The organism is Paenibacillus sinensis (assembly GCF_019904155.1).
GTDB classification, from domain to species: Bacteria; Bacillota; Bacilli; order Paenibacillales; family Paenibacillaceae; genus Paenibacillus_AQ; species Paenibacillus_AQ sinensis.
Genome location: NZ_JAHCMB010000051.1, coordinates 98,673 through 156,343 on the forward strand (window position 1 = coordinate 98,673; position 57,671 = coordinate 156,343).

Genomic DNA, 57,671 nt, shown 5'->3' on the forward strand with positions numbered 1-57,671 from the left:
ATTGCATTGGTACTCGTACTTGGAGCGATTGCCCCCATGCTGGATGGAACGATGGTGAACATAGCACTGAATGATTTTTCCATGGCATTCCATGCCTCACTCGATAACATTCAATGGATCGTAACAGGCTATGTATTAGCTACAGGAATAGCCGTTCCCTTTTCTGGATGGCTCATTCAGCGATTTGATGGTAAAAAGGTGTATATCGCCGCACAAATCGTTTTTCTCATGGGTTCGATTACCTCGGGACTATCCTGGAATTTATCTAGTATGGTTGTTTTCCGTGTGATTCAGGGCTTTGGCGCAGGTTTGATTATTCCGCTGTTAACAACGTTATTAATGCAAGTATCCGAGCAAGAAAAAGTCGGCCGATTAATGTCTATCGTAGGCCTGCCCATAGTTCTTGGACCAATCGTTGGACCCGTAATTGGCGGAGTGCTCGTAGATTATCTTTCCTGGCATTGGATTTTCTTCGTCAATGTTCCGGTTGTATTCATCTCGTTATACTTTATAAACACCAAGCTGCCCAGCTTCCCGCCTGCCAATCAACAAGCAAGACTTGACTGGTTCGGAATCCTGATTCTCGGGGCCATTTCCGTCAGTCTGATCTATGGGATCACTGAAGCCGCGCACAGAGCGGGTTTTAATAATACGAGAACGATATCGTTTATCCTTGTTGGTGCCTTATTGACGATCATTTATGCGATTTATGCTGTTAAAAATAAAAAGAATGTAGTTGTACCCTTGAATTTATTTAGACATAGAAGCTTTAGCGGGTCCTTTTGCGGCTTGTTTCTTGCCGGGATTGGTACGAATGGTCCAATGCTGCTGCTGCCGCTTTTTTTCCAGAATGTTCGTAACGACTCCATCATTGTAGCTGCCTTATCCTTAATTCCACAGGGAGTAGGGATGCTGATTGCAAGACCTCTAATTGGAAGAATGATTGACCGAATTGGTGCCAAGATTGTTGTCATTATTTCGATTGCCGTTTCACTAGCCGGGACGATTCCTTTTATTTGGGTCGATCAAAGCACGAACTATTGGACCATCGCCGCTATACTCCTAATTCGCGGTATCGGCGTTGGTGGCGTAACGCTCCCATTAATGAGTGATGCCTATACTGGTTTGGCTAAAATGCAAATCCCGCAGGCCAGTATCGCTACCCGGATTATTCAAAACATCGGCGGCGCCTTCGGCTCAGCCGTATTGGCAACTATTGTCGCAAGCCAGATTAATCATGCAGCTCCGGATGTTGCCCAATTGACATCTGCGTATCAATCCGGCTTCTTAACAGCGAGTATTCTCATTGTTGTCATGATCGTTCCTTCTTTATTCTTAACCAATAAGATGGCCTCAAAGGTTACTCCGAAGCAGCAAGGAAACTGATCTTTTTAGAGTTTTAAAAAGAAAGGCGTATGATCTCATTTCTGGGATCATACGCCAATTCGATGTATTAATAGCTTTCTGCAATTTCGACTTCCGCGCCAACCTCCGCCTCTTCCTTTACGAAGGGAAGCATGAACCGGAAGATGGAGCCGCGGTTCTCTTCGCTCTCCACAAAGATCGTTCCGCCCATAAGCTCCACAAGCTGCTTGCAGATGGCGAGACCGAGCCCGGTCCCTCCGTATTTGCGATTAATCGTCGGATGAAGCTGCGAGAAGGACTGGAACAGCAGTCCAAGCTTGTCCTCCGCAATGCCGACTCCGGTATCCCGGACCGAAAACTCCAGCAGATAATTCGGAGAATGGGGCAGCAGGATATTTTTGACCGACAACGTTATGCTTCCATGCTCGGTGAATTTCAGCGCGTTCCCCACCAGGTTCACGATGATTTGCCGCAGCCGGCTTGGATCGGATGTAACCATCTCAGGGACACTGGTGTCTGCCCACCAGCGCAGCGCCAGCCCCTTCTCCTCTGCCTTGGGCATGAACAGATCAATCACGCTTTCGATCATGGTTCGAAGTTCGAATTGTTCGGGCTCAAGCGGCAGCTTGCCGGCTTCGATTTTGCTGAAATCCAGGATGTCGTTCAGAATGGTCAGCAGACTATAGCTGCTGCTCCGGAGAATTTCCGCATAGGTCCGCTGGTCCTCATCCAGCTCGCTGTCAAGCAGCAGATCGGTCATCCCGATCATGCCATTCATTGGCGTCCGGATCTCATGGCTGATCATCGCCAGAAAATCCGATTTCGCGCGTGAAGCCTGCTCCGCCGACTCCTTGGCCCGCATGGTCTCCCGCTCGTTCGTAATATCGCTGAAAGCAACAACCACGCCTTCGAGCTGGCCGAACTCCATAATCGGCGAGACCCGGTAATTGACCCAGAAGCTCGTTCCGTCCTTCCTCCAAAAGATCTCCTCGCTCATCCCGCGCGAGATACCGTCCCCAATCGTCTGACGGATCGGACATTCCTTCGGACAGTATCTGGAACCGTCAGGACGCGTGTGATGGATGTGATTGAGACTGTCCAGGCCGATCAATTCATCACTCTCATAGCCGAGCATAAGCAGAGCTGTCTTATTGACGAAGAGAACCTTGCCGTCCCGGTCCAGTCCGAAGACCCCCTCTGTAACGGAGTTCAGAATCAGCCCGGTCTGATCCTGGAATCCGGTAGTCCGGAGGCCCTGATCTGCGGCGGAAAGGCTTGCCGGCTTCTCAGGCTCATCACCTGCGTCCGTGGCAGTATTGCGGGCTACGGCGAACACACCCACGACCTCTTCGTCATGACGGATCGGAAGATAGGTTACCTCAACGGAAGCGACGTTGCCGATTCTCTGAATGTACTTGATCTTCACGGAGGATGTCTGTCCTTCGCAGGCTTGCTCGAAAGAGTCGGAAGCTTCGTTGCGGCTGCCGAACAGGAGCGCACGCTCCCAATACTCGGAAATCTGTTCGGGTAGGGATTCTTCCAGTCTCATTGCTGCTGCGTTGGCACCCACGCAGTGGCCTTGAAGATTCAATACGAAAATACAAGCGGGGTCGATTTCGAATAATGCTTTGTAGGCGCTATCTTCGGCGATTAACCGTTTTAAGAGATCATCTGTGTCCTTGTCCACGGTCCAACTTCCTTTCTAAGGTAACTCCCTTCGCCTCCGATCGACTTGTACCGGCCTTATTCATGGTCCCCTCCAAAAGGCGAAAATCGTCATTATATGTAGAATACCAGTAGAATTTAAGCTTATTATATCAAAAACTCCTGAATTATTTATCCGATTATTTTGGCTATTTAATGGGAAGGAAGGCCCATCTTTGTATGCGAAATCCTCGCTTGGTCCTGTATGGCCGGCAATTCGTTCATCCGGTTCAAGCTAATCGGTCGCAGGAACAAATTCCTGCTTGTGATGGAGAGAGCGCTATCCTTAGTCGAGTGATCCTACAAATGGGATAGAGCTTAAGGAACCGGGGTGATTATATCTGGTAAGCCTGGGTTAACGAACCATAGCCGGATTGCGATATTCTGTAAGCGGTGCTCATGCAAACAAGCTCTCCACGAACGATATGTTATCGTTTATGGAGAGCTTTTTCATTGAAATGGAAATAAGGCCCGTTTCCACAAAGCAGTTGGAGCGGAGCTTTTAGGATAAAAATGTGGTAGAAACCGCCCATCTGAAACCCGGATGAGCGTTTTTTACATTCTACTTCTCCTGCTCCTTTATCACCTGCTCAATCCCCAATAGGATCAAATTCACTCCGAACTCAAAAGCCCCGTCGGTCCCCATCAGATCGAACAACCCGCTCTTGAACAGCCTCCGGAACAGTCCTGCTTCAGTCTCGCTCATGGAATCCAGAAGGCGGTCCATCTCACCTTCCGAAAGCACCCCCTGCTCCTTAATAATAGCGGAGACATTGCGCTGATGCTGATAATCGTCCAATACGAAGAAGAAGACGTAGTTCACAAGCGTTAGAACCGCTTGAAGTTTTTGTTCCTCCTTAAGTGGCGTTGATTCCACGCAGAGCAGCATACGGTTGGTGAACCGGATAAGATCCGGTTCGTGAGGCAGCGTCAGCATCATGAGCTGCGTGGAGCAGGGATAGCGGCTGAGTACGCTACGTACCGTTACCGCAAGCCCCGTCAGTTGCTCCTTCCAATCCCCCTCAGAGTGGAACTCCTCCATGATAACTTTAGATACATGGTTGGCCAGACGGTAGTAGAGTTTCTGTTTGCTCTTGAAATACCAGTACAGAGAGGGAGCCTGAATTCCGAGCCGGTCAGCCAATCGCCTCATGCTGAATTTCTCGATGTCATCCTCCCCCAGAAGCTCCCAAGAGGTCTCCAGTATCCTGTCCTCCGAAATCTGAGGCTGCTGCTTTTTCATCGATATCCGCCCTTTTATCTAACAGTGTAAGTTTATGCTTTACAGGTCAATAGGTTCATGATATCATCTAACACTGTAAGGTTCAACCTAACACTGTTAGACAATCATATTTATTAAGAAAGTGGTGACCCACATGGATGCAGAAAACCTCCATTATTTTGAACAAGCGCCGGTCGCAAAAGCCGTAGCTCACTTCGCTGTCCCGATGATGCTGGGCATGTCAATGAGTGTCATATACTCAATCTTGAACGCCTATTTCCTTGGTACACTGGGCAGCACGGTTATATTAACCGCACTTGCACTGACCTTGCCGTTATTCGCGGTCATTATGGCGCTAGGCAACTTGATTGGCATGGGCAGCGGTACATTCATCTCCCGTTTGATGGGCGAGAAGAGAAATGATGATGTCAAGCATGTGTCTTCCTTTGCCTTTTACAGCAGCTTAATTATTGGTCTTATTGTGATGGCTGTCGGCCTCCCGTTGATCAATCCGATCGTTCATGGCCTGGGGGCAACGCCCGAATCCTTCGGTTTTACAAAAGATTATGTCACCGTTATGCTCATTGGTTCACCATTCGTCGTATTATGCTTCACGCTGGAGAATATCGTGCGCTCGGAGGGTGCGGCAATTGCGTCGATGTCTGGTATGATTCTCAGTGTTGTCGTGAACATTATTCTCGATGCATTAGTCATCTTCGTCTTCCATTGGGGCGTGATCGGCGTTGCTTCTGCTACGGTCATTTCCAACCTGGTTGCGAGTGTATTCTATATTTTCCATATGGGATATAAGAGTCCATTCCTGACTGTCTCCTTTAGATGGTTCAAGGTTACCAGAGACATTCTGAGCAATGTATTCAAGATCGGAGTTCCCGTCTTTGTTATGAGTATCTTCATGGGTGCAATGTCACTCGTCTTTAACTATTTTCTTGTCGAGTATGGAGATCAGGCCGTAGCGGCTTACGGTGTTTCATCACGTTTAATGCAATTCCCTGAATTTATTCTGATGGGCTTGTGCGAGGGTGTCGTGCCGTTGATCGCCTTTTCTTTTACAGCGAACAAATTACGAATGAAGCATACCATCGGATTCACGATCAAAACGATTGCCGCGTTAGCAGTCGTGTTCGGCATCATCGTCTATCTGACTTCCGACCAGCTAATTGGTTTATTTACGAATGACCCGCAATTGATTGAAATGGGCAGCTATATTCTGCATGTGACGTTCCTATCCTTATTCATCTCGGGAATAACCGCGCTGTTCACGGGAATCTTCCAGGCAACTGCGCAGGGAACCGCCGCATTCATCATGTCAATTATTCAAGGAATCACTCTGATTCCCGTGTTGTATATTGCCAATCGAATGAATGGCTTCCACGGGGTGGTCTGGTCGCTCGTCATTGCGGAGGCCGTTTCATTCCTTGTTGGAGCCATCATGCTGTACGCTCTGCGGACTAAATTGCAGCCGGATTTGGAGAGTTTGGTGCAGTAGGAAAGAAGCTTATAGCACGCAAGGAACACCTTGCAGCTGGTTTTACTGATAAGCAGTAACAGCGAATGACATCCATTATCTTCAGGGACGATGATGTGTTATCTCAACTCGCATGAAGTTTACTTCGATGCTTGTTATTTCGCGAATACAGAGCTTTCTCATTATATCTTCTGGGGTATCGACCCAGACACAGAATAACCGGCAATCACCGTAACAGGCTGATCGCCGGTTTTTAATTGGAATCGGTCCCGGCTAAGCAAAATCCCCCCGTCTCCAGCATATACATCTGGTAAGCCGCTTAAGGCACAGGTGGAAAGGAGATGGGTGCATGCCCAGCGATGAAATACAGGCGCTCGAACGGGCGATAGCCGAGATCACCGAGATTGCCAAAGGATTCGGCCTCGATTTCTACCCCATGCGTTACGAAATTTGCCCCGCCGACATTATTTACACCTTCGGCGCGTACGGCATGCCGACGCGCTTCGGCCACTGGAGCTTCGGGAAGACCTTTCATAAAATGAAATCCCAGTATGATTTCGGTCTCAGCAAAATTTACGAGTTGGTGATTAACTCCAATCCGTGCTACGCCTTTCTGCTCGATGGTAATTCGCTCGTCCAGAACAAACTGATCGTCGCTCACGTGCTCGCCCACTGTGATTTCTTCAAGAACAACGCCCGCTTCTCCCAGACGAACCGCGACATGGTCGAGAGTATGTCGGCCACGGCCGACCGGATTGCCGAATATTCCGTCAGTTATGGGACCGAGACGGTGGAGAATTTCATCGACGCAGTGCTGTCCATCCAGGAGCATATCGATCCCAGCCTGATCCAGCAAGCCCGGCCGGTCAAGAGCTACTATGAACGGGAGCGTCAGAACGAGCAGAGCGGGAAGAAGCGCAATGAGCAGAAGCCCGGACCTTACGACGATCTCTGGAGGATCAGCCAGCAGGATTCGACCGCCAAGCCGGAGCAGGCGCCGCTGCAAGGTAGCTTCAAAGCTTTTCCCCCCGAGCCGGAGAAGGATGTCGTCTGGTTCATCCAGCAGTATTCCAACTGCCTCGCAGACTGGCAGCGCGACATCATGACGATGCTGCGTGACGAGATGCTCTATTTCTGGCCGCAGATGGAAACGAAGATCATGAACGAAGGCTGGGCATCCTACTGGCATCAGCGCATTATGCGCGAGCTTGATCTTACTTCCGAGGAGACGATCGAGTTCGCGAAACTGAACTCCGCAGTGGTCCAGCCTTCCCGCCAGAGCCTGAATCCTTATTATCTCGGCCTCAAAATTCTCGAGGACATCGAGCGCCGCTGGGATCGCGAGAAGCTGTTCGAGGTCCGGGAGCTGGATTCGGATATTTCCTTCATCCGCAGCTATATGACCAAAGAGCTGGTCGAGGATCTCGACCTCTACGTCTTTGAGAAGAAAGGCCCGGAATGGAAAATCACCGACAAAGCCTGGGAGAATGTCCGGGACCAGCTGGTCCAGGCCCGCATCAACGGCGGTTCCCCTTATCTAGTCGTTCAGGACGGCGACTATGAGCGTAACGGAGAACTGTATATCGCCCATCATTATGAGGGGATCGAGCTGGATTTGAAGTATCTGGAGCGCACGCTCCCGCATATCTGCACGCTATGGGGCAGGACTGTCCATCTGGAAACCGTGGTGGAAGACAAAAAGGCGCTGTTCTCCTATGATGGCAAAAAGGTGCTGAGAAAGTTTCTGTGATGCCAAAAAATCCTATGAGACCTCTGTCTCATAGGATTTTCCACACCCTTTTTTATATCACAATGTTCAATACAGCAGGACTGGATACCCCGTTAATTACGGAGAAGACATACGATAGTGGAGTGTTCACAAATATCTCTTCATTCATGTAGGTCGTCACTTCGTAAGTACCTTCTGGCAGGTACGAGTCAATCCGGCCATCGGTTACCCGCAGCATATAGAATAAGCCTCTGGTTGTATCCCGAATGATGACACGCCCGTACCTGGCTGCCGTTCCATCTGCCAACGCCACTGTACCGACAATATTGTTGTTCCTTATCTTAATATCTAACGGAGCCGGCACCATTATGCCGTCAATTACCGAGAACACATATGAAATTGGAATGGAACCAAAATCATCACTGTTAACCGTGCAACTATATGCTTCAAAGATCCCATCAGGAATATAGGCACTAAATTGGCCGTTCCTCACTTCGGCGCTAAAGTAAGCATAGGTCGAATTGGCAACTGTACCTCGAATGGCAAGCGTTCCGTTACCCACCGCATTTCCATTCTCATATGCCACTGTACCGACCAGATTCTTGCTCATAATCTTTACGTTTAGTGATGCCGGAACGGATTGTCCGTTAACGACCGAGAATACATAGGATATCGGAGCGGACTCATTGGTAGCTGAATTCAAATATCTGCTGATCTTATATTCTCCGTCAGGTAAATACAGACTGAACTGACCGCTGCCGACTTGAATATTAAAATAAGTTGAACCCGTCGCTGTGCTGCGTACTACCATTGATCCATTGACTGCTGCTGTCCCATCCTCATAAGCTACAGAACCCGCCACATTCTTGTTTTTAATCGTGATGTTCAATGGACTGGGATCAAACTTTCCATTTACTACCGAGAACGTATTCCACAGCTGAGCGGTCTCCTGTGTGTCATGATCATAGTAACTGAATACTTGGTAATTTCCATCCGGCAGATTCAATCGAAACTTTCCGTTGATCACTTTGGGACTATAGATTAAGGAGTTCGAACTGGTGCTCCGGATAGACAGACCTCCGCTTCTCACTGCCGTCCCGTCTTCCCTGGTTACCGTGCCGATAACATTCTTATTCTGAAGAACAAGTCTGAGCGAATCCGGTGCCATCTTTCCGTCCATAATAGTAAAGGCATACGACACGTCGGTCGTTTCATACTGGTCCGCGTTGTAAATCCGATATACCTCATGTCTTCCATCCGGCAGATTGAGTTTGAATTGACCATCCTTCACGTCAGCATTGTAGAAGCTATAACTTCCATCATTATTTGCAGTTCGAATATATATACTTCCACTGCTTATCGGTGTGCCGTCTTCGTAAGCCACCTCGCCCGATACTTTGGTTATGACCATCTTCAACAGGCTTGGAGTAGACTTCCCGTCAATTACCGAAAAACTATGGGAAAGCCAGATACTCTGATTCAAATCGTAATACTGGAACAGTGTGTATTGACCATCGGGTAAAAACAGATTAAATGTGCCGTTCTTGATTTCAACATAATACTGCTTGATGCTGGCCGGATCCGCATTAATCGATTTGATCCATACCTCCCCGCCTCCAGGTATTGTCCCGTCTGCAAAAACCAGGGAACCTGATACGTTATTGGATTTAAGATTGATCTTAATCGGGTTCGGAGCCGAAATGCCGCCCTTTACCGATATGCTATACACAAATTGGCGTGAATCCAAATATTTACTTGCCTTGAACTCGTACACTTCGTACTCGCCATCCGGCAGGTACAGACTGAACTGTCCATTCACGACCTTGGGATAATAATTCGAATGGGCGGAATCTGTTCTCCGAATTGAAATAGACCCATCGGTCGCCGGAGTGCCGTCTTCATAGGCAATTGTTCCAAGTACATTCTTACTATTGACAACGATTTTGAGCGGGTCCGGGGTGGCCTTCCCGTCAACTACCGAGAACGAACCGGACAGTTCTGTGCTCTCTTGGGCTTGCTGATCGGAATAGGTATTCACTTCATACTCCCCATCCGGCAAGTATTGTCTAAACTCCCCATCATTAACTTGGAGAAAATAAGAAGCATCGTTCGCTTTGGAACGCACCGTCAAGACCCCACTGTCTGCCAGCATCCCATCCTCGTTAACAACGATTCCATGAACATTGCGGGCCTTCAGAACAATGTTCACCGGATTGGGGCTGCTAATCCCCCCCGTTACGGTAAAATCATAAGACAGTTGCATATTTTCATGTTTGTAGAAGTTATACAGGGAATCCGCTCTATAGGTCCCGTCCGGCAAGTAAACACTGAACCGGCCGTCTTTTACATTGACAGAGTAAATACCGATTGAACCGTCTGAAATCTTTCCACTCACGGAAATACTGCCATAGGCAATAAATGAACCATCTTCATAGCCGATCGTTCCCGCTACATTACTGGTTCGCAGAGTTATGTTAAGAGTATGATCCGGTACTCCGTTGTTGACGTGAAATATCTCAGACAGATAGGTGGATAATCCCGTCTCCGAATTGTAGTAGCTGGTGACCCGATAGGGTCCATCCGGCAGATACAGATTAAAATCACCGTTCTTGACAGTGGCTACATAATTCGAATTATCGGCATATAGAATATTCAGCGTGCCTGCGGATACAACACTCCCGTCTTCGTTGGTGACCTTACCGGACACATTGCTGCGGGGAATTGTAACGTTCAGCGGGTTGGGGTTCATTTGACCACCCGATGCCTTGAAAACATAATTGAACGAAATACTCTCCCCGCTGACCGAATTGTAATAACTACGGACACGGTATGAATCATCAGGCAGATAAACCGTAAATTTGCCGTTCTTCACGAGCGGGAAGTAAGAATATAAGCCGGATAAGCTGGAAATGGAGACATAACCGTCGCTAATGATGCTCCCGTCTTCATTGTGCAGCGTGCCCTCATACTTGTCGGGCAGAACAATTTGAAGCGAAGCAGGGATAGTCTTCCCGTTTAATGCAGAGAAACTATAATTAACATCGATGTATTCACCGGTATCGAGATGAAGGCCCAGCAAGAAATAGGAGCCGCCGGGCAAATAGGCGTTGAAATGTCCGTCATGGACCGGAACATTATAATTCTTGCTTAAATTTCCACTTCGCACTTGAACCCAGCCATCGTCAACGCTTGTTCCATCCTTGTACGCAATCCTGCCATCGTATTTCTGCGGAACGGTCAACGTCAACCGGGCCGGCTGGCCGCTTTCAACGAGAAACGAACCATAGAACGAAATACTCTCCTTGCTGGTCAAATCCTCAAGACTGCTAAACATATACTTGCCGGCAGACAGATCATAACTAAATTTCCCGTTCAGCACCTGAAAATCAAAATTGGCTCCACTCTCATTGCTCAAATGAAGAACTCCATCCTTGACTTCCGCTCCATCCGAGTAGTGAATGGTTCCTTCCACATTATGTGTTTCGGTTGTGTCAGTTGTAGCCGTTGGTGTTGGCGCCGGTGATGACACCGGTGTTGGTGACGGCAACGCCGTCGGTGCTGGCGACGGGATTACAGGTACTCCACCACCACCACCGCCTCCTCCTCCGCCGCCCGAAACGGCAGCCGCCGGAGAAGCCGATGCCGGATTCACCGTAGTGTCCTTCCCGCCAATCTTGACCACTGTATTCGAAGGTACATCCTTTCCGAGTTCCATATGAGCAGGAGGCTGGTCGAAGGAGATTCCGGCGGCGTTAATAATGGCATTATCAATCCTGCCGCTGCCGGACACTTGCACACTCGCATTGATGACCAAGGCTCCGATTGTTCCATTATTGATGAACTGACTTCCCCCTGCTTCATTGGCAATAGTCAGGGTCTGAATGGCCGCTCCCTGAGCGGATTCGATTAGGGCCGGAGATAGAATTTGGAGATCTTGTATCGCGGTGGCGCCATCGATTACAACCCGTATATTCCCATCCATCTTATTGACTGCAACTTGTCCCAATTTGGAGTTTTGTAAATGAACGCTGTGTGCGCCGCCGCCCAAAACGGTGGTTGAACCCGTCACGATCACATTTTTGAGAAAAGCGTCCCCATCGGCAATTTCTTTGCCAAAGGTCAGATTCCCTTCAATTACTGTGTTCTGGAGGGTCACATTGGGCGCATGGATTTCGACGTTCTGCTTGACGGTTACGGTTCCGGATTCCGGTCCATATACGCCTGCCGTATTGTATGCAACGCTGCTGTCGCCTTTAAGCTCCAACGCTCTGTCCAGGATTACAACAGTTTCCGCGCGGGTAGCCGCCGATTTGGGATGAAACGTATGGTCTGAATACCCTTTTATCAATCCGCTATCGTAAGCGGCTCCAACCGCCCCTCTACTCCAACTGGAAATATCCTTTGCATCGGCGAATTTTGATCCCGATTCAGAGGCGGACAGTTTGAGCAAATTGCTAAGAATAACGGCAAATTCCTCACGGGTTACTTTCTTGTTGGGTCCAAAAGTTCCGTCCGAGTAACCGGATATGTATCCTGCTGCGCTCGCCTTTACAATTTCCGGGTAGAACCAGTCTTTCTGGGTTACATCGCTAAACCGGACTTCCTTCTGCCCGGTAAACCCGAACGACTTGTTTATGAGAACAACCAATTCAGCCCTTGTAATCTGATTATTCGGTTTGAATTCTCCGTTCTGATAACCGGATATGTATCCATTATCCATCCACTTCTTGATTTGTTGTTCGGCCCAGTTCCCTGCAATATCCGAGCTTCCGGCTGCAAAAACGTTGCTGTAGGACGTAAACACCATACAAAAAATCAGCAGCAGCACCCAAATCCGATTAACACGTCTCCTTCTACTCCCCATACTTCAACTTTACCCCCAATGTATTAGTGCGATCGACATAACCTACTGACTATAATTGAAAGAATCGTTATAGAAGCCAGAATATGTTTAGAAAATAATACCATGAATTATTAGGGTTACTTGTCACTTATTGTCGAGAGTTTGTGAATATTTCATGTTGCTGGAAGGGCGTTTATCATACCTAAATACGAAAAAAGACCCAAGGGGCCTTGAACTGCGCCTTTGGGTCTGTAGAGCTTTATGATGCTGCATTTAATCCGTCCGCCATCCTCTAGCAGCTACTTATTCTCCGCATCAAGATCGACAATCGTGTTCACCCGGTCCGCCGAAGCAGCTCCGGCCGAGGAAGACGGTGCAGGCGATGCAGTTGGTGATGCAGTTGGCGTCACTGCCGGCGATGCCGAGCCTGCGATTCCCGGCAGAGCTGAGGCAGCCCCCGCCCCTGCCGAAGTTCCCACCCCCGTCGCCTGGGAGGGATTCAATGTAGCCGGAAGCCCAAACGCACTCGGCGTCGGGCTCGCCTCCGGCAGCGTTTTGGAGAACGAGATCGTGATGCTGTTGAACTTGACCGACTTGCCGAAGGATGAGACGGCTTTGGAACGGAAATCCGTCTTCAGGTTGAAGGCGTAGCCGTAGCTCACTTTTTCATTGTAGAACCGGAAGGTCATCGTGCCGCTGCTGCTTGCCTTGTCGATGATGCGGGAGCTGCTGTGGCCGCTGTAATCCGCGAACCGCAGAATCATCCAGTCATCCGCCGACATGGAGGATGCGTCATAATCGACCGTGATATCGACGTAGGACTCAGCCGGCACCGTCACGAACTGGCCGTCCGTTACAACCGTCTCGCTGTTCAGCTTGAGCGGAATGTCTTTATCCTTCGTGACCACAATCCGCTGGTCGTTGGCCGATGACTTGTCCACATAGTTCTTATAGGTCAGAATCTTCTTCTTGAGCTCGTCGTCCTTCAGCGAAGTCCGGTCGTAATCCGTACTGAACAGCTCGCCGTTGCTTGAGGTCAGGCTGTACAGCTGACCGCTGTTGTCCACCTGGTAGACGGTCCCTTTCTTCGTGGAATAGAACACATCGCCATTATAGTGGGAGGCGAAGAGAATGGGTGAATCCTCCGTGTATTTGCGGAATACACTGCGGCCCACCGTATAGGCGTCCAGATCCGGGTCGGCGTAATCCAGCAGCGACAGCAGAACATCCTTCTGCCCGTACACGCCGTCATTGATAATCTGGCCATCGATGTCCGGCGAATAGGCCGCAAAGATGCCCCAGTTCGAGCCGTACGTCTGGTTGTTCACACCATGCGATTCATCCGACACAAACAGCACAAGCGTATCCTTGCCGAAGCTCGAATTGTCGATATACTCGATGAAATCGGACAGCGCCTCATCCAGATACGCAACAGCCGCCGCCTTGCGGCTCGGATACTTCTCTGCGTAAGCGTCCGTAACGGCGTAAGGATGATGTGTGCCGACCGTCAGCATGGTGGCGAACCACGGCTCGCCTTTGCTGTTCAGCTCATTGATATATTGCCGCGACTGCTCGAAAAAGCTCTTGTCATCCGGTCCCCAGCCGAAAGGAATATAAGGGTCCTTGAAGCTCTCTCCCCCGATAATCGTGTCAAAGCCCGCCGCCGTCATAAAATCGCCCTTGGACATGTACTCCAGCGGAGCCGCCTGAATAAAAGCGGTGTTGTAGCCTCTATTCTTCAGCAGCTTTGGCAGCAGTTCTTCCCGGTAATTCGAATCCTTCTGCAAATATTCATACGCCTTGGGGGTCGAGGCGTCCATCTTGTCGTAATCCCCGCTGATAAGCGAGTACATGCCCCGGATCGTCTGGTTGTTATGTGTGATATAATTCGGCAGGATCAGGCTGTGGTCCTTGATCTTGTCCAGGCTGGTCAGCTTGATATCATTCGGCAGCTGCAGATAGTCCTGGTTGGCGGGGGAGTATGCCCCGGGTATGCCTTCCATGACGACCATCAGAATGTTTTTCTTGCCGGTATGGTTATTCAGCAGGTATTCGCCGTCCTTGAGTTGCTGCGTCGTATTGATCTTCTCTTCGATGTCAGGCGGGTAATCCGTCAAATCGTCGGCGTTGAACGTCAGCAGCGCGACCGAATTGCTGATGGAGGCCGATACGAAGGTGCCGCTCTTCCAGTCCCCGGTGGAGTTGATCGCAATAACGACATAGACGATCAGCAGACCGGCTGCCGCGATCAGGCCATATCTTCGTTTCGGAAGCGGAAATATCCGGATTTTGCGGAGAAAAAAGACCGATCCCAGCAGCGAAGCTGCCACGATCAACGAATACACCGGAAAGCTGATATGGAACAGCGTGCCGGTCAGAAACTCCGTATCCGACGCCATCGTAATGTCTTTCAGATTCACCACATGGTCCAGCGCGTATATGTACTCGACATTAGCCAGGTGGAATACGGCCAGCACGGCCGCCAGGACAAACGCCGCGATTAGACTGGCTTTCGAAAGGGCATACAGCAGGAGAACAATGACGATGCCGATGCCGATGTCTCGCAAGGTCGGTCCGGCCAGCGCCGAGAAGGAAATCTCCAGGTCCTTTTGTCCATACAGGAGAATGCGTCCGTAAGCCAAACCGAAGATAAATATCAATGAAGGCAGAGTATAAAGCAGCTTTTTCATAATCTCGCTCCCGTCAATCGAACATATCTTCCATTATATAATGAAATTAGATCGAGTAGTATGTAAAAAAACGTCATTCCTGCGTTCATATGGGAGCGATTTCTTGACACCGGATTTACAAATACTGATTTTTGCCCTCTCGACTGCCCCCCTTCTCACCTTGCTTTCGCTCTTCCCCGCTTGCTCGCTTGCTCTCTTGCTTACCTGCCCAACTCACTCTCTTCCCACTCTGCATCCGTTCCTCATCTGTCCAAGCCAAGCCTGAAATCTGCGCATGCAAAAAAGACCGCTGCTGCGCAGCGGCCTCACATCCACCCGGCCCTCTGCCTGGCCGGATGGATATGCTCTCTATTTTCGTGCTTCCCGCCAATACGAAAGAGTGCCCCGCTCTCTTCCTGGCGGTCTTCCTAGCGGTTCAGCAAGCTGCCTACATACCGAAGCAGCTCGTTGGCGCAAATCGGGCAGTAATTATGCTCCTCGATCAGCCGCCGGGATACTTCGTTAATCCGCTTAAGCTGGCTTTCATCCGGCGTCTTGGACGAAGTCGTAATTTTGACGATATCCTTGAGGTCGGCGAACAGCTTCTTCTCGATCGCTTCCCGCAGACGTTCATGATTGCTGTATTCAAACTTCTTGCCTTTACGTGAATAGGCGGAAATCCGGATCAGAATTTCTTCCCGGAACGCCTTCTTTGCATTTTCCGAAATCCCGATCTGCTCCTCGATGGAACGCATCAGGCGCTCATCCGGCTCCATCTCCTCGTCGGTGAGCGGATCGCGGATCTTCGTCCAGTTGCAGAACGCTTCGATGTTGTCGAGATAGTTCTCGAACAGCGTCTTGGCGGATTCCTCGAACGAATAGACAAAAGCCTTCTGCACCTCGTTCTTCGCCAGCGTGTCGTATTCCTTCCGGGCGATGGAGATGAAGTTGAGATACCGCTCCCGCTCCTCCTTCGTGATGGAAGGATGCTGGTCGAGCCCGTCTTTGATCGCGCGCAGCACATCGAGCGCGTTCATGCACTCCAGATCGCCCTTGATGAGGGCGCTGGAGATCCGGTTGATGACATAGCGCGGATCGATGCCGGACATGCCTTCGTCCAGGTATTCATTCTGCATTTCCTTGAGGTCGGCTTCCTTGTAGCCCTCCACCTCTTCGCCGTCATACATGCGCAGCTTCTTGATGAGATCCATGCCCTGCTTCTTGCTCTCCCGGAGTCTCGTCAGGACGGAGAAGATCGCTGCGGCCCGCAGCGCGTGAGGCGCGATGTGCACATGCTTCATATCGCTCTGCGCGATCAGCTTGGCGTAAATCTTCTCCTCCTCGGACACCTTCAAATTGTAAGGAACCGGCATAACGATCATCCGGGACTGGAGCGCTTCGTTCTTCTTATTCGAAATGAAGGCTTTATACTCCGTTTCGTTCGTATGGGCGACAATCAGCTCGTCGGCGCTTATAAGCGCGAAACGTCCTGCTTTGAAGTTTCCCTCCTGCGTCAGCGACAGCAGGTTCCACAGAAACTTCTCATCGCATTTCAGCATTTCCTGGAACTCCATAAGCCCCCGATTGGCCTTGTTCAGCTCGCCGTCGAACCGATAAGCCCGCGGATCGGATTCCGAACCGTATTCGGTGATCGTCGAGAAGTCGATGCTGCCGGTCAGGTCCGCAATATCCTGGGATTTCGGATCGGATGGGCTGAAAGTGCCGATGCCGACCCGCTCTTCCTCCGACAGCAGCACCCGGACGACCCGCATCTTCTCGATATCGCCGGCATACTCATTCTTCAGCCGCATCTGGCAGGACGGGCACAGATTGCCCTCGATCCGCACCCCAAGCTCCCGCTCGATCTCCGGACGGAGCTCATTCGGAATCAGATGTAGCGGCTCCTCGTGCATGGGGCAGCCTTCGATGGCGTATACCGCTCCCTGTAACGTTCGCGAATACTGCTCCAGCCCCCGTTTCAGCATCGTAACCAGCGTCGACTTGCCGCCGCTGACAGGTCCCATCAGCAGCAATATCCGTTTACGCACATCAAGCCGCCGGGCCGCCGAGTGGAAATACTCCTCCACCAGCTTCTCAACGGCCCGATCCAGGCCGAATATTTCCTGTTCAAAAAATTTGTACCGCTTGCGGCCGCCGTTATCCTCCACCCCATGCGATTTGATCATGTCATACACCCTGGCGTGAGCCGTTTTGGCGGGAGTGGGGTCTTTTCTCAACAGTTCGATATATTCCTTGAAGGTTCCGCTCCATGCCAAACGTTCATTCTCTGCCCGATACGATGCTATACGTTCAAAAATGTCCATTGCTCGCTGCCTCCTCACCTTGCGCTCTTGTACCCGCGTGATGACCGCCGAACCCGGGTAGGGTCCGGGCTTACCGCCATATCCGACTCCTCCGCCGTCCCTTCCGAGACCCGCCTGCCCTTGGCAGCTGCAGCCATTCGAAAAGTATAATACATAGGTATGCGGATCACCCGGAATATTGACCTCATTTTTGATGTGATATAATAGAGATTCGGCGAAAGTCCGTTTATAAGGAGACAGGCTATGGCGATCAAAAGCGAAACCGAATTGTATGCTCCCTTAAAAAAACACTTCGAAAATCAAGGCTACCAGGTGAAGGGCGAGGTCCGTTCCTGCGACCTCGTCGGAGTCCGGGAACCCGGGGAGCCGCCGCTTATCGTGGAGATGAAGAAATCCTTCAATCTCCCCTTGCTGCTGCAGGGCGTGGAGCGGCTGAAGCTCAGTCCGGTCGTGTATTTGGCGGTGGAACGCTGCCGGGAGAAGAAGGGTTCCGCCAGCCAGCGCTGGGGCGAGCTGACGGAGCTGTGCCGCCGCCTCGGGCTCGGGCTGGTCACCGTCGTCTTCTACAAGACGAAGGCCCCGCTGGTCGAGGTGCTGGCGGAGCCCGAGGAGCCGGCGAGCCCCGCAAGACGGCGCAGCGGACGGCGTCAGGAGCGGCTGCTCTATGAGTTCCGCGAACGCAGCGGCGACTACAACACCGGGGGCAGCACCCGGGTGAAGCTCGTCACCGCCTACCGCGAGAAGGCGCTGCGCGTCGCGGCGGCGCTGGAGGCGGCCGAGCGCGAGGCCGCCCTGGCGGCAGCCGCAGCCGGTGAAGCGGCTGCGGCAAGGCAAAGCGGAGGCCGAAGCCCGGCCTCCGCCACAGGGCGGGCGCGCGCAGCCGCGCCCGCCGCGGTCCTTGCCGGCATCCCGGGCACCGGTGCCGGGAGGGCCGGGGCCGCGGCGAAGCCGGCCCCGGAGGGCGTGACGCCGGCGGAGCTGCGCCGGCGCAGCGGCGTGCCCGCGGCGGCCGCCATCCTGCAGGCCAACTATTACGGCTGGTTCAGCCGTGTGGCCCGCGGGCGCTATTGTCTCACAGCGGCGGGACAGGCCGCGTTGCTTCAGTACGCCGCTGTATCCGTCTCGCAGTCCCTGGCCGACCGGGAGCGCGACGGGGAGAGCTAATGCCGAATGGGGCATAGCCATCGAACTGAACTCCGGCTCCGCTAATGGAGTTAACTTCGAAATCATCAGCGCCCATGGAATCAGGGCCGATCATGCCTTTTTCGCTTAAACCACATAATCGCAACTTTCCGTATGTAATGGTATCCTCCTGTAACCAAAAGCCCCGTTCTCCAAAATTTCTTCAGAGAACGGGGCTTTTGGTTAAAGTTCCGGAGCAGGACAGGCTTTCGATTAACTTTAGCATTCATGCCGGTTATTCAGGAGCGTGCGGTGAAGTCCTTGATCGCTTCCCCCATCAAATTCATGCCAAGCAGCAGCTCGTCGCGTCCGGGATGGCTGAAGTTCAGCCTGACATACCGGCTGCCGCTTCCGTCAGCACTGCACAGCGTCCCCGGCAGAAAAGCAACGCCCTTGCGCAGAGCGTTCTTCAGCAGAATCTCGCTGTCCAGACCGTCCGGCAGCGAAACCCAGAGGAACATGCCGCCGGATGGCGCATCATAGGCACAGCCGTTCCATGCCGCGCGCTTGAGCAGCTCGATCATCAGCTTAAGCCTGGTATCGTATTCGCGGTTCAGCAGTTCGATATGCTCGCGCAGACTGAAGGTCGTCGCATGGAGCAGATGATAGAGCAGACGCTGATTCAAGGAGCTTGACTGCCAATCCGCCATTCCTTTGGCAGCCGCCATCACCTTGATCAGCTCCCGGTTCCCCGCCGCCCAGCCAGTTCGCAGAGCCGGAGCAACCGTCTTGCTGAAGGAGCCGATATAGAGCACATGTCCGTCATCTTCTGCGTCTTCCAGCGCGTAGAGAGAAGGGTAACGCTCACTCTTGCCATTACTCCGCCGGAAGGACAGATCTCCGTAGGAGTCATCCTCCACGATCAGAACCTCATGTGCCGTGCACAGCGCAAGCACCGCTCTTCTGCGTTCCACACTCCACAAGATGCCGCTCGGATTGGAGAAGCTTGGAGCGGCGAACAGCGCCTTGGGGCGATGCTGCTCCAACTGAAGACGGAGATCCTCGGGGAGCATCCCGTCACGGTCGCTCTTGACCGGCACAATTTCCGCTCCCTGCATCCGCAGCGCCTGCAGAATGCCGGGAGATGTCGGATTCTCCACCAGAACCCGGTCTCCGGGATCAATATACACCCGGGACAGGAGATCCACTGCCTGCTGGCTTCCTGTAGTCAGCAGCACGCCGTCCAGAGGGACATGCACCCCCTGCTTCTTCAGCCATTCTCCAGCAAGCCAATCCCTGAGCGGTCCGTACCCCTCCGGATCACCGTATTGCAGCGCCTGGGCGTCCTCCGAGATGACTGTGGACGCCGCCTCGGCCAGAAGCGACAGCGGGAACAACTCCTCCGCCGGCAGCTCTTCGGCCAGTGAAATCAAGGAACCTCTACGCGTCTGGGTGCGGATACTGAGAAGCGGAGACGACATGAGCGTATGCGCCCTGGCCGAAAAGTCGTATTTCATTCGGCGTTCCCCCTTCATTCTTTCGGAATGCTCATCCGGAAGACAAGCCGCCGAAGGGTCGCCTTGCCGGATGCTATGCGTATACGGGTCTGCCCCGGTGCGAATACAGCGCATATTTCTCAATCGCTTGTGCCCGGGTTGAAACTTCGAGTTTAACATAAATCTTGCGCAGATAATTGTCAATGGAGCGGCGGCTGACTTCGATCTCCGAAGCAATTTTATCATAGGTCACACCTTGAACGATCCGGTCCATGATAAATCTCTCGGTAGACGTCAGCTTGAAGAGCGCATCCTGATCCTCAGGCGCCTGAATGGGCCACAACTCGGCCTCCAGCCAGTCGAACGGCATGGAGAGAAATCCCTCCCGAAGTCCTGCGATCAGCTGCAACAGCTGGCTCGGAGACGCCTCCTTGGAGATCATGCCGCTGGCGCCCATCTTCAACAACGGCTGCAGAAGTTCCTTTCCTTTGGTATCCGTCATCACGACAAAATGTGCGGTGGGCGTATCCTTCTTCAGTCCCGGCAGAATCGCATTGATCAGATCTCCCGATACGGAATAATCGAGCAGGACCAGCTCCGGCCGTTCTTCCCGGATGATCTCAGCCCCCTGTTCCCAGTCTGCGCATGTAGCAATGACGTTCAAATCTCCAGTTTCCTCCAAAATAAGCTTCGTTCCCAGCATACTCGTGGGATGACAGCCCATAATCACTACCTGCCATACCTTACTCATTCCAATCCAATCCCCCTGCTACTATGTAATGAATTCCGGGTTTCGAGCCTTATCGGGAGCACGACCACGGTTATGGCCGCATCCCGTTCAACAAGCTTACAGGCAAATCCGACTATTTACCTAGATGCATGTTAATATGCACATTGGAATCTAGTGAAATTGTAACGCAATTTTTTCAAAAGATGCAATTATTTTTTTCCTGATTCTTCCTCTATCTTTTGCGAAATTGAAGCAATTCTGGTAGAATAGGGACTCATATTAAAGCTTAGAGGTGATTCTAACATGCAGCCGTCCGTGAAATCGCAGGACACGTATCCTTCCCGTGCCGCGACTCGTAACGGATCCCCCGTCAAATGGTTTTTATTGTTCTGGCTGATTGTCATCGTGGCCGGCGGTTATGGGGCGTACAGCTATTCGAATCATTTGAAGGACCGGATGGTCGCCCAGCTGACGGCACAGAGCCAGCAGCAGATGGCCGCGCTAAGGTCCGATTACGAGCAGAAGCTCTCTGCGCTGTCCAAGGAAGTCACCGAGCTGCAGGGCCAGGTCCAGTCCTTCAACGAGCTCCTGACTTTTACCAAAGACAATGCGAATAATAAGACAGACAACAGCAACAAGCTGTATACCCAGCTTAACGAGGTCCGCAAGCAGCTTGACGCTCTTCAGAAAGAGATGGATCTGCTGAAATGACACCGGTCAAAAGAGTCAATCGTTTCTTCATGCTAGCCACGGCCCCGTTTCTAGGGCTTTTGCTGTGCCTGCTTCTGTATCGTCCCTCCCTAACGCTGGACCTGGAGACACAGAAGTTTCTGCCCGATCCGGGACCGCTTCAGACAACTGACGCTATTGGACGCGATCTGGAGCTGGCGAAGACGTCCGCCTCTTCCACCACCCATGCGATCAGTGCGACCGCCAAGCTCTACAGACAGACGACGTCAACGATGGGCACTCTGGTCGATCAGGCAAGAACGCAGGCGGCGCGTCCGGAGCAGATTTATAACCGCCGCATCTCATCGAGGCTGGGATTTCCTTACGATGTAATCGACAGCAGCCGGATTACCATTGAATTATACCGGCTAAATCCCGGCGACTATACAGGCTATGCAATGAAAGTGAAGCTGAAGGACCAGTCAGCAATGACGATGAGCCTCCCGCTGAAGGGGCTTGGCAGCTCGGAGACAACGCTTCAGGCGGTCAGCCGATACGGGGCGGTAGCCGGCATTAATGCCGGCGGATTCGCGGACCAGGACGGCAAGCGTTATCCGCTCAGCACGACGATTGTGGATGGCAAGTATTTAACGGGATTTGAAGCCAGCTACAAGGATTTAAGCTTCGTTGGCCTTAACCAGGAGGGCAAGCTGATCGGCGGTAAATTCAACAGCCGGCAGCAGCTGGATGCACTGAATCCGCGATTTGGCGCCTCCTTTGTTCCGGTTCTTCTCCAGGACGGTTACAAGACGGCGATTCCCGCCAAGTGGCAGACTGCACCCAGACGCGCTCCGCGTACCGCGATCGGCAGCTACAAGGATGACCAACTGCTGATTATTGTAGCTGAAGGGTACAATGAGAACGGCAGCTCGGGTGCAACCCTGGATGAAATTCAGGACAAGCTGTTCAAGATGGGTGTGATCAACGCATACAACCTGGATGGGGGCGGCTCCACCTCGCTTATTTTCAAAGGCAGGGTCGTAAACAAGCCATCGGACGGCGTCCTGAGATCAGTGCCGACCAGCTTCCTGTTTTTTAAGTAATAGAATATAGGACGTTATAGCCCGGCTTCCTGCCAACCATGGTGGGAAGCTTTTTATATGATGGCTGCGGACGAAATGTGCATTTGGAATTAAGACAATTGTCCCTTAATGACAGCATATTCTTGCTTGGGCGGCAGACAATCCTTCTATGAAGACAGCAAAAAAGCGCCGCAAGCGGCGCTTGTTGTGATACATTCCGTAGCCGTTGCCGGCCTCTCGTTGGTCTGACTTGATGTTTACGGAGTCCTTATGATTTAAGCGTGTCTTTGCAGCTGAGTCATTTCACCCATACACTGTCCGCAAATATAACGCTCCTTGTACTCGCTTACTTCTTCCATCGATCCGCAGAATACACACTTCGGCCGATAACGCTCCAGAATAATATGGTCGCCCTGGACCAGAATCTCTACCGGATCTCCCTCGTTCATTTGGTACCTTTTGCGAAGGGATTTAGGCAGAACAATTCTACCGAGTTGATCCACTTTACGCACTACGCCAGCGGGCTTCATCTAACCTACACCTCTCCTATTCAACTGTTAAATATGGAATATCGAAATTTTTCCAATATGTTGAATATTCGATGCTCATATGTCGAATCCTGCTGATAAACACAAAAAATTTTTTTACTAAGCATGTTTTCTTCACGTATGCCTTGCCCTTAGTGGGTATCGATATGAAAAATGCCGATCTCATTGTAATGCGCCAGCTTATAATTAATCATATCAAGACTGCGGTTAAGATCATCCATTTTCTGCTCAATATTCTCCTTATGCTGTTCAAGCAATTCCCTCCGCTGCTCACAAGTAGATGAACCGTTCAGGCACAGCATCATGAATTCCTTTATTTCATCTATCGGCATTCCACTGCTTTTAAGACAACAGACCAATTCCAGCCAGCTTATATCCATTTCTGAATATTTGCGGGTACCGTGTTCGCTCCTTTTTAGTAAAGGCATCAGCCCCTCTTTGTCGTAATAGCGCAGCGTTGAAATAGGCAAGTGCAAACGCTCCGAAACTTGTTTGATTAAGTACTCCACAGAAATCTCCTTCCTGGAAAAAACCACCTACCCTTGACCTAAAGTTAAGTTTACCCCCTATTCTGATATTGAACAACAATATTAGAAGGAGTGAAGCAAAATGAAATACAGACGGCTTGGCAAAAGCGGACTGAAGGTGAGCGAGATCGGCCTGGGCAGCTGGCTGACATATGGATCGGCAACAGCAGAGGAAACGGCGGTGGCTTGCATTCATAAAGCATATGATCTGGGGATCAATTTCTTCGACACATCTAACTCTTACTACGGAGCGGAGAAAGTAGTCGGCAGCGCATTGCATGCGTATCCCCGCAGCAGCTATGTGCTGGCAACGAAGGTCTTCTTCCCTCAAGGCCAAGGGCCGAATGAACGCGGCTTGTCCCGTAAACATATTATGGAGCAATGTGATACCAGCCTGAAGCGTTTGGGAACGGATTACATCGACTTATACCAATGCCATCGTTTTGACAATGAAACACCGGTTGAAGAAACGCTTCGCGCGCTTGATGATCTTACGGCCCAAGGCAAAATCCTGTATGCAGGGGTTAGCGAGTGGAATGCAGAGCAAATAGCGGATGCAGCTTCAATCGGCAAAAGTCTGAATTTACGGCCTCTAATCTCCAATCAGCCGATTTACAATATGTTCGAACGCTACATTGAAAAAGAAAACGTAATCAGCCAGTGCGAATCGAACGGGCTAGGGTTAGTGGTCTTCTCACCGCTTGCGCAAGGTGTGCTGACCGGCAAGTATAAGCCAGGCTCAGCAGTTCCGCAAAACAGCAGGGCGGCTAATGACAATACGAATGGCGTCATTAACAGTTATTTGCGGGAGGATGTGCTCCATTGCACCGTCAAACTTGAAGAGCTGGCATCGGAGCTTGGGGTTACATTATCTCAGTTCGCACTGGCATGGGTACTGCGTCAGTCAAGTGTAAGCTCGGCAATTATTGGCTCCAGCCGGCCCTCCCAAATCGAAGAAAACATCAAAGCGATCGAAATCGAGTTAACAGACGAAGTTCTAGCACGGACTGAAGACATTTTATCTGTGGTCAGCGCCTTTGCACCAATGAGATAAAGTTCATCCATACTAGCCCATCGGAGGGAGATAAGGCGGCCACTGGAACTTGTATCTCTAGTAAAAAATACAGCAAAAAAGACCGACTGCCTAAGCAATCGGTCTTAATCTGCACAAGCCCTAATTCAAACCCGGAAAACCGAGCTGACGAAGCGCTTCATAGGCGATAATGGCTGCCGAATTGGAGAGGTTCAGCGACCGGACATCACCGGTCATCGGCATCCGCATCGTCGTCTCCCAGCCCGGCTTCAGAATGCTCTCCGGAAGTCCCTTCGTTTCCTTGCCAAAGACGAAGAAGTCGCCGTCCCGGAACTCGTAATCCGTATACCGTTTCTCCGCTTTGGTAGTCGCATAGAAGAACCGTCCCTCCGGATACATGTCCTGTACCTCGGCAAAAGAGTCATGATATTCGATATGAACGGCATGCCAGTAATCAAGCCCTGCCCGCTTCAAGGTCGCATCATCGGTCCGGAAGCCGAGCGGCCGCACCAGATGCAGATGAATGCCGGTTGCCGCGCAGGTGCGGGAAATATTGCCTGTATTGGCCGGGATCTCGGGTTCTACAAGTACAATGTGAAGTGCCATGCCAAACTCTCCTCCAAAATCAATGCTGACGCACAGCTAATTAATGTGATATTCCGTGCAGGGTCCAATTGCTTAAGAAGACCTTCCGCAGAAGACGGAAGGTCTCTATTAAAAGTATAGCATTTATTGCTAGCTCCACGCTAATCAACAGCCCATGCTTCTTAACAAATGTTAAGGCGTCAGGCCGTTAACCGTGAGGTCAGCTTAATAACGTTTAGCCTAGCTTCGCTGTACTTAGCCTTGCGTCTTCTGGAAATGGGCCATGAAATCTGTCAGCGCCTTGATGCTCTCGTAAGGAACGGCGTTGTAGATGGAAGCGCGAAGCCCTCCAACACTGCGGTGTCCCTTGAGACCTACGAAGCCTTCCTGCTCCGAAGCCTTGACGAACTTCTTCTCCAGTTCTTCGGACTCCATCCGGAACGTAACGTTCATGATGGAGCGGCTGCCCAGCTCTGCTACGCCGCGGTAGAATCCGCCGCTGCCGTCGATGGCGTTGTACAGAAGGCCAGCTTTGTCGCGGTTCTTCGTTTCGATGCCTTGAAGACCGCCCTGTTCTTCAATCCATTTCAGAACCTGGTTAACCATATAGATCGAATAGGATGGCGGAGTATTGTACAGAGAGTTGTTCTTGTAATGCGTGCTGTAACGCAGGATGGTCGGGATGTTGGAAGGAGATTCGGCAATCAGCTCTTCCTTCGCAAGTACCACAGTTACGCCCGACGGTCCCAGGTTCTTCTGTGCGCCTGCATAGATCAGACCGAACTTGCTGACGTCGAAGGAACGGCTCAGAATATCGCTCGACATATCGGCGATCAGCGGCAGAGATCCGGTGTCAGGGAACTCCTGATACTGTGTGCCTTCAATCGTCTCGTTGGAAGTGACATGAAGATAAGCGGCATTGTCGGCAGGCTTGATCGAAGCCAGGTCCGGGATAGCCAGGAATTTCTTATCCTCGGAAGTAGCCGCAACATGTGCGCCGCCAGCGATTTTTGCTTCCTTGAACGCTTTGTCGGCCCAGCTTCCGGTCAGCACATAGCTGCCGACCTTGCCTTCAGAGAGAAGGTTGAGCGGAACCATTGCGAACTGAGTCGTTGCGCCGCCTTGAATGAACAGCACTTTATATCCAGTAGGATTGCCCAGCAGAGATAGCAGGCGTTCCTGTGCTTCGTTGTGCACGGATTCATATACGGCTCCACGGTGCGACATCTCCATAATAGACATGCCCGTTTCCCGGAAATCTACAAATTCCGCCTGTGCGCGCTCCAGAACTTCAAGAGGCAAGGCTGCAGGACCTGCGTTGAAATTGTATGCTCTCTTGCTCAAAATACTCCCACCCTTTCTCATCTTTCATTATCGTAATGATAGCAATAATCTGACATGGCAGCAAGTATAATTATTCACATGAACGTGTGAGTTATACCGTTCCGATCAGACACTCGCTTTTGCCGCTTTAATGCGGCACACGAACAAAATCCTCTTCGATTTTACCATAAGTTCAGACTTTAAAACATAGCGAAATGTTAAATAAAATAAAAAAAGAAGCCATGCCACCGATTGGTGAACATGGCTTCTCGTTGATGCAAGCTAAACTTATACGTCGAAATACAGGGAGTATTCATGCGGATGAACACGAATGGCAACCGCTTGAGCTTCTCCACGCTTCAGGTCGATGTAGTTGTCGATGAAATCTTTAGTGAATACGCCGCCTTCAGTCAAGAACTCATAGTCAGCTTCCAGAGCGTCAAGCGCTTCGTTCAGGCTGCCCGGAACGCTGCGGATTTTCTCCTTCTCGGAGTCCGGCAGCTCGTAGATGTTCTTGTCGAGCGGACCATAGCCAAGTTCTTGCGGATCGATCTTCTTCTTGATGCCGTCCAGACCAGCCAGCAGCATAGCGGAGAAGGCCAGGTATGGGTTAGCTGTGGAGTCCGGAGTACGGAACTCGATGCGGCAGCCCTTAGGCGTAACGGCAGCAACCGGAATACGAACGGCTGCGGAACGGTTGCCCTTGGAGAATACCAGGTTAACCGGTGCTTCATAGCCTGGAACCAGGCGTTTGAAGGAGTTCGTGCTCGGGTTGGTCAGAGCGATCAGAGCCGGAGCATGGTACAGAATACCGCCGATGTAGTGCAGAGCAGTTTCACTCAGGTTGGCATAAGCGCCTTTTTCATAGAACAGCGGAGAATCGCCGTTGAAGATCGATTGGTGGACGTGCATGCCGCTGCCGTTGTCGCCGAAGAGCGGCTTCGGCATGAAGGTTGCAACCTTGCCATATTGGCGGGCGGTGTTCTGCACGATGTATTTGTAAGTCAGCAGGTTGTCAGCCGTCTTCTTCAGCGTATCGAAACGGAAGTTGATTTCGGCTTGTCCGGCTGTTGCCACTTCATGGTGATGACGCTCGATCACCAGACCAGCTTCGGCAAGCAGACGACACATTTCACTGCGGATGTCCTGTTGAGTATCAACTGGAGCAACCGGAACATATCCGCCTTTAACGCGGACTTTGAAGCTCAGGTTGCCGCCTTCGTCCTTGCGGTTGGAGTTCCATACTGCTTCTTCGGAGTCCACGAAGTAGGAGGAACTGTTCATTCCGCTTTCGAAGCGAACATCGTCGAAAATGAAGAACTCGGATTCAGGTGCGAAGAAAGCAGCCGTGCCTACACCGCTCTTCTGCAGGTATTCTTCGGCTTTAACCGCGATACCGCGAGGGTCGCGCTCATAACGCTCGCCGTCAGGGGTGAAAATGTCGCACATAATGTTGAGCGTAGGATGCGCAGTGAAAGGATCGACGTATGTAGTGCTAGTATCCGGCATCATAACCATGTCAGATTCTTCAATACCGCGGAAACCCGTAATCGAAGAGCCGTCAAATGCCACACCATTAACGAAAGTATCTTCGTCTACAGCATCAGCTGGCAAAGAGATATGATGGGCCCGTCCAGCCAAATCAACAAAACGGAAATCTACCCATTCGATGTTGTTTTCTTTGATCGTTTGCAACACTTTTTCAACCGACATGAAATTTTTCCTCCCCAAGTTCCGAACATTAAGCCGTACCCACTATGCAAATGTTCTCGGTTTTGATTTTTAACTGTCGTCATTATAAAACTCAAACCTAACATCGTCAATCCTTATGTAAGGTATTTTTTAAGGTAATGTAAGATATTCTTACGCTTTGGTGAATTATTCATCATGTCTTATGAAGACCTGACAAAGCGCGCCAAACAGCCCTCCCGCCGCCCTTTTTTTTGTTCGGGGAAGAGCTGTTTGAACGCTTATTTCAACCTTCTTGGATTACCAGTAATTATACGACCGGAACAGCTACCTGGTTGGAGAATTTCTTGCCGACCAGCGGAGCCAGCTTCTCCAGATCGCGCAGCAGATTATCGAACTGATCCGGGAACAGCGACTGTACGCCGTCGCCTGTCATGGAGTTGTCCGGATCGGTGTGCATCTCAATGATCAAGCCGTTTGCTCCGGCTGCCACCGATGCCTTGGACATCGGCTCAACCAGCTCGCGGCGGCCTGTGCCATGGCTCGGGTCGGAGATGACCGGCAGATGGCTGAGGTTCTGCAGAACCGGAACAGCGGACAGATCCAGCGTGTTGCGCGTGTAGGTCTCGAACGTACGGATACCGCGCTCGCAGAGCATTACATCACGGTTGCCGCCGGCCAGAATGTACTCAGCCGCGTTGAGAAATTCATCGTAAGTAGCGCTGAAGCCGCGCTTCAGCAGCACCGGACGGCCGCAGGTGCCGAGCGCGCGCAGCAGGTCAAAGTTCTGCATATTACGCGTTCCGACCTGAAGGATGTCGGCGTATTCAGCGCAAACTTCGACATATTCCGGAGTCATGACTTCCGTGATGGTCAGCAGGCCGTGACGCTCGCCGGCTTCCTTCATCATCTTCAGCCCTTCCACGCCTACGCCCTGGAAGCTGTAAGGTCCCGTACGCGGCTTGAAGGCTCCGCCGCGAAGTACCTGTGCTCCCGAAGCTTTGACCAGTCTTGCGATCTCGTTGATCTGCTCCGGTGTCTCAACGGCGCATGGGCCGCCCATAATAACGAGATTCTCTCCGCCGATCTTCACGCCCTTGATGTCGATGATTGTATCCTCTGGATGGAAATCGCGGCTTGCCAGCTTGTAAGATTTCGAGATCTTCACTACATTCGCCACGCCCTTCATCTGGCGCAGATGCTCGGCCAGCTTCGGATTAACGCTTCCGATCAGACCGATTACCGTATGATCCGCGCCTTTCGACAGATGGGCCTGAAGCCCCTCTTTCTCGATAACGGCGACGATTTCCTTGATTTGTTCCTCCGGTGTTTGATTGGATGTAATAACGATCATCTGATATTCCTTCCTTTCCGAACCTCACTCATTATATTGGTCAAACTTTATCGCTATTTTGCTACGACGCTTTTAAGCTTTTATGCTTTTAATCACTAAAGCAATTCTATGTCAATTTGCCCTTTTCGTCAACCCTTTCTCTAAAAAAATTTGGAAGGGATATTAAAAGACTTAAATACGCTAAAAAGCCCGCCCCGCGATCGGGGCGGGCGTAAGTTCTAAACCATAGACGCTCCAGCTTGTCTGCTTACACCTTCGTTTTGACCGGAGGCAGCAGCTTCGCCATATTGACCGTGCGTTTGATCTCCCAGGTATCCGGATTCGCAGGGTCATACTGCTCCAGATACGCGATGACCTCTTTCGTGATCGGCGTTGGCGTAGAGGCGCCGGATGTCACGGCCACCTTGCTGATACCCTTCAGCCAATCCGTCTTAAGCTCCGAGACATCGGCAATTCGGTGGGCGGGAACGCCCGCGATTTCCTCCGACACCTGGGCAAGCCGGTTGGAGTTGTTGCTGCGGGGATCGCCGACCACGATGACGAGATCGGCCTGTCCGGCCTGCCCCGCCACCGCCTCCTGACGGACCTGAGTCGCCATGCAGATCTCGTTATGGACCTCGGCGCCGGGAAAGGTCTCCAGCAATTTTTTCATAATATGCTTGATATCCCACTGGCTCATCGTCGTCTGATTGGTGATCACGATCCGGGAGTCTGCCGGCAGGGACAGAGAAGAGATCTCCTCCTCCTTCTCGATCAGATGCACACGCTCCGGCGCGATGCCGACCGCGCCCTCCGGCTCGGGGTGGCCTTTTTTGCCGATATAGATAATCTCATAATCCTCCGCGACCTTTTCCTTAATCAGGTCATGGGTCTTCGTAACGTCGGGACAAGTGGCGTCAACTGTCGTCAGCCCCTTGTCTCTCGCCTTCTTGCGCACCTCCGGCGACACGCCGTGCGCCGTGAAGATCACCGTGCCTTTGTCAACCTGATCCAGAATGTCGAGGCGGTTGCTGCCGTCAAGCGTAATGATGCCCTCGTCCTCAAAGGAGTTGGTGACGTGGCTGTTATGAACAATCATGCCGAGTATATAAATAGGCCGGGGGAGATCGAGATTCTTGGCTGCCTGCCGCGCCATCACCATGGCGTCGACAACGCCGTAACAATATCCCCGGGGAGAGATTTTAATGACTTCCACTAGCCCACCTGCTTTCTGCCGTCTGTAAATGTGAAAGGCGTAATCCGCTCCATTATACCTTATCTGGCAGCCCTTATTCCAGCGGTGCGGCTAAGAGAAAAGGCAGCCAGATGATGAATGTCGTGCCTTCGCCCTGCCGGGTGACTACCTCGACCGAGCCGCCATGCTCATCAATTATCCACTTGGCAATGGACAGACCAAGGCCCGTGCCTTCCGTATTGCCGCGGGATTCATCCGCCCGGTAGAAACGGTCGAAGATATACGGCACCTCGCTCTTGTCCATGCCGATTCCGGTATCCGAGATACGAATGCCGACCTGGGACTGGTAGATCACCGCATCAAACGTCACTTCTCCCGAAGGGGTGTATTTGAATGCATTATCGATAAAGATGAACAGCATCTGCTGTAAATAATCCTTGTTACCGGATACATATTTGCCGTTCAGCATCGATAGGTCGCCCGTTATCCACTCCGCATCATGCGGCAGGAAGGCAGCCCTGCGGGCAACCTCGGTCATCAGAGGCTCCAGCGCCACCGGCTCCTTCTCGAAGGTCCGGCCCGTATCGGCTCTGGCCAGGGACAGCATATCGGCCACCAGTCGGCTCATTCGCTTCGCTTCATCCGCAATATCGCTCACGGATTCGACCGACATTTGCCGAATTGCCGCTTCGTCCATCGCCGGGTTCTCTCCTGGCTCCAATTCCCATACCTTCTGCAGCAGATCGATGTTGCCGCGAATGGTCGTCAGCGGTGTCCGAAGCTCATGTGAGGCGTCCGACACGAACCGGCGCTGGGCCGCATAGGAATCCTCAAGCTCCTTGTAAATGCCCTCCATTCGCCCGATCATATTGTTAAAGGTGTGAATCAGCCGGCCGATTTCATCCGGCGGTCCGTCATACTCAATGCGCACGCTGAGATCGTTGCCGGTCTGAATGCCTTCGGCCGCCTCGATCACTTTGCCGATCGGCGTCATGGACTTGCGCGCCATGAACAGGCCGAAAGTGAAGGCCGCAATCAACGTTGCGAAAGAGCCCGCAATCAGAATCGTCTTCAGACGTTCCAGCAGCTTGTCCTGATCCCCGGTATAGAAAGCAAGCTGCAGAACCGCCGCCGGATTGTTGTTGTAATTCTCTGCATTAACCCCTACCTGATAAATAAGAAAGCTGTAGCCCCCGTAAGTGGCATGGACAAACTTCGCTCCGCCTTTAGTCCCTTTAATCTGCTCACGGCTGGGCACATCAAACTGCACATCCGCATCCTGCAGATTCCCGCTGCGGGTCAGCTTCTTCGAATCGTAAAAATACATTTGCCCATACACATACTGCATGTCCAGTCTCTTGTTGAACGTAAGGTCCAGGGAGCCATCGTAGTTGATAGTCTGCTGCAGAAGTTCAGGGGTATTTGACTGCGCGCGCAGACGGGCCTTGAGGTCACCGTACGTGTTGAAGTAGAAAAAACCGTAAATCGCGGCTGAGAAGGCCAGCAACATGACGGCCAAAATCCCTGAATACCATGCGGTCAGCCGCAGCCTGATGGACATTTAGTTGTCACCTCTTAGAATGTAGCCCGCTCCGCGGATTGTTTGAATAAGTCGTTTGCCTCCGTGCTCCTCTGTCTTCTGCCGGAGCATGGCAATATAAACTTCCAGCACATTCGATTCGCCGCTGTAATCATAGCCCCAGATTTTATCCATAATCAGATCGCGGGAAAGCACCCGCTTCGGATTCTGCATGAACAGATGAAGCAGCTCGAATTCCTTTGCAGTCAGCTCCAGCCGCTTGCCGCCGCGCGTCACTTCGCGCGAATCGACGTCCAGCGTAATATCTTCATACATAATCGCCTGCTCTCCCCCGCCGCCCTGCTCGCTCTTGCGGCGAAGCAATGCTCTTACACGGGCCAACAGCTCTTCCAGCGCAAATGGCTTCACCAGATAATCATCGGCTCCGAGGTCAAGACCCTTGACCCGATGCTCCACCTCATCCTTGGCTGTCAGCATCAGAACCGGAACGCTGCTTCCGCCCTCTCTCAGTCTGCGGCACACCTCGAAGCCATCTACCTGCGGCATCATGACATCGAGAATTACGACGTCCGGGTTGCTGGTCAGCACCGCCCGAAGACCATCTGCCCCGTTGGAGGCCGTCTTGATATCATAGCCCTCGAAGGCAAGCCCCCGCCGGAGCATGGAAATAATTTTCTCATCGTCATCAATAATTAAAATAGTCGGTCGCATAAAAGATAAGCCCGCCCCTTTATCGAAGTCATTTGGTTCTATTTTAGCAGTGAATGCAGCAGTGTGTATATAAGGGAAGAAGCCGCAGTGTACAGTCCCAAGCATTGACGCCTGAGCCTTTCTTTAGACAAAAACGGAAGGGTTGCCCCTTCCGCGTTGTTCAAATCAGCCTCTTACTGCTGCGACTGGCTCTGGGTCTGCGTGGTGTCGAAGTCGTTCTTGTTGCCGATCGTCACGGGCAGATCCAGCGTCTTGCCGTCGCGGACGACATTCAGCGTAATCTTGTCTCCGACCTTCTTGGTCTTGATGAAGTCGATCAATTCCTGGCTGGTTGCATACTTCGTGCCGTTGATGCCGGTGATGATATCGTACGGACGCAGGTCTGCAACATAAGCTGGCGATTTGTAGATGATCTCGGCTACTACGGAACCTTCCTTGATATCCGTTCCCATCTGCTTCGCCACTTCATCGGTTATCGTCATGAGCGATGCGCCGATGAACGGAACCGGCTCTTTTGGAATCGCCTGGTTGGCTTCCAGCTTGTCGACGACTTCCTTGATCTTGTTCACCGGAATCGCGAAGCCAATGCCCTGTGAATCGGTGCTGACGGCGACGTTCATGCCGATTACCTGGCCGCTCTCGTCAAGAAGCGGTCCGCCGGAGTTGCCGGGGTTGATCGAAGCGTCGGTCTGCAGCAGATCCGTGTAGTTGCGGGTGCCGCTGCCGTCTTCTTCGTTGATATCGATGCTGCGGCCCTTGGCGCTCAGCACGCCGGCGGTCACCGTATGGTCAAAGCCCTGCGGATTGCCGATCGCTACAACTTCGGCCCCTACCTTGATAGAGTCGGAATCACCGAGCGGTACAGTCGAGAAGTTGTTGTCGCCTTCGATCTTCAGAACGGCAAGGTCCAGATCCTTGCTGGAGCCGAGCAGCTTCGCTTCGTAAGGCTTCGAGTTGCCGTCAACCGTTACCTGGATAACATCCGCATTCTCAATAACATGCTCGTTCGTCAGTATATATCCGGCTTTATCATAGATAAAGCCGGTTCCGATGCCATAAGGCGTCAGCTGTGAATCGGAGCCCGAGGACCCTGAAGAACTTGAGCCGTTGCTTCCATTGTTCCGCTGTGAGCCCGAGGAATTACCGCCGTATTGATCTCCGAAGAAGAATTGGTAGAACGGATCACTCATATTCGGGTTGCTCTGGCTGCTTCTGGAGTTCGTCTTGACCAGAGTTTCAATCTTCACTACCGCAGGACCGGCCTCGTCTACGACGCCGGATACGCCATTCGCGCCTGTAACGAGCTTGGTTGTTGTCGTAGACGGTTTGACGTTGGCGCTCTCATTCGCCGCCTGGCCCTGGGAGCTTAGTGCCGCCGTAGCCGTCGACTCTTGATTCCCTGTGAACCAGTTGCCTTTGTCGGCGGCGAACATGGAACCGGACAGCACCAGCATGCCTGCAAGGAAGGATATGACAGCCGTCCTTACCGGCTTCTTGGGCTTGCGGTTCTGATTATACTGCCAGCCGCCGTCATTGCCGCCAGGTCCGCCGGTACCGCCTCCGCCGTAGCCCGTTGGCCGGATCGACGGGTAAGGAACCGGCTTCACCGGTTGGGGAGGGGTTACCTCAACCCGCTCGGGTTCCCGGCGGACATAATGTTCTGCACTGCCGGAATCTTGTTCGTTATGGTTAATGGATTTAAAAGGTCCGTATGAATAATAGTAGGAAGAGTTCGATTCGGATTCGGAAGACTGACCGCTGCCGTTCCATTCCCGATCCGGCGTTTGCCCTTCCATGCGATCGTTGTCTTCTCCACCAAATTTGTTGTTGTTCTCGCTCATTGTTTTACCCTCCCGCGCTTTGTCCGTTCCGGACAGGTTTGTCGTTGCTTTCATGATTGTATTTTGTACTTTAAACCTTAAACCGACATTAAAAACAATTTAAGCCTAGATAAAACATTTTCATAGAACCGCCGGAACGCACAAAACCCGGCATACGCCGGGTTTTGTCGGACAACTCTCTTTTTGGAGAAATAGATTGCCATATGGATCGCCATAGAGAAGCAAAAGAAGACCGGACACGATCCTATATCGCTCGTCCCGCACATCACGGTTATCCCTGGGTGACCCAGCCCTTGCGGTGCGCGTAAATGGCCAGTTGGGTCCGGTCCTCCAGCTCGCACTTCATCAGCAGGTTGCTGACATGCGTCTTGACCGTCTTGATGCTGATATGGAGCTCCTCCCCGATATCCTTGTTGCTCTTGCCTTCGGCGATGAGCAGCAGCACTTCCCGCTCGCGCTCGGTCAGACCCGAGGTATCATCCTGAACCGTCCGCTGGCGGATGCCGCGGGTCAGCGCCTGGGACACGTCGCCGGTCATCACCGGCATGCCGCGGTAAGCCCCCTGAAGCGCGTAGATCAATTCCTCGGCCGAGACCGTCTTGAGCACATAGCTGACAGCGCCCGCTTCAATGGCGTCAACGACGAGATCATCCTCAAGGAAGCTGGTCAGAATGACGATCTTCAGACCCGGGAACTCGGACAGCACTGCCCGGGTCGTCTCCACGCCGTTCATGACCGGCATCATCAAATCCATCAGAACCAGGTCGGGCAGCCCCTCCTCGCCCCCGCGGCGAAGCACCTCCAGCGCTTCCCGCCCGTTCGACGCCTCTGCGACCACTTCGAACATCGGCTCCAGCATCAAATAGGTTTTGAGCCCCATCCGCACCATATCATGATCGTCGACCAGCAGTATTTTGATTGCACGCGTATCACTCATATTATCTGCTCCTCCCCTTATGCTTCTTCCCTGTCCGCCGACGAGTCCGCAGCCGAAATCATCCGGCCGGGTTCTCCCTGGACGAACTTGGGGATATGTACGCGGATCGTGGTCCCCGCACCCTTGCGGCTAATAATCTCGACTTGCCCGCCGAGCTTCTCCGCCCGTTCCCGCATCGTCGACAGACCGTACGATCCCTGCTTGCTCTGCATGATCTCAAAGCCCTGGCCATCATCGCTGATGCTAAGCACGACCTGGCGCGGCCCTTCGCGAAGCGACAGGCTGACGAGTCTCGCGCCCGAATGCTTCACAATGTTGGCCATCGCTTCCTGAATGATGAGGAACAGCTGATGCTCAATCGCCTCTGAAAGCTCGCCCTGCAGCTCCAGCTCCTTCATGCCCTTCAGACCGTTCTGCCGGCAGTAATCCGGGAACCACTTCTCCAGCGCCTCGAACAGATCACGGCCCTCAAGCTCGACCGGGCGCAGCTGTGCGATCAGCGCACGCATCTGCTTCTGCGCCATCTGCGACATCGTGATCAGCTGGTCCATGACGGTCCGGCCTTGGGTCTCATTTCGCTCCAGCACCTTCGGCAGCGATGATGCAGACATATGAATGGCGAACAGCTGCTGGCTGACAGTGTCATGCAAATCCCTGGCCATTCGGCGGCGTTCCTCGAGGACGGCGCTTTCAGACGCCTTTTCTTTCTCGATGACCTCCTGCTCGCCAAGACGCTGTAAGAGCTTCATTTTATTCTCGACAGCATCCATCATTGTATTGAATTCATGGTACACCCGCGCAAATGAAGGGTCATCGCTGTCCGGCATCCGGACGGCAAGATTCCCTTTGGCAACCTGAAGCATGTTAATATCCAGGTGGTCGATTCTCCGCTGGATTCGCTGCACGGCCATATAGCCGATCACGGCTGTGAACAGCACAATGCCCAGGCAGAGATATACCCACATGCGGTAATCGACAACCCGGATATAACCAAGACAACTTCCTGCATACATTAGGACAGCTGTTACACTCCCGCACAGCAGGAAGTATAACAGCAGCACCCATTTCGTATTTTTGAATATCGTTTCCATCCGTCACCCCACCGTCTTAACTTTGATGTCGCCGATAAAAGCGCTCACGTTAATGCGGATTTTTTTGCCGGCTTCCTTATAATAAGGGGTCTTGTACTGGAGGTTGCTCATAAAACCGGTGCGCGATTCGTTCAGCACATCCATGTCCCCGATAAAGGAGCTGCTGTTGACGGAAATGCCAAGATCCATGTCGTCGGGAATGTAGACTTTGAGATCTCCGATGAACGCGGATAAATTGATCTTCGTCTCGCCGTATGGAATCTGGGCGTTGGTCAGATCGAGCACGGTATCGCCGATAAACAGGGAGATATTCGTATGCTTCAGTTGAAAATGCTCGCGCCCCATGTGGATATCGCCGATAAAAGTGGAACGGTTCGTTCTCTCCTTGCTGTCGCCTTGATGCCAGTCGTGACCGTGGCCGTTTCGCTCAGCAGATCTGCGCTCATGGCGCTCCCAGCGTTCCTGATGTCTGCGTTCATGGCGTTCCTCACGCTCCTGATGCCTGCGTTCATGCCGTTCCTCACGATCCAGTCTGCGGCGCTCAACCCATTCCTTCTTCTCCTGCCACGGGTCCCTCGGGCCTTGCGGATCTTCATCTTCCTCATCTTTGCTCAAGTATTGGTCCCAGTCGGTGACATGGCGCCGGCCATTGTTATCGTAGGCAACCCCGGAGCTGCTGTACTTGCCTTCTGTACGCGCACTTCCGAACTTACGCTCAAACTCCTCGTCCAGCGTCGACTCCAGCGGCTTCGGCGGCTCAACGTCCTGACCTTCTTCCGGATAGTAGCTCTTGGGCGCGGGTGGCGGGGGAGCGGGCGGCCCCGGACGATGCGGCTTGAAGATAACCTTGAGTCCGCCCAGGATCAGCGCAAGCGGGATCAGTAATGTAAAGAAATCCCCGGCTGACAAATCAACAATCTCGAGATTATCGCCAAGGAAGTACAACCCGATCAGCAGCAGGAACAGCGGGCCGATGAAGGAGCCGCCTCTCCCGCGCTCCAGACCCTTGAGCAGTCCCTGGATGCCGAGAATGATCAGGATAACCGGCCAAAAATTGGAGAACAGATCGCCGATATCGTATGAAACATATCCCAACTGCCGAAGCAGGAACAGAACGCCGATGCCTATAAGGATCAGACCGCCGAACACCTGGCTGGCTACTCGTCTTCTCATGTGCAACTTCTCCTTTGATTTAGTGTGTTCTTCCGTCTTATGAATCCAGTTTACAACAAGCGTCCTGCTTAGAACAGCGCCGGGGGATGGAAAGCTGGCTCGGTCCCGGGACCGAGGGGATGGAAGTTCCTAGAATGAAGGTCTTAGAATAGGAGAGCCAGCATTGCCGGTGAGAGACCATTCGATAGAGCAATTTGTGACAAAAAAAGAAATGGCGAATGCGAAGGAGCTATCCCTGCATCGCCATTTCCTGATATCGAGCCAGTGCCATTAAGTGAAGATATATTCTCCTTCGCCAATCCGAATGGTTTTGCCTTTCAGCCGGGCAGCTTCACTTTCAAAAATCACCTGTTTGAACTGATTCTCGTCCCCTTGCACGAAGTCAAAAAACTTATCGCCAATCTGAAGGCTGACGGACTGGCCTTCAGGCTCCAAGGCGGTCAGACCAAACAGTCTTTCCCAATGCTCGGCGGCAGCTGCCGGATCGGACACACGGAATACTGCTCTTTTCATAACGGCGTTACCGGCCGGATGGGGCTGAATAACGCCGGAGGCCGTTAACTGTTCCAATCTTTCATCATCCGACCCTTTCCATTGAATAATGAAGGGATAAACCAGTCCTCCAAAATCGCCGTCAATCGTCATCATACGCCATTCGATTAGTCTGCCTTTGTTGTCCAGACGCTTGCCATCCATTATAGGAGAGAGGCTTAGTCCTGCCGCATCCAAAGAAGCGCGCATTTCCTCAATGTCATCCGTCCGGATAACGACTCTGCTCAGAACCTCATGCCCGGGCAATGTGTCAACCGCATCCTTGACCACACGGTTATGCTCCGTCGACTTCGCCAGTTCAAGATTCTCAATACCTAGAAACTCGATATAGGTTAAGCCAAAATAGCTTAGGGAATTATAGGTTCCCCAATCCGTATGTGAGCCTCCCCGGAAAGCAACCAAACCATGCTCTCTGAAGAGTTCAACAGGCTGGTCCAGATCATTGACATAATGAACAAGATGATCCCATTTTTTACTTGCCATTATTTCGCCCCTAACTCCGTCGTTCGCTTAACGGCTGCCCGGACACTTCTCTGCAGACCGGCCGCGAAATCGCTGTTGTTCAGTTCATACAGGCCGTTAATGCCTACACCGCCGGGTGAGTTGTTAATATCAAGCAGTTGTCTTGGATGTAGTCCGGTCAGCTTCAGCATGGCAACAGCTCCAACGCAATTCTCCAACGCTACGTTCCACGCCAGCTCCCGCGGCAATCCGGCGAGCACACCGGCATCTGCAAGTGACTCAATGAAGTAATAAATATAATTCGGTCCAGCCACACCATATCCGGTGAAGATGTCAATCAAGGACTCGTCCAGATATTGAACTTTGCCGAATCCGCCCAGGAAGCTGTCTACCTGCTCCTGATTGGCGTTCGCATTCAGCGCTACCCCGCTGTAGCCGTAACCCGTGTCGGTCAGCGTATTGGGAATGACCCGGGCAATCGGGCGTTCGGCTCCGAAATAGCCGGCCAGCTTCTCGATCGTTACACCCGCAACGATCGAGACGATTGCGGCAGCAGGTGCAGCGGATTTCTGCACAGCTTGTCCCAGCGCAGCCAGGTTATCCTGCGGCCGGACAGCAATGACAATCAAGTCTGCTTCAGCCAGAAATTTCTCCTGGGAGATGTCTGTGTTCACTCCGTAAGTCTTGTCCAGAAACTGAAGACGCGCTTCGTTGATATCCGTTACGCTAATTCGATCCGCCGATATCGTCTGATTGGAAATAATAGCGCGGATAATGGCCTCGGCCATTTGTCCGCCGCCAATAAAGTGAATCCGTTCCTCGATCAACTCAGCCACTTCCTTACCTTAATTGTTATTCCATGCCTCAGGCAGAATGAATCCGTCGTATTTTTCGATTCCCTTGATGTATTCTTCAAACTCCGGCGACTCGTAAGCTGCTTTCAAATCTTTGGCCCATTGCGTGTTCTCGTCCTTCTTATTGATGGATACAATGATTCTGTGCTGCATAGGGGTATTTTCAATTTTCAGCGCGTCTGTAATCTTTTTGCCGGCGTTTGCAATGTAATTACCGTTGACGACTCCATAATCCACATCTTCAAGCGATACGAGGATTTGGGCAGGGTCCAGAATTTTAATATCAATCTTATACTTGTCCGGCTCCATGCTGTTAATGTTGAAATCCTCTACACCTGCGCCGTCTTTAATCTTCACCCATCCAAGTTCTTCCAGAATCCGCAGCGCACGTTCCTGGTTAACCGGATCGTTAGGGACAGCAACGGTAGTGCCGTCTTTTACATCATCGAGTGTGGTGTGCTTCACGGAGTACAGACCTTGCGGCGCACCCGGCACATAGGCGATACCAACCATGTCTGCGCCGATTTCTTTATTGATCGCTTCCATGTAAGCCGTGCTCTGGAATACGCTCGCATCGATAGAGCCTTCCTTCATGGCCGGGTTAACCTGCATGTTCTGGGAGAAGGTTTTAATATCGACCTTGTAGCCTTTTTTCTCCAGGATTGGCAGAATCGATTGGCGGAATTGCTCTTCATAGGTGCCAACGCCAAATCCAACCGTAATCTCTTTCTTCTCTTCCGTAGCAGCCCCTGAATTTGAGTCTTTGCCGCAAGCCGACAACAGCGCTACAACCCCGACTAACATAACAAGCAACAACTTTTTCATACTTTTGTCCCCTTTTCTGATACGGATTTTTTCAGCTGCAAGAGCGCCTCATCGGTTACGTTAAGCGGAATCGCGCAATTGGGAGCAAGAATAAAAGGCTGGTCCTTCATCAGTTTCAAGGCTTCCTCGGCCTGCTGCTGAATTTGAGAAATGTCATTTCCCGCAAATAGAGCATGGTCAACGCCGCCTACCTTGGTTGCGGTCAGCGCCGCATCCAGATCCGGGTTTCCTTCGGCTTTCGTGTCCCAGCTGATCCCGTCTATCCGGTAATCGTTAAATTTTTCAGGCTGGGAATAGGCTCCGCAAGTGTGCAGAACATTTTTCCCGTAGCTCGCAGCTTCAAGTACAATGGAATCATAAGGTCTGGAAAATTCATTGAACATCGCATCATCGAACAAGCCCGGATGGGCTGTCCCGGTCACCGCATAGAACAGTCCATCCGATCCCGCTTGCCGCAGCTCTTGCACGTAATCGGCCAAGGTTAATGAGATGGCATGCAGTGCATGATGCGCCGCCGCACGGTGCTCCGTGAACACAGATTCCAGCGTGACCGGATTGTCGATGCCGAATACCGTCTTGGTTACATATGCGGATCGGCCTACTATAAACAGCAGAACGGTTAAAGGTGAAAACACGGTTTGAATTAATGGGGTATCCGGCAGTCCCTGGCGAATCTTCCGCACCGCAACCAGCTGCTCCAATAATGGCGCTGACTCCGAAGCTTTCTTCACATCAAGATCCCAAAGATCAGCTGCGGCCGGAACAGCTGTCGTCTGCTGTCTTGGAAAAACAGTCTGGTAGTCCTGAAAGTCATACTTGTTTCCCCAAGCTTCGGCCAGATAGGTTGCTCTAGGGTTGATTTTCACCCAATCCCAATCATATTTCCTGGTAAATGTAATCGTGGTTTCCGCCAAATCATCTGCATTCTGTTCCTTGTCGATAAAATGACGCCAGCCGCTGACAATCGGACGATCTGCCCGCTCTCCGGATAAAATGGCATGAAACCGGTCTTGTTTGCTCCATTCACTCATCTGTCATTCTCCTCTCCAGAGTTCTCTCTAATAGCGGCGAATCTTTCTCGCCAATGTGTTGCCAAATGACTGAATGCCTTGTACGAAAATAATCAGGATAATTACAGTGGCAACGACAACAACCGTGTCAAACCGCTGGTATCCGTATACGATCGCCAAGTCTCCGACCCCGCCGCCGCCAACCGTTCCAGCCATCGCAGTCGCACCAATCAAACCGATGGTCGCAGTCGTCAGGGACAGAACTAACGATCCGACGGCCTCGGGTAATAAAAAGTACCGGATGACCTGAAACGGCGTTGCCCCCATTGACTCTGCCGCTTCGAGAATTCCCGGATTGACTTCAAGCAAGGAATTCTCTACCAGCCGCCCGATGTAAGGCGCGATATAGATAATAAGCGGCACAATCGCTGCGTTGGTCCCGATTGAAGTCTGTACGATAAACCGGGTAAACGGAATAATGGCGACCAGCAATATGATAAAAGGCAAGGAGCGGACGATGTTGATTACGGGATTAATAACGGCATACAGGACTTTGTTCTCCAGAACCCCGCCCGGACGGGTAACAACAAGCAGAATCCCGATCGGTATTCCAATTAACGCTCCCACGAACAAGGACATCCCCACCATATACAGAGTATCCACGATCGCTTGCATGAACTGGTCAGTTGAAACTGTAGTTGACATCATGCTTCTCCACCTCCTCCACTCCGACTCCGCTGTTTCTCAGGAAGATCAGGGCCTTGTCTATCTCGGGTGTTTCTCCTTTTACCTGAATAATCACTTTCCCGAGCGTCGTTTCTTCAATCTCGGTCATGTTGGCAAACAGAATATTAACCTGCACATCGTAAGAACGGATCAATTTATACAAAATGGGCTCCGAAGCGCACTGTCCGATAAACTCCAATTTGTAAATACCGCTGCCCGGCTCTCGCTTGATTGTTTTTTGCACGCTGTCTGTGATGCTGTTCTGAATGACGGTCTTCACAAAATTTTGCGTGGTGTGATGCTTGGGATGTCCGAATACCTTCAGAACGCTTCCCTGCTCGATAATCCTCCCTTGTTCCATGACCGCCACCTTGTTGCAGATCTCTTGAATGACCGACATTTCATGGGTGATGATCATAACCGTGATGTTGTACTCCGCATTGATCTTCTTCAACAGTTGTAAAATGGAACGCGTCGTCTGCGGGTCCAGTGCGGAAGTCGCTTCATCGCACAGGAGAATGGAGGGGTTCGAGGCAAGCGCCCTTGCAATCCCGACACGCTGCTTCTGACCGCCTGACAACTCACTAGGATAGCTGCCTGCTTTGTCGGCCAATCCTACAAAATCCAGCAGTTCCGTAACACGCTTGCGGATTTCGTCCTTGCTCTTTTTCGTCAAAACAAGGGGAATGGCCACATTATCAAATACTTTCTTCGATTCAAGCAGATTGAAATGCTGAAAGATCATCCCGATGTTTTTTTTGGCGGCGCGCAGCTCTTTAATGCTGTACTCCCCTAAATCATGACCATCCACGAAAACCTTGCCTTTGGTCGGTCTCTCCAGGTAATTGACGAGACGGATCAATGTGCTCTTACCCGCACCGCTATAGCCGATAACCCCGAATATATCGCCTTTTTCCACCTTTAGATTTATTTCCTTCAAGGCTTCGTTCGAAATCCCTTTGCGGGTGTATGTCTTCGAAACATCCTTTAATTCAATCATAGCAATTCCTCCTTCAGCCTCACTAACGCTTGCTCCGCCAATAAAGCGAAATACTTGGCAGCCGGCAGCAGTGCAGTCTCGTCGACATCAAAACGGGGATGATGAAGCGCGTAGGCAGGGCCGGTTCCGATATTTACAAAAGCGCCCGGGATCTTCTGCAAGTACAAGGAGAAATCTTCACCTCCCATTTGCGGCGGGATGTCATGCACCTCATAACCTGCCTGCTCGGCCATCTCTTTAGTAAAATCAGCCCAGTACCCATCATTTATCGTTGCCGGCGGACCTGGATACCAATGCAGTTTCGCCTCCGCTCCCGCTGCTGCGGCAATACCTTCGATAATGCGAGTCATTGTGTCCGGAATAAGACGGCGGACCTCTTCATTATGAGTTCGAACGGTTCCTTCCAGTTCAACCTTCTCCGGCAGTACATTCCAGGTGAAGCCTCCATTGATTCGGGTTACACTCAGCACAACCGGCTCCCCGGCGCTGGTCTGGCGGCTTACAATGGTTTGCAGCGAAGTGATGATTTGCGCCGCTGTTACGATGGCATCCACACCATTCTCCGGTGTTGCGGCATGAGCGCCGATTCCTTGTACCGTAATCTCAAACCGGTCGACGCCTGCCGTTAAAGCGCCGGTTCTCGTACCAAATGATCCGGCAGGCAGGTCCGGGGAGTTATGGAGGCCAAATATGGCAGCAACACCATCAAGCCCACCTGATTCTAGGATGCTTTCAGCCCCATGACCGGTCTCTTCAGCCGGCTGAAACAGCACTCTAACCGTTCCGGGCAGCTCGGCCTCACGATTTTTCAGCAGGTATGCCGCACCCAATATGGTTGCTGTGTGAAAGTCATGACCGCAGGCATGCATTTTCCCTGGAATCTTTGACGCAAAAGGCAATCCGGTCTGCTCTTCAATCGGAAGCGCGTCGATATCACAGCGTATGGCTACGACCGGTCCTTCCCCACTCCCGATTTCTGCGATAAGCCCTGTCTTTAAAGGAATATTCAGTAGACGGATATTGGCATCTGTCAGCCATTTCCGCAGTTTCTCTGTCGTTTTAAACTCTTCATAAGATAGTTCAGGCTCTAGATGAAGATTTCTGCGAACCTCAATCAATTGACTGCCTAGAGCTTGTTCCATTTGATCCGGCTGCCTGGTAGACACTGGCTTCCCCCCCTTTTATTTGGCTATCGTTTCGGTTTCGGAATCCGAGTACAGGGCGGACAAAGCCTGACCGAAATCCCGGATAATATCATCAGCATCCTCGAGTCCTACCGAAATACGGATTAATCCATCTGTAATTCCGAATTTCATTCTCTCTTCCTTCGGGATTGCTGCATGAGTCATCGAAGCCGGATGCTGAACCAGAGTTTCCGGATCTCCCAGGCTGAATGAAATCATCGCCAGCTTCAGCGAATTGATTAATTTTTTCCCTTCCAATAATCCACCTTTTACTTCGAATGAAACAATCCCGCCCATGCCCTTCATTTGCCGCTTAGCCAGCTCATGTTGGGGATGCGACGCCAAGCCAGGATAGAAGACTGTATCGATGAAAGGATGAGACTCCAGGTATTCAGCAATTTTCCGGGCATTGTCGCAATGTCTCTCCACCCGCAAGGCCATGGTCTTCATTCCCCTTAAGATCAGGAATGCGTCCCATGCACTTAAATTTTGCCCGAGATCGCCCATCAGCTTCTTTCTCATAAACTGGATGATGTCTTTTTGGCCTACAACAAATCCTGCCAGGACATCCCCGTGACCATTAATATATTTAGTGGCGCTATGTACAACAACGTCGGCGCCAAGCTCCAAAGGCTTCTGCAAGCAGGGACTCATAAAGGTGTTGTCAACAATAACGGGGAGCTGATAGGCTTTGCAGGCTTCCGAAATTGCTCGGATATCCAGAATGGTTAGCCTTGGGTTAGAGGGAGTCTCCAAATAAACGGCCTTCGTATTCGGCTTGATCTTCTTAAGCAGTGATTCCGGGTCCGTACAATCGACAAAATCAAATTCTATACCGAACCTGGGCGCCAGAGAGGTCAGGAAGCTGTAGGTTCCTCCATATACATCCTTGGTCACCAGAACATGATCGCCTTGCTTCAAGAAACCAAGTAGGGCAATGGAGATGGCCGCCATTCCGCTGGAAACGCCCAGAGCATCTTCGCCGCCTTCCAGTGCGGCTATCTTCTTCTCCAATGTGCGGGAAGTAGGGTTTCCGTATCTGCCGTAGTACACGCCTTCTTCCTCACCGGATACTACCGCAGCAGCTGTCTCTGCATCAGCGAACGCATAGGCCACCGCAGGTACGATGCTTTGAGAGATGGCGCCTGTTTGAGGGTCCGGAAACTGGTTCTCATGAATAATCTTCGTGTCCATACTCCATTCTGTCTCCATATCAAACCCCGTCCTCTCTAGTTGCCTGAATGCCTTCAATTCTCTCCAATGCAGCGGACAGGCTGCTTAAAATATGATCCTGCATCGCTTTTTCGGCTCCGTCTTCGTCTCTGGCAGCAATCTTTTGCAAGATCAGATTATGTTCTTCATCCGCCTGCTGGTTCCAATCGCCATGCAAGGATACGAACCGGCAATAACGAAGCGCATGGTCTCTTAGTTGATTCAAGATTTTCACAAATGTCTTAAGTTCGCTTATTTCCGATAAATAATCATGGAATTCAAATCCATAGGAGACGAAATCCTGGCTCTTGCCCGACTGAAAGGACATCTTCAGATTGCCGATCATAGCCGTTAACTTTTCGATATCTTGCTCAGTAGCATTTTTGGCGGCATTTTTGGCAATATAACCCTCCAACATGCTGCGAATAAGAAAGATCTCTTTAACCTCTTCCGTTGTCACCGACGCCACTCTCAGTCTTCCGTTTGGCTGCCGGACAAGAAAATCCTCATTCTCCAGCCTTTGTATAGCCTCTCGCAGAGGGGTACGGCTTACTCCAAGCAATTCTGCCAGGTTCTCTTCCTGTACAGCTTCGCCGGGCTTTAGCTCGATATTAATAATTTTCTCTTTTAGAGCTAAGTAAGTATTATCCTTGGACAACCTGCGTGTTCGCATGACAGAACTGTTCATATACCCATCTCCTAGTCAAAAATCTGCTTGTCCCGGCTCCAAAAGTATAATTGTATATTTGTATACAATTATTAATTCAGTCTACCCCAGGACATGTTCTCAGCTTACGACTATAACCGAACCCTTACATCTGCCCAGCTCATCTCGTAGAGTTAGCCTAATAATACATACAGAAACCGACTCTGTAAATATACCAATGTCACTTTTAATAACATTTTAATATAAAAAATTCAATTATAATGCGATAAAAATAAAGTGATCACCGGATCGTGTTATATTATGTAACAAACAATTAACCTCTTATGTGCTTAGCTGGTTGATCATCGACTGCCAGCTTGTACTGACTGCTTATATTAAACCATAACACTCGGAATAGTGCAATTTAATTTTTTCATAAAAAAGCAGGACTGCTCCCGAGGTCATGTGTGACCTCTTGAGACAGCCCCGCTTTTAGCCGTACTAAACGGCCTGGTTTATGCTCTGAAATGCCTTAAGCCTGCGGTTTTTGTGCCGGCTTGGCAATGCCTGTTTGTTTGGATGCCACTTCATTCTCAGCGGCAAACTCGGCATTAAATTTTTCATTCGGTGTCTTATAGTTATCTTGAACCTTCGGTTTTTTAGCCACGGTTAGTCACCTCCCTTGCTCTCACCCTCGGCGCTATGCGCACAGGGGAGTGATCAGAGGCTGTCTGCTGTGCCCCAGTTCGTATTATGTCAAGGTCGGCTCCGATTTATACGTCAAATGATTTCCTCAAGCATTTCCTGCGGGACGGTGTCATAAGCCTGAATGGCCCGGCTGATGCTGTTCAGCATAGCTTCCGTGCATTTCCCCTTGCCCCGCTTAATCAATTGAACCTCAACGGACTTCTTGCCCCATTCATTGTAGACCTGGCGGGTTGTCTTGAAATACAGGTCGATCTTATGTCCCTTGATCGCTGAACCGGTATCGGCAACCACCGCATATCCGTAGCCCGGCACATACAGGATGCTGCCCATTGGCAGAACCTTCGGATCGGCGGCAATGGTGGATACGGCATTCTTGTCCCTTCGGACCTTGACGCCCGAATAGGTGATTCCATATTGCGGATGACTCGGCCGTTTGCCGGTCGATTCATAGCCGGCGGTATATCCCGTGGCCGTCACTTTCATCGTGCGGATTATCTGCTCCGGCCCCGGCGCGGCTACAGGTATGGAAATTTGCTTGGCTGCCGGTTTGGCCGAAGATGATGACGTTGAAGACGAAGCTGTTGAAGTTGAAACTGTTGATGAAGAAGTCGCCGAAGTCGGCTTGGAATTGCCCGTGCCGGCCGTCGCGGAAGTCGGCCGGGATGCGCCGCCTGCCCCACCGCCTGTCCATGTGGACAGCGTGGTGGACCGGACGGCAACGGAGACCGCCCGAAGCGGCGCCGTGCCGTAAGCCACGACCTTCTCTTCGGCTTGGTGTTCAAACACAGTGGCCCGGACCAGCCGGACATTTCCGGTCACCCGGACCGGTACTTCCACCGCCCGCTTCACAGCAGGCGCCTGTTGAATCGGCAGCGGCGATATATGCGAAACAACGCCTGCTTCCGCCGGGCTGCCGGGAACCGGGGCTTCCACCTTCCCGTTCTCCGGCTTCATATATAGAATCAACAATGCTGACATAAATACAATCGTTACTGCAATACACCAAGACCTCTGCCATTTACCCATTTCGTTCATCATGAAAACCTCCCCCTTATTAGCGAAGGTTTCCCGTTTTCCGAAATTTTATACATCCGGCAGTTGAACCACCGGATGGGGCATATGACAGAGGTCTTATAGATAACTTACCGGTTAAGTTGTCCGGTCACATATCCAATCTAGAAAATGGCTTTCGAGGAGACTTCCTGAACCAGGCTGCCGATTACCTCATCCAGCGGCTTGGCTCCGAGGTCGCCCTCACCCCGCTTGCGGACGGAGACGGAAGCCGAGTTCATTTCATTCTCGCCGACAATGAACATGTACGGCAGCTTCTCCAACTGGGCTTCGCGGATCTTGTAGCCGAGCTTCTCATTGCGAAGATCGGCTTCGGCACGAAGGCCCTGACGGGTCAGCTTATCGACGACTTCCTTGGCATAGTCGTCGAATGCGCTCGACACCGGAATGACCTTCACCTGCTGAGGCGACAGCCACAGCGGCAGGGAGCCTGCGAAGTTCTCCAGCAGGAAGGCTACGAAACGCTCCATCGTGCCGAGAATGCCGCGGTGCAGCACGACCGGACGATGCTTCTGTCCATCGTCGCCGACATATTCCAGCTCAAAGCGCTCCGGCAGCAGGAAGTCGATTTGGACAGTGGAGAGCGTCTCTTCCTTGCCAAGAGCGGTCTTGATCTGCACGTCAAGCTTCGGACCGTAGAACGCCGCTTCGCCTTCGGCTTCGTAGAACGGCAGACCGGCTTCCTCGACAACCTCGCGGAGCATCCGCTGCGCGGTCTCCCACATTTCGTCGTTCTGGAAGTATTTCTCGGTGTCCTGCGGATCGCGGTACGACAGGCGGAAGCGGTATTCATGAATGCCGAAGTCACGGTATACCCGGTCGATCAGCTCCAGAACACGGCTGAATTCGCTCTTGATCTGGTCCAGACGGCAGAAGATATGCGAGTCGTTCAGCGTCATGGAGCGTACCCGGTGAAGACCGGTCAGGGCTCCGGACATTTCATACCGGTGCATCGTGCCAAGCTCCGCGATGCGGATCGGCAGATCCCGGTAGCTGTGCATGCTGCTCTTGTAGACCATCATGTGATGCGGACAGTTCATCGGGCGCAGCACGAACTCCTCGGTGTCGATCGTCATCTTCGGGAACATGTCTTCCTGGTAATGATCCCAGTGGCCGGAGGTCTTGTACAGATCCACGTTGCCGAGAACCGGTGTGTATACATGCTGATAGCCAAGGCTGGCTTCGATGTCAACGATATAACGCTCCAGTATGCTGCGCAGCTTGGCGCCCTTCGGCAGCCAGATCGGCAGGCCCTGGCCGACGAGCTGGTTGAACGTGAAGATTTCAAGCTCCTTGCCGAGCTTGCGGTGATCGCGCTTCTTCGCTTCCTCCAGCAGGTGTAGGTACTCGTCCAGCTGCGCCTTCTTGATCCAGGCGGTGCCGTACACGCGCTGCAGCATCTTGTTCTTGCTGTCGCCGCGCCAGTATGCGCCGGCCACATTCATCAGCTTGAACACCTTGATTTTGCCGGTCGAAGGAACATGGGGGCCACGGCACAAATCGAAGAATTCGCCCTGCTCGTAAATGGTGATGACGCTGTCCTCGGGCAGGTCCCGGATCAGTTCAAGCTTGTAAGGATCGCCAAGCTCGCCGAAGATATCCAGTGCTTCCTGGCGGCTGACCTCCTTGCGCACGATCGGCAGGTTCTCGGAAATGATGCGTTCCATTTCCTTCTCGATTTTCTGGAGATCCTCCGGATTCAGCGGCTGCTCCAGATCCATATCATAATAAAATCCGTCTTCAATCGTCGGACCGACGCCCAGTTTCACTTCTTTGGCCCCGTACAGGCGCTTGACGGCCTGTGCCATCAGGTGGGCTGTGCTGTGACGCATAACTTCCAATCCTTCAGTGGAATCCAGCGTTACGATTTCAACGAGATCTCCTTCATTCAGCTTAGCCGCCAGATCGACGATTACACCGTTCAATTTGCCTGCGGCGGCATTCTTTCTCAGCCCGCTGCTGATGGAGGCCGCCACATCGTCGATGCTGCTGCCTTCCGCGTACTCGCGAACCGATCCGTCCGGTAACTTGATGCTTACTGCCATTTGTTTCTTCCTCCTTGGGTTGATAGTACCTGTCTGTAGCGGCGTTTGCTGCCGCCGGAAGGTTCTGCGGAACGGACAATATCCACGCAACAAAAAACACCCGTCCCGCCAGAGGGACGAGTGTTGATCACCCGTGGTTCCACCCAAATTCAATTCCGCGTACGCTTACGACCGCAGAATCCTTGTTCAGCATGGGGTAACGGCCATGAGCCGGCGGTTCTTACTGGTTCCAGACATGCCGTCCCCGCTTCTTGACGGAGAGCTGTCCGAAAGGTTCATAACCGCAGCTACAAAGGGGTAAATCAATAGCCGGATACCGGAGGGAATTACAGCCGGACGTTCCCTCTCTCTGGACGGACCGAGAAATCGATTCATGTCTTTGTCAACGCTGCTTGCGCGAATAATGTGTAATTATAAATCTGCCGGCTTCTTCCGTCAAGTCTGTTTCATTTTTTCCGCTACGGGCGCTTTGCGGCTAATCGTCGCTATCCCGTGACATACGGCCAGGCAAGCGTCCGGCGCGTTTCAGACTCTCTCTCAGCAAATACTCGATGTGTCCGTTTACGCTCCTGAACTCCTCTCCCGCCCAACGCTCCAGCGCCTCGTACAGCGCGGGATCGATCCGCAGCGGAAAATTCTTCTTGGCCGCCATTGGAAGACCGCCTTAGTACAGCGAGCCGGCGTTAATTACCGGGCTGGCTCCGCGCTCGGATACGATAGCAACCATCAGATTATTGATCATGGCCGCCTTCCGCTCTTCGTCAAGCTCGACGACGCCGCTCTCTTTCAGCTGCTTGATCGCCATATCAACCATGCCCACAGCTCCCTCCACAATGATCTGGCGCGCGGACAGAATGGCGTTGGCCTGCTGACGCTGAAGCATCGTGCTTGCAATTTCAGTCGAATAGGCAAGATGCGTCAGACGCGCTTCAAGCACTTCAACCCCCGAAATGGTCAACCGTTCCTGAAGCTCTGTTGCCAGCTCCCCGGCAATCTCCTCCGCATTGGCGCGCAGGGACATGCCCGTTCCGCTGAACCCGTCGTATGGATATTTGCTTGCCACGTGGCGAAGCGCTGTCTCGCTCTGAATCTCGACGAACTGCATGTATTTGTCGACATCGAACAGCGCCTTGGCGGAATTAACCACCTTGAACACGACAACGGCGGCGATTTCAATCGGATTGCCCTCGACATCATTGACCTTCAGCTTGACGCTGTTGAAGTTGCGCACACGCAAAGATACGGTCTTGCGGATGCTGAACGGAATAACCGCCCACAGGCCACTCCTGGAAATCGTGCCTACATATTGGCCGAAGAATGTAACGACGACGGATTTATTAGGCTGCACAACTGTAATGCTGGTCAACAGAATACACCCAATGACAACCAGAATGACCGGCAACGCCACGTATTCCTGAATGAACCAGTAGACTGCTCCCGCTGTGCATAAGGCAATCAAGGCGATGATCCAGAAGCCGTTGATGGGGCGAAGCGTTTTTTCTTTCATGTAAGGCACCTCCAAAAGGATATGTATTTGATATATTCATGATATCACTTTTGGATATAGATGTAAATCTGTTCTCAGAAAAATATCACTGCCGCCTAACCGCAATCCTTGTACCATTAAACCTATATGAAGCGTCGGCATAAGCCGATGTGTTGCGGGAGGTGAGCAGAATGAGCGTGAAGGAGCAGGTGTTGGAAACCATCAAATCGGCAGGCAAGCCGGTGAGCGCAGGTGAAGTGGAGAAGCTGTCGGGCCTGGACCGCAAGGAAATCGACAAGGCTTTTGCCGAATTGAAAAAGGACAAGGCGATCGTGTCCCCCATCCGCTGCAAATGGGAAGCTGCCGAGTAATGCGCACAGCGGCCCTTGATCAACCCATCCAGCCTTAAGCCGATCTTAAAGGCATATCAAACAGCCCGGACCGCTGAGGCCCGGGCTGTTCTGCTGTGTTCAATATTTAGTTCTGCATAACAAAATCGCGTTCCACCTTGGCATCCTCGCGGTCGAATACCTTCAGGATATCGTATTGCGTGTTGCGTTGGGCCGGAATTTTGCCGGCTTCGCGGATGATTTGCAGGATTTGCTCAATATTGACCTTATGCGTAGCTCCGGCGGAGGATACGACATTCTCCTCGATCATCGTACTGCCGAAGTCGTTGCAGCCGTACTGCAGGGACAGCTTGCCGACCTCCGGTCCCATCGTTACCCAGGAAGACTGGAAGTTCTTGATGTTGTCCAGAACAAGCCGGCTGATCGCAACGGTCTTGAGGTACTCCTCCGGCGTCTGCCGGGACAGCTTCAGGTTCGTATTGTCCGGCTGGAACGTCCAGGAGATGAAGGCCAGGAAGCCCTCGGAGTTATAGTTGTTCCCGATGCACTCGTCCTGCGCGTCGCGGACGCGCAGCAGATGCAAGGCCCGTTCCTCCATGCTCTCGCCGAGTCCGATCACCATCGTTGCCGTCGTGTTCATGCCGATCCGGTGCGCCGTCTTCATGACGTCCATCCAGTCATGCCAGGAGCCCTTCAGACGGCTGATTTTGCGGCGGGTACGGTCGTCCAGAATCTCTGCGCCCCCTCCCGGCAGCGAGTCGAGGCCGGCGGCGTGAATCTGCCGCAGCGTCTCTTCGAGCGTCAGGCCCGACAATTCTCTCATCTTCATGATCTCTGCCGGTGAGAACGAATGCATCGTAATCCCCGGGAAGCGCTGCTTGATGGCTTTCAGCAGGTCCATATAATAGCTGAATGGCAAATTCGGGTTGGTGCCGCCCTGCATCAGAATCTCGGTTCCATTCACCGCGATCGTCTCGCGGATCTTCTCGAAGATCGTTTCGTCCGGAAGCACATAGCCCTCCTCAGAGCCCGGTCTGCGGTAAAATGCACAGAAGCGACAGTACACGTCGCAAATATTCGTATAGTTAACATTCCGGCCGATTACAAAGGTCGCCACCGGCTCCGGATGCCAGCGTTTCATGATTACATCCGCTGCGGCGCCCATCTTCTCGATTTCATTGCTCTCAAACAGTCTAACCGTATCTTCAAGCCCCAGGCGTTCACCCTGCAGTGCTTTGTTCAAAATGGCGTCAATCACGCTCATCGTATCTCCTCCTTATACAGCCCAAGCCTAAACTCCAGGCTTACCTAACATTCACTAAAATTTGTATGACAACGAATATGTCCGTGGATTCATGGTAACATATCCGTCCCTGCTTGAAAAATGTCTTTTTCCTGGGCGGCATCCCTTTTAGCCTGAGAAACCTGAAAAAAACGAGGATGAGCGCCCGATAAATCTCTCTTGTTGCAACAAACGTTCAACGAGAGAACGAGCCCGGGCGTTAGCATAAACAAAAAAACAGAAGCGTCAAAGCGACGCTCCTGTCCACCCGCCAAACGGGCTGATAAATTTCGGACTGGAATTTCTTCGGGATGCGTAACGGCACGCGATCAGAAGACCGATCCTCCTTACAGGCTGGCAGCAGCTTCGAGCTCTACCCGTGCCGCTTCCAGCGCCTGATCGAGATCGGAGATCAGGTCATCGACATGCTCGATGCCGACCGAGAAGCGCAGCAGACGATCGTCGACGCCGACTGCGTCGCGGATTTCAACCGGGATATCCGCATGTGTCTGGACCGCCGGGTATGTCATCAGCGACTCGACGCCGCCGAGGCTCTCTGCAAAGGCAATCAGCTTGATGTGGCGCAGAATCGGCTCCACATAAGCGGCATTCTTGACCTTGAAGGAGAAAATGCCGGTGTTGCCGCTCGATTGGCGGCGCTGAACCTCATAGCCAGGATGATCCGAAAGCCCGGGGTGATATACCTCCGCGATCGCCGGATGCTCCTTCAGATGGCGCGCGATGGCCAGCGAATTGCTCTCATGCCGCTCCATCCGCAGCGCCAGCGTCTTCATGCCTCTCATCAGCTGGTAGCTGTCGCTCGGGGACAGCACGGCGCCGATGGAGTTGTGCAGAATCGCCATCTCCTGCGTCAACGCCTCGCCTTTCGTCACAATCAGGCCGGCTAGCACATCGTTGTGTCCGCCGAGATATTTGGTCGCGCTGTGAATAATGATATCGGCGCCAAGCTCAAGCGGCCGCTGGAAGTATGGGGTAAGCAGCGTGTTGTCCACAATCGTCAGCAGGCCGTGAGGCTTGGCCCATGTACAGACCGCTTCGATATCCGTGATCATCATCAGCGGATTGGTCGGCGTCTCGATGAACACTGCCTTCGTGTTCTCTCTACGCACCGATTCCAGCGCTTCAAGATCATTGGTATCCACATAGGAAGCGGAGATGCCGAACCGGGACATAATCCGCTCCAGCATCCGGTATGTCCCGCCGTACAGATCGAGGGAGACGATGAGGTGGTCGCCCTGGCTGAAATAGGCGAAGATCGTCTGCAGGGCAGCCATGCCGGAGCTGCAGGCAAAAGCCGCATCACCGGATTCCAGCTCGGCGGCCGCACTCTCGAGTACCGAGCGTGTAGGATTCTTGGTCCGGATATAATCGAAGCCTGTGCTCTGTCCCAGGCGCGGATGCCGGAATGCTGTGGATTGGTAGATCGGATAATTCACTGCGCCGGTGGCCGGGTCCTCCTGGGAGCCGATTTGGGCGAGCCTGCTTTCAATTTTGAGCTTGTCGTTCATGGTTATTTCCTCCCGATTGTTCATGCGGGTCAGGCATCCCGACGTCAAAGGCCCTCAGCCTGTCTGCATATAATGATTTTGGTTATTGCCTAATTGAAGCCATGCCGGGCTGTGATTTCAGATCATCGGTCCGATGTCGTAGGGCGTCTCCTGATAGACGTAGTAGTTCAGCCAGTTGGAGAACAGCAGGTTCGCATGGGCCCGCCATACCGCCGGCGGCATCCGGGTCGGATCATCATTTGGAAAATAATGCTTCGGCAGGGCTATATCCATTCCCTTGGCGACGTCGCGTTCATACTCCCCTTTAAGTGAGAAGGGGTCGTATTCGGAATGCCCTGTTACGAAGATCTGGCGGCCGTCGCGTGTGGCGACCAGATAAATACCGGCTTCCTCCGACTCCGCCAGAATTTGCAGATCCGGAGAATTCTCGATATCCTCGCGGGAGATATCCGTATGCCGGGAATGCGGCACATGGAAGAGCTCGTCAAAGCCGCGCAGCAGCTTGGTATTCGGCGCCAACACGGTGTGCGGGAACACCCCGAAGCATTTCTCGGAGAGTCCGATTTTGCGAACTCCAAAATGATAGTACAGCCCCGCCTGCGCCGCCCAGCAAATATGCATGGTCGAAGTTACGTTGTCCTTGCTCCACTCGAAGATGCGCTGCAGTTCTTCCCAGTAGTTCACGTCCTCGAATTCCATTTGTTCCACCGGCGCACCGGTAATAATCAGTCCGTCCAGACGACGGTCTGAAATTTCATCGAATGTCTTATAGAAGCTCTTCAGATGCTCGGCAGAGGTGTTCTTCGAGGTATGGGTGCTCGGGTGAAGCAGCGTTACATCGACCTGAAGGGGCGAGTTGCCTACCAGACGCAGCAGTTGGGTCTCGGTCGTCTCTTTCGTCGGCATCAGATTCAGTATGGCAATCCGAAGGGGGCGGATATCCTGGTGAAAGGCTTGGCTTTCATCCATGACGAATATATTTTCCCCGGATAAAATCTCTTTGGCTGGCAGGCTGTCCGGAATCTTGATAGGCACTCTAGGTCACTCCTTCATCATGTTTGCAAAATAAAAACCTTTCCCGCACAAACGAGAAAGGTCATATGTATACACCTATGATTCTCTCTCATCTGCCAGAGTCACGCTCTCCCGCAATTGCTGCCGGGTACGTCTCCGCAAGAATTAGCACCGTGCGTTTACCGCCGGTTGCCGGGTTTCATCGGGCTAGTCCCTCCACCTGCTCTTGATAAGATCGGTTCATATTCAGTTCAAATTCTTACTATTCAATATAAGTGATGAACCTTATCTTCGTCAAGTCCATATACTGATGTTGCAGCTTCAAATATAACAAACAATTTTGCTTGAAAGAGCCTAACTCCGGCGTTATACTGAACAAGGGTTTTGAGCAAGACAGACAGGTATCGACCAATTCTGCGACTATAAAGAGGTGAGAAGAAGAATGGAAGGCGACCCGAGTAAGCGGCACAATGCCGATCAGGAACAACCGTACAGGAGTAACATCAGCTTGCCGGCGGCGGGAGCCCTTCTTCTTCATGCCTTCGGAATTTAAGCGGCCTCTTTGTGTGCAAAACTGCCGGCCAAGCTGATGTCTTCCTTGTGCTTTTTACAGCATATCCCTGGGCAAGATAGGGGAAGAAGGAGTGAATCAGATGAAAATCCGGCTGGTTAACGCAGGCGTATTTACGCCTGTCGACGATATTGAAGCAACCCTTGCTCCGCCAAAGGAAGGATTCTACTGGATCGACGCCGATGTAGATGACCTGGGACTGCTGCAGCCCCTGTTCAACCTGCATGATCTGGCCGTGGAGGACTGTCTCAGCGATGAGGAACAGCGGCCCAAAATCGAAATTTATGAATCCCATTATTTTATTGTAGTGAACAGCATCCGTTTTGACGACGAGGAGATTTTCCTCCGGGCGCTGAATATTTTCCTGGGCCGGCACTTTATCATTACGGTCACGAAGCAGAAGATCAACGAGCTGCGTGCCGTGAAGCCGATTCTGTGGGAACAGGAAGTCAACGAACCCGACCGTTTCCTCTACCTGCTCATCGACCTTGTCGTGGACAATTATTTCGCCGTCGGCGATCGGATCGAAGTGCGGATCGAGAAGCTGGAAGAAGATATCCTGATGCATACCAAGAAGACTCATCTTAGCGAAATCATCGGTCTGCGAAGCGAAATTCTGTGGCTGAAGAAGATGCTCGGCCCGCAGAAGGAAGTCGTCAACACCCTGAACAAAAAAGATCTCCGTCTGATCGACGATCAGCTGCAGAAATATTTCAGCGACATTTACGAGAACGCCGTGAAGATATCCGAAACATTCGAAACTTACCGCGATCTGATGGGCAACTTGCGCGAAGCCTATCAGTCCAGTATCGCCAACCGGGCGAATGAAATCATGCGGGTGTTCACAGCGATTACAACGATATTCATGCCCCTCACCGTTATTACGGGCATATACGGAATGAACTTCGAGAACATCCCCGAGATCCATACGAAATACGGCTACTATGGCGTTATCGGCGTCATGGTGGTGCTGGGCTGCGGGATGCTCTATATATTCCGTAAAAAAGAATGGCTGTGATCCTTACGCATATTCCGTCAAGAGAACGTCAGGGCCTCCCGCATTTTTGCGGGAGGTTTTTGTTTGACTTGCCGCAGAGATCATGATGACCGGATGGGCCATAATGACCGGTTGGCCCGCAATAGCCGCATGGTCATGATGATCGTAAGCTCCATAGTA

At 52.0% G+C, this 57,671-nt stretch carries 46 protein-coding genes, 2 pseudogenes and 1 riboswitch (1 of these 49 only partly in view); of the genes and pseudogenes, 10 read left to right on the forward strand and 38 right to left on the reverse strand.

Annotated features, from left to right (window positions below):
• Nucleotides 1–1,386 (forward strand): MDR family MFS transporter (locus KIH86_RS07200; protein WP_223110353.1); only part of this gene is annotated, 1,386 nt, incomplete at its 5' end.
• Between the two features lie 67 nt (nt 1,387–1,453).
• Here the strand turns inward: KIH86_RS07200 and KIH86_RS07205 are convergent.
• Together KIH86_RS07205 and KIH86_RS07210 are read right to left on the reverse strand one after the other, a co-directional pair.
• On the reverse strand, nt 1,454–3,052 hold the full coding sequence (locus KIH86_RS07205) for an ATP-binding protein (RefSeq protein WP_223084958.1): 1,599 nt from the start codon (nt 3,050–3,052) through the stop codon (nt 1,454–1,456).
• Between the two features lie 579 nt (nt 3,053–3,631).
• Nucleotides 3,632–4,312 (reverse strand): TetR/AcrR family transcriptional regulator, encoded by a 681-nt coding sequence (locus KIH86_RS07210; protein ID WP_223084959.1) that lies wholly within the window; start codon nt 4,310–4,312, stop codon nt 3,632–3,634.
• Nucleotides 4,313–4,445: 133 nt separating this feature from the next.
• On the opposite strand from KIH86_RS07210, the gene KIH86_RS07215 reads away from it, so the two are divergent.
• Nucleotides 4,446–5,798: an MATE family efflux transporter gene (locus KIH86_RS07215; protein ID WP_223084962.1), complete on the forward strand. Its 1,353-nt coding sequence runs from the start codon at nt 4,446–4,448 to the stop codon at nt 5,796–5,798.
• A 328-nt stretch (nt 5,799–6,126) separates the two neighbouring features.
• Nucleotides 6,127–7,527, forward strand: coding sequence for a SpoVR family protein (locus tag KIH86_RS07220; RefSeq protein WP_223084970.1), 1,401 nt, complete (start codon nt 6,127–6,129; stop codon nt 7,525–7,527).
• Nucleotides 7,528–7,579: 52 nt separating this feature from the next.
• On the opposite strand, the gene KIH86_RS29805 is transcribed toward KIH86_RS07220, so the two are convergent.
• The 3 genes from KIH86_RS29805 to KIH86_RS07235 all read right to left on the reverse strand — a co-directional run bounded on the left by KIH86_RS29805 (nt 7,580) and on the right by KIH86_RS07235 (nt 17,342).
• Entirely contained in the window at nt 7,580–12,313 is a 4,734-nt protein-coding gene (locus KIH86_RS29805; protein ID WP_223110355.1) for an S-layer homology domain-containing protein, read from the reverse strand.
• Nucleotides 12,314–12,648: 335 nt separating this feature from the next.
• Nucleotides 12,649–15,039, reverse strand: coding sequence for an LTA synthase family protein (locus tag KIH86_RS07230; protein WP_223084974.1), 2,391 nt, complete (start codon nt 15,037–15,039; stop codon nt 12,649–12,651).
• Between the two features lie 407 nt (nt 15,040–15,446).
• Complete coding sequence (locus KIH86_RS07235; RefSeq protein ID WP_223084976.1) at nt 15,447–17,342, reverse strand: PrkA family serine protein kinase; 1,896 nt, start codon at nt 17,340–17,342, stop codon at nt 15,447–15,449.
• Nucleotides 17,343–17,585: 243 nt separating this feature from the next.
• Here KIH86_RS07235 and KIH86_RS07240 point away from each other — a divergent pair, with 243 nt between their 5' ends.
• Nucleotides 17,586–18,506, forward strand: a complete 921-nt coding sequence (locus KIH86_RS07240; protein WP_223084977.1) for a DUF2161 family putative PD-(D/E)XK-type phosphodiesterase — start codon at nt 17,586–17,588, stop codon at nt 18,504–18,506.
• 257 nt (nt 18,507–18,763) lie between these two features.
• Here the strand turns inward: KIH86_RS07240 and KIH86_RS07245 are convergent, their stop codons facing one another.
• Nucleotides 18,764–19,981: an aminotransferase-like domain-containing protein gene (locus tag KIH86_RS07245; RefSeq protein ID WP_223084978.1), complete on the reverse strand. Its 1,218-nt coding sequence runs from the start codon at nt 19,979–19,981 to the stop codon at nt 18,764–18,766.
• Nucleotides 19,982–20,054: 73 nt separating this feature from the next.
• A complete protein-coding gene (locus tag KIH86_RS07250) occupies nt 20,055–20,711 on the reverse strand; it encodes a response regulator transcription factor (protein WP_223084980.1) in 657 nt (218 codons plus the stop codon).
• 282 nt (nt 20,712–20,993) lie between these two features.
• Between KIH86_RS07250 and KIH86_RS07255 the strand changes: the two genes are divergently transcribed.
• Complete coding sequence (locus KIH86_RS07255) at nt 20,994–21,401, forward strand: hypothetical protein (protein WP_223084983.1); 408 nt, start codon at nt 20,994–20,996, stop codon at nt 21,399–21,401.
• Nucleotides 21,398–22,462 (forward strand): phosphodiester glycosidase family protein, encoded by a 1,065-nt coding sequence (locus tag KIH86_RS07260; protein WP_223084984.1) that lies wholly within the window; start codon nt 21,398–21,400, stop codon nt 22,460–22,462. Before KIH86_RS07255 ends, KIH86_RS07260 begins: the two co-directional genes overlap by 4 nt.
• A 254-nt stretch (nt 22,463–22,716) precedes the next feature.
• Here KIH86_RS07260 and KIH86_RS07265 read toward each other — a convergent pair whose 3' ends face one another.
• Both KIH86_RS07265 and KIH86_RS07270 read right to left on the reverse strand, forming a co-directional pair.
• Nucleotides 22,717–22,971, reverse strand: a complete 255-nt coding sequence (locus KIH86_RS07265) for an AbrB/MazE/SpoVT family DNA-binding domain-containing protein (protein ID WP_223084986.1) — start codon at nt 22,969–22,971, stop codon at nt 22,717–22,719.
• Between the two features lie 149 nt (nt 22,972–23,120).
• A complete protein-coding gene (locus tag KIH86_RS07270; RefSeq protein WP_223084987.1) occupies nt 23,121–23,498 on the reverse strand; it encodes a MerR family transcriptional regulator in 378 nt (125 codons plus the stop codon).
• A 100-nt stretch (nt 23,499–23,598) separates the two neighbouring features.
• On the opposite strand from KIH86_RS07270, the gene KIH86_RS07275 reads away from it, so the two are divergent.
• Nucleotides 23,599–24,570, forward strand: coding sequence for an aldo/keto reductase family protein (locus KIH86_RS07275; RefSeq protein ID WP_223084989.1), 972 nt, complete (start codon nt 23,599–23,601; stop codon nt 24,568–24,570).
• Between the two features lie 120 nt (nt 24,571–24,690).
• Here KIH86_RS07275 and trmL read toward each other — a convergent pair whose 3' ends face one another.
• The 26 genes and pseudogenes from trmL to KIH86_RS07395 all read right to left on the reverse strand — a co-directional run bounded on the left by trmL (nt 24,691) and on the right by KIH86_RS07395 (nt 51,769).
• Nucleotides 24,691–25,155, reverse strand: coding sequence for a tRNA (uridine(34)/cytosine(34)/5-carboxymethylaminomethyluridine(34)-2'-O)-methyltransferase TrmL (gene trmL, locus KIH86_RS07280; RefSeq protein WP_223084992.1), 465 nt, complete (start codon nt 25,153–25,155; stop codon nt 24,691–24,693).
• A 234-nt stretch (nt 25,156–25,389) separates the two neighbouring features.
• Nucleotides 25,390–26,481 carry a 3-phosphoserine/phosphohydroxythreonine transaminase gene (serC, locus tag KIH86_RS07285; RefSeq protein WP_235775304.1) on the reverse strand — a complete coding sequence of 364 codons (1,092 nt, stop codon included), beginning with the start codon at nt 26,479–26,481 and terminating at the stop codon, nt 25,390–25,392.
• 264 nt (nt 26,482–26,745) lie between these two features.
• Nucleotides 26,746–28,170 (reverse strand): type I glutamate--ammonia ligase, encoded by a 1,425-nt coding sequence (glnA, locus tag KIH86_RS07290; protein WP_223085004.1) that lies wholly within the window; start codon nt 28,168–28,170, stop codon nt 26,746–26,748.
• 286 nt (nt 28,171–28,456) lie between these two features.
• Entirely contained in the window at nt 28,457–29,500 is a 1,044-nt protein-coding gene (aroF, locus tag KIH86_RS07295) for a 3-deoxy-7-phosphoheptulonate synthase (RefSeq protein WP_038694691.1), read from the reverse strand.
• A 247-nt stretch (nt 29,501–29,747) separates the two neighbouring features.
• The gene (locus KIH86_RS07300; protein ID WP_223085006.1) at nt 29,748–30,695 is read right to left on the reverse strand and encodes a 4-hydroxy-3-methylbut-2-enyl diphosphate reductase; all 948 of its coding nucleotides are present in this window, start codon (nt 30,693–30,695) and stop codon (nt 29,748–29,750) included.
• 73 nt (nt 30,696–30,768) lie between these two features.
• Nucleotides 30,769–32,235, reverse strand: coding sequence for a sensor histidine kinase (locus KIH86_RS07305; RefSeq protein ID WP_223085008.1), 1,467 nt, complete (start codon nt 32,233–32,235; stop codon nt 30,769–30,771).
• Nucleotides 32,236–32,925, reverse strand: a complete 690-nt coding sequence (locus KIH86_RS07310) for a response regulator transcription factor (protein WP_223085009.1) — start codon at nt 32,923–32,925, stop codon at nt 32,236–32,238.
• A gap of 173 nt (nt 32,926–33,098) precedes the next feature.
• A complete protein-coding gene (locus tag KIH86_RS07315; RefSeq protein ID WP_223085010.1) occupies nt 33,099–34,766 on the reverse strand; it encodes a S1C family serine protease in 1,668 nt (555 codons plus the stop codon).
• A 271-nt stretch (nt 34,767–35,037) separates the two neighbouring features.
• The gene (locus tag KIH86_RS07320) at nt 35,038–35,703 is read right to left on the reverse strand and encodes a response regulator (RefSeq protein WP_223085012.1); all 666 of its coding nucleotides are present in this window, start codon (nt 35,701–35,703) and stop codon (nt 35,038–35,040) included.
• A gap of 17 nt (nt 35,704–35,720) precedes the next feature.
• A complete protein-coding gene (locus KIH86_RS07325; RefSeq protein WP_223085013.1) occupies nt 35,721–36,794 on the reverse strand; it encodes a sensor histidine kinase in 1,074 nt (357 codons plus the stop codon).
• 3 nt (nt 36,795–36,797) lie between these two features.
• Nucleotides 36,798–37,967, reverse strand: coding sequence for a cell wall-active antibiotics response protein LiaF (liaF, locus tag KIH86_RS07330; protein ID WP_223085015.1), 1,170 nt, complete (start codon nt 37,965–37,967; stop codon nt 36,798–36,800).
• Nucleotides 37,968–38,237: 270 nt separating this feature from the next.
• Nucleotides 38,238–39,002: a VOC family protein gene (locus KIH86_RS07335; protein WP_223085017.1), complete on the reverse strand. Its 765-nt coding sequence runs from the start codon at nt 39,000–39,002 to the stop codon at nt 38,238–38,240.
• A complete protein-coding gene (proC, locus tag KIH86_RS07340) occupies nt 39,002–39,817 on the reverse strand; it encodes a pyrroline-5-carboxylate reductase (RefSeq protein WP_407672248.1) in 816 nt (271 codons plus the stop codon). Before proC ends, KIH86_RS07335 begins: the two co-directional genes overlap by 1 nt.
• A gap of 9 nt (nt 39,818–39,826) precedes the next feature.
• On the reverse strand, nt 39,827–40,660 hold the full coding sequence (locus tag KIH86_RS07345) for a MetQ/NlpA family ABC transporter substrate-binding protein (protein WP_223085024.1): 834 nt from the start codon (nt 40,658–40,660) through the stop codon (nt 39,827–39,829).
• Entirely contained in the window at nt 40,657–41,691 is a 1,035-nt protein-coding gene (locus KIH86_RS07350; protein ID WP_223085025.1) for a uroporphyrinogen decarboxylase family protein, read from the reverse strand. Before KIH86_RS07350 ends, KIH86_RS07345 begins: the two co-directional genes overlap by 4 nt.
• A gap of 27 nt (nt 41,692–41,718) precedes the next feature.
• Entirely contained in the window at nt 41,719–42,378 is a 660-nt protein-coding gene (locus tag KIH86_RS07355) for a methionine ABC transporter permease (protein ID WP_223085039.1), read from the reverse strand.
• Nucleotides 42,353–43,396 (reverse strand): methionine ABC transporter ATP-binding protein, encoded by a 1,044-nt coding sequence (locus KIH86_RS07360; protein WP_223085040.1) that lies wholly within the window; start codon nt 43,394–43,396, stop codon nt 42,353–42,355. Before KIH86_RS07360 ends, KIH86_RS07355 begins: the two co-directional genes overlap by 26 nt.
• Nucleotides 43,393–44,538 (reverse strand): amidohydrolase, encoded by a 1,146-nt coding sequence (locus KIH86_RS07365; protein ID WP_223086045.1) that lies wholly within the window; start codon nt 44,536–44,538, stop codon nt 43,393–43,395. Before KIH86_RS07365 ends, KIH86_RS07360 begins: the two co-directional genes overlap by 4 nt.
• A 39-nt stretch (nt 44,539–44,577) precedes the next feature.
• Complete coding sequence (locus tag KIH86_RS07370; RefSeq protein WP_223085041.1) at nt 44,578–45,792, reverse strand: trans-sulfuration enzyme family protein; 1,215 nt, start codon at nt 45,790–45,792, stop codon at nt 44,578–44,580.
• Between the two features lies 1 nt (nt 45,793).
• Nucleotides 45,794–46,252, reverse strand: coding sequence for a GntR family transcriptional regulator (locus KIH86_RS07375; RefSeq protein ID WP_235775305.1), 459 nt, complete (start codon nt 46,250–46,252; stop codon nt 45,794–45,796).
• An 18-nt stretch (nt 46,253–46,270) separates the two neighbouring features.
• Nucleotides 46,271–46,480: pseudogene (locus tag KIH86_RS29460) on the reverse strand (GntR family transcriptional regulator); the annotation flags it as partial.
• Between the two features lie 490 nt (nt 46,481–46,970).
• Nucleotides 46,971–47,105 carry a hypothetical protein gene (locus KIH86_RS29810; RefSeq protein ID WP_262416516.1) on the reverse strand — a complete coding sequence of 45 codons (135 nt, stop codon included), beginning with the start codon at nt 47,103–47,105 and terminating at the stop codon, nt 46,971–46,973.
• 113 nt (nt 47,106–47,218) lie between these two features.
• Nucleotides 47,219–47,674, reverse strand: a pseudogene (locus KIH86_RS30080) (3D domain-containing protein); the annotation flags it as partial.
• Between the two features lie 647 nt (nt 47,675–48,321).
• On the reverse strand, nt 48,322–50,262 hold the full coding sequence (gene thrS / locus KIH86_RS07385; protein WP_223085042.1) for a threonine--tRNA ligase: 1,941 nt from the start codon (nt 50,260–50,262) through the stop codon (nt 48,322–48,324).
• Nucleotides 50,263–50,737: 475 nt separating this feature from the next.
• Nucleotides 50,738–50,914, reverse strand: coding sequence for a hypothetical protein (locus KIH86_RS07390; RefSeq protein ID WP_038694678.1), 177 nt, complete (start codon nt 50,912–50,914; stop codon nt 50,738–50,740).
• Nucleotides 50,915–50,926: 12 nt separating this feature from the next.
• Nucleotides 50,927–51,769 (reverse strand): SPFH domain-containing protein, encoded by an 843-nt coding sequence (locus KIH86_RS07395; protein ID WP_223085043.1) that lies wholly within the window; start codon nt 51,767–51,769, stop codon nt 50,927–50,929.
• A 170-nt stretch (nt 51,770–51,939) separates the two neighbouring features.
• On the opposite strand from KIH86_RS07395, the gene KIH86_RS07400 reads away from it, so the two are divergent.
• Nucleotides 51,940–52,119 carry a transcriptional regulator gene (locus tag KIH86_RS07400; protein ID WP_223085045.1) on the forward strand — a complete coding sequence of 60 codons (180 nt, stop codon included), beginning with the start codon at nt 51,940–51,942 and terminating at the stop codon, nt 52,117–52,119.
• Between the two features lie 106 nt (nt 52,120–52,225).
• On the opposite strand, the gene mqnC is transcribed toward KIH86_RS07400, so the two are convergent.
• The 3 genes from mqnC to metA all read right to left on the reverse strand — a co-directional run bounded on the left by mqnC (nt 52,226) and on the right by metA (nt 55,944).
• Complete coding sequence (gene mqnC / locus KIH86_RS07405; protein WP_223085047.1) at nt 52,226–53,362, reverse strand: cyclic dehypoxanthinyl futalosine synthase; 1,137 nt, start codon at nt 53,360–53,362, stop codon at nt 52,226–52,228.
• Between the two features lie 365 nt (nt 53,363–53,727).
• A complete protein-coding gene (locus KIH86_RS07410) occupies nt 53,728–54,909 on the reverse strand; it encodes an aminotransferase class I/II-fold pyridoxal phosphate-dependent enzyme (protein ID WP_223085048.1) in 1,182 nt (393 codons plus the stop codon).
• Nucleotides 54,910–55,026: 117 nt separating this feature from the next.
• Nucleotides 55,027–55,944 carry a homoserine O-acetyltransferase MetA gene (metA, locus tag KIH86_RS07415; protein ID WP_223085050.1) on the reverse strand — a complete coding sequence of 306 codons (918 nt, stop codon included), beginning with the start codon at nt 55,942–55,944 and terminating at the stop codon, nt 55,027–55,029.
• Nucleotides 55,945–56,029: 85 nt separating this feature from the next.
• Nucleotides 56,030–56,159, reverse strand: a riboswitch (SAM riboswitch).
• 417 nt (nt 56,160–56,576) lie between these two features.
• Between metA and corA the strand changes: the two genes are divergently transcribed.
• Complete coding sequence (gene corA / locus KIH86_RS07420) at nt 56,577–57,512, forward strand: magnesium/cobalt transporter CorA (protein WP_223086048.1); 936 nt, start codon at nt 56,577–56,579, stop codon at nt 57,510–57,512.
• Nucleotides 57,513–57,575: 63 nt separating this feature from the next.
• A protein-coding gene (locus KIH86_RS07425) for a hypothetical protein (RefSeq protein WP_223085052.1) crosses the window boundary here: on the forward strand, nt 57,576–57,671 show its 5' end (the start). The gene runs 105 nt beyond the window's last position; only the first 96 of its 201 coding nucleotides appear in the window; it begins with the start codon at nt 57,576–57,578; the stop codon falls past the right edge of the window.

Coding starts and splice junctions, on each gene's coding strand:
- glnA (WP_223085004.1), bottom strand. CDS start 28,170: ATGTCGGTTGAAAAAGTGTTGCAAACGATCAAAGAAAACAACATCGAA.
- mqnC (WP_223085047.1), bottom strand. CDS start 53,362: ATGAGCGTGATTGACGCCATTTTGAACAAAGCACTGCAGGGTGAACGC.
- KIH86_RS07220 (WP_223084970.1), top strand. CDS start 6,127: ATGCCCAGCGATGAAATACAGGCGCTCGAACGGGCGATAGCCGAGATC.
- KIH86_RS07350 (WP_223085025.1), bottom strand. CDS start 41,691: ATGAGTGAATGGAGCAAACAAGACCGGTTTCATGCCATTTTATCCGGA.
- KIH86_RS07335 (WP_223085017.1), bottom strand. CDS start 39,002: ATGGCAAGTAAAAAATGGGATCATCTTGTTCATTATGTCAATGATCTG.
- KIH86_RS07310 (WP_223085009.1), bottom strand. CDS start 32,925: ATGCGACCGACTATTTTAATTATTGATGACGATGAGAAAATTATTTCC.
- KIH86_RS07240 (WP_223084977.1), top strand. CDS start 17,586: ATGGCGATCAAAAGCGAAACCGAATTGTATGCTCCCTTAAAAAAACAC.
- KIH86_RS07410 (WP_223085048.1), bottom strand. CDS start 54,909: ATGAACGACAAGCTCAAAATTGAAAGCAGGCTCGCCCAAATCGGCTCC.
- KIH86_RS07400 (WP_223085045.1), top strand. CDS start 51,940: ATGAGCGTGAAGGAGCAGGTGTTGGAAACCATCAAATCGGCAGGCAAG.
- KIH86_RS29805 (WP_223110355.1), bottom strand. CDS start 12,313: ATGGTGTTTACGTCCTACAGCAACGTTTTTGCAGCCGGAAGCTCGGAT.
- KIH86_RS07325 (WP_223085013.1), bottom strand. CDS start 36,794: ATGGAAACGATATTCAAAAATACGAAATGGGTGCTGCTGTTATACTTC.
- KIH86_RS07235 (WP_223084976.1), bottom strand. CDS start 17,342: ATGGACATTTTTGAACGTATAGCATCGTATCGGGCAGAGAATGAACGT.
- KIH86_RS07320 (WP_223085012.1), bottom strand. CDS start 35,703: ATGAGTGATACGCGTGCAATCAAAATACTGCTGGTCGACGATCATGAT.
- KIH86_RS07275 (WP_223084989.1), top strand. CDS start 23,599: ATGAAATACAGACGGCTTGGCAAAAGCGGACTGAAGGTGAGCGAGATC.
- KIH86_RS07230 (WP_223084974.1), bottom strand. CDS start 15,039: ATGAAAAAGCTGCTTTATACTCTGCCTTCATTGATATTTATCTTCGGT.
- KIH86_RS07255 (WP_223084983.1), top strand. CDS start 20,994: ATGCAGCCGTCCGTGAAATCGCAGGACACGTATCCTTCCCGTGCCGCG.
- KIH86_RS07390 (WP_038694678.1), bottom strand. CDS start 50,914: ATGGCGGCCAAGAAGAATTTTCCGCTGCGGATCGATCCCGCGCTGTAC.
- KIH86_RS07365 (WP_223086045.1), bottom strand. CDS start 44,538: ATGGAACAAGCTCTAGGCAGTCAATTGATTGAGGTTCGCAGAAATCTT.
- corA (WP_223086048.1), top strand. CDS start 56,577: ATGAAAATCCGGCTGGTTAACGCAGGCGTATTTACGCCTGTCGACGAT.
- KIH86_RS07265 (WP_223084986.1), bottom strand. CDS start 22,971: ATGAAGCCCGCTGGCGTAGTGCGTAAAGTGGATCAACTCGGTAGAATT.
- trmL (WP_223084992.1), bottom strand. CDS start 25,155: ATGGCACTTCACATTGTACTTGTAGAACCCGAGATCCCGGCCAATACA.
- KIH86_RS07395 (WP_223085043.1), bottom strand. CDS start 51,769: ATGAAAGAAAAAACGCTTCGCCCCATCAACGGCTTCTGGATCATCGCC.
- KIH86_RS07355 (WP_223085039.1), bottom strand. CDS start 42,378: ATGATGTCAACTACAGTTTCAACTGACCAGTTCATGCAAGCGATCGTG.
- KIH86_RS07370 (WP_223085041.1), bottom strand. CDS start 45,792: ATGGAGACAGAATGGAGTATGGACACGAAGATTATTCATGAGAACCAG.
- KIH86_RS07345 (WP_223085024.1), bottom strand. CDS start 40,660: ATGAAAAAGTTGTTGCTTGTTATGTTAGTCGGGGTTGTAGCGCTGTTG.
- KIH86_RS07210 (WP_223084959.1), bottom strand. CDS start 4,312: ATGAAAAAGCAGCAGCCTCAGATTTCGGAGGACAGGATACTGGAGACC.
- liaF (WP_223085015.1), bottom strand. CDS start 37,967: ATGAGAAGACGAGTAGCCAGCCAGGTGTTCGGCGGTCTGATCCTTATA.
- thrS (WP_223085042.1), bottom strand. CDS start 50,262: ATGGCAGTAAGCATCAAGTTACCGGACGGATCGGTTCGCGAGTACGCG.
- KIH86_RS07245 (WP_223084978.1), bottom strand. CDS start 19,981: ATGAAATACGACTTTTCGGCCAGGGCGCATACGCTCATGTCGTCTCCG.
- KIH86_RS07360 (WP_223085040.1), bottom strand. CDS start 43,396: ATGATTGAATTAAAGGATGTTTCGAAGACATACACCCGCAAAGGGATT.
- KIH86_RS07260 (WP_223084984.1), top strand. CDS start 21,398: ATGACACCGGTCAAAAGAGTCAATCGTTTCTTCATGCTAGCCACGGCC.
- KIH86_RS07215 (WP_223084962.1), top strand. CDS start 4,446: ATGGATGCAGAAAACCTCCATTATTTTGAACAAGCGCCGGTCGCAAAA.
- KIH86_RS07305 (WP_223085008.1), bottom strand. CDS start 32,235: ATGTCCATCAGGCTGCGGCTGACCGCATGGTATTCAGGGATTTTGGCC.
- KIH86_RS07315 (WP_223085010.1), bottom strand. CDS start 34,766: ATGAGCGAGAACAACAACAAATTTGGTGGAGAAGACAACGATCGCATG.
- KIH86_RS07250 (WP_223084980.1), bottom strand. CDS start 20,711: ATGAGTAAGGTATGGCAGGTAGTGATTATGGGCTGTCATCCCACGAGT.
- aroF (WP_038694691.1), bottom strand. CDS start 29,500: ATGATCGTTATTACATCCAATCAAACACCGGAGGAACAAATCAAGGAA.